Below are 42104 nucleotides of genomic sequence, written 5' to 3' on the forward strand. Positions count from 1 at the left end.
GACGGGCGCTGCCCGGCCTTGCGGCCGGGCGGGGTGCTGAACCTGAAAACAAAAACGCCCCCGCCGGATGGCAGGGGCGCTTTTGGGCCGGGCGTTCGGAGAGGGAGGAGGATCCGTCAGCCGGCCAGGGAGATCACTTGCCGTAGACGTGCTCGCGCGCGGCGCCGGGGATGGCGCAGCGGCTGAGGCCGATGTCGGCCAGGTCGCGGGCCGAAAGCGCGCGCAGGGCGTGGACGGTCTGGCGGTACTCGCGGCGCAGCTGCCAGTTCCGGTAAAGACCGGAGGCAACGCTCAGGAAACGGGTGAAAAGACCGGCGGAGACCGGTGCGGAAAGAGTTGAATAAGCCATTGTTCTTGTTCCTTGCTGCGCTGCCGGAGCGTGCCTCCGGCGCGTCGCTTGATCTGTTCGTCTGAAGTGACAGGGAAATAAGGATGGCCCCGCAAGCCCGCAACGGCTGCTTTGGTCTGGCGGCTATGCGGCGGGCGCATAGCACAAATGCGTGAGGCACCTTGAATGCCCGCAATAGAAAACGCCCCCGCCCCGCGAGGGGCAGAGGCGCTTTGGCCCGGGCATGAAGAGGAGGAGGAGAGGAGCGCCCGGGAAAAGGGAATTCTTAGCCGTAGACGTGCTGATGCGCGATGTCGGCGATGTCGCTGCGGCGGACGCCGATGTCCGAGAGCTCGTGGTCGGACAGCGCGTCCAGTTCATTGTAGGTGCGCTGGAATTCGCGGGCTTTGGTCCAGGAGTCCACCAGGCCCTCAACGGTTGCGCGGATGCGGGCGGTCAGGCTGTGGCCGGTGTGTGCAGCGGAGATAACATGTGCCATCGTTCAGGTCCTTGTCTCTGATGCCGGGCCTATTCCCGGCGGTCCGTGTTTGGTCGTTTGCTGTGACACCGAGATAGGACCGGGTGATGAGTCGAACAACTGACGGATCGGACTGCCCGCTATGCAGGCAACGCAAGGGCACGGCAGTGTGATACCCCCTCCCCCGACCCTGGATTACAAAACGAAAAACGCCCCCGGTTTCCCGGAGGCGTTTTCCAAAGTCAGTGCTCGAAAAGGGGCTTAGCCGCGCTCTTCGATGATCTGAACCAGGTGCGGGATCGAGTTGACCATGCCGCGGACCGAAGGAGTATCCTCCAGCTCACGGGTCTTGTGCATCTTGTTCAGGCCCAGGCCAACCAGGGTTGCGCGCTGTTTGGCGGGGCGGCGGATCGGCGAGCCGATCTGCTTGACGACGATGGTTTTTGCCATGTCTCTCTACTCCTTACGCTTCAGCTTCGGCAGCTGCCGGTGCGTCGTCCCGCTTGGGCAGGATGTCGGCGACCTTTTTGCCGCGGCGCTGAGCCACCGAACGCGGGCTCTGCTCTTTCTGCAGGCCGTTCAGGGTGGCGCGGATCATGTTGTAGGGGTTCTGCGAACCGATCGACTTGGAGACCACGTCCTTGATGCCCAGCATCTCGAACACGGCACGCATCGGGCCGCCCGCGATGATACCGGTACCTTCCGGTGCGGTCCGCATCACAACTTTGCCTGCGCCGTGACGGCCGGCCATGTCGTGGTGCAGGGTGCGGCCTTCTTTCAGCGGCACGCGGATCATCTGGCGCTTCGCCTGCTCGGTCGCCTTGCGGATCGCCTCGGGCACTTCTTTCGCCTTGCCCTTGCCAAAGCCGACGCGGCCTTTCTGGTCGCCAACGACAACCAGGGCTGCGAAGCCAAAGCGCTTACCGCCTTTTACGGTTTTCGACACGCGGTTGATCGCGACCAGGCGATCTGCAAATTCCGGTGCCTCTTCACGCTCGCGGCGGGGGCCGCGGCGGTTTTCACGTTCTGCCATCAGGCATTCCTTTCATAGGGCGCAGTCCAGTAACAAAGGGGGCGCCTGTTCTGTCAATCCTTGGTGAGAACCGGCCCAAAGGCCGGTCTCCCGGATCATCGGGGCAGCCCCAAGAGGCTGCCCGCATGGGATTTAGATCTTCAGGCCGCCTTCACGCGCAGCGTCGGCCAGAGCCTTTACTTTGCCGTGGAACAGGAAGCCGCCGCGGTCGAAGTAGGCTTCGGTCACGCCAGCCGCTTTTGCGCGCTCGGCGATCGCTGCACCAACTTTGGACGCTGCGTCGATGTTGTTCTTGCCGACAACACCGAGATCTTTTTCCAGGGTCGACGCTGCTGCCAGGGTCACACCGCGCAGGTCGTCGATCAGCTGAACAGAGATGTTCTTGTTCGAACGGTGCACGGACAGACGCGGACGGCCTGCGTTCACTTTGCGAAGCTTGTTCCGGACGCGCAGCCGGCGCTTCAGAAACAGGGTACGTTTGCTGTTTGCCATTTTGCTGGTCCTTACTTCTTCTTGCCTTCCTTGCGGAAGATGAACTCGCCCTTGTAGCGGATGCCTTTGCCCTTGTAGGGCTCGGGACGGCGCCAGTCGCGGATTTTCGCCGCCACTTCGCCCACCTGCTGCTGGTCGATACCTTCCACAACGATTTCAGTCTGCTTCGGTGCGGTGATGGTGATGCCATCGGGTGCAACGAAGTCGACGTCGTGGCTGTAGCCTAGGTTCAGCTTCAGGGTGTTGCCCTGCATCTGAGCCCGGTAACCCACACCCTGGATCTCCAGCTCTTTTTTGAAGCCCTGGGTCACGCCGGTCACGAGGTTGGCCACCTGAGTGCGGGACATGCCCCACTGCTGACGGGCACGCTTGGACTTGCCGCGCGGCTCGATGGTGACAACGTTGTCGTTCACGGAGAGGGTGACGTCGTCGGTTGCGGTGAAGCTGCGGGCGCCTTTCGGGCCTTTCACTTCGATGGTCTGGCCGGACACAGAGGCGGAAACGCCGCTGGGAAGTTCGACCGGTTTCTTACCAATACGGGACATTGCGAGGCCTCCTTAGAAGACGGTGCAAAGCACTTCGCCGCCAACGTTGGCTGCGCGTGCGTTTGCGTCCGACATCACACCCTTGGGGGTGGAGACAATCGACACGCCCAGGCCCTGACGGACCGACGGGATGTCATTGACGCCCATGTAAACGCGGCGGCCGGGCTTGGAGACCCGCTTGAGCTCGCGAATGACAGGTTCGCCGTCGAAGTACTTGAGGCTGATTTCGATGGCCGGGTGGCCATTTTCACCAGTCATCTTCTCATAACCGCGGATGTAGCCCTCGTCCGCCAGCACGTCCAGCACCCATGCCCGCAGCTTGGAAGCCGGGGTCATGACGGTGGATTTGCCGCGCATCTGAGAGTTACGGATACGGGTGAGCATATCGCCGATAGGATCGTTCATATCAGTCTCTCCCTTACCAGCTCGATTTCACCAGGCCGGGGATCTGACCAGCAGAACCCAGCTCGCGCAGCGCAATACGGCTGACCTTCAGCTTACGGTAGTAAGCGTGCGGACGGCCGGTGAGCTGGCAACGGTTGTGAAGACGGGTTGCCGACGAGTTGCGCGGCAGTTTCGCCAGTTTCAGACGCGCCTTGAAGCGCTCTTCCATCGGGCGAGATTCGTCGTTTGCGATTTCTTTCAGCTCGGCACGCTTTGCGGCGTATTTTGCCACCAGGCGCTCGCGCTTCTTCTCGCGTTCGATCATGCTTTTCTTAGCCATGGTCTCTATCCTTCCCGCGCTTAGCTGTTGAAGGGCATGTTGAAAGCTTTCAACAGCGCCTTTGCTTCCGCGTCGGTTTTCGCGGTGGTGGCGATCACGATGTCCATGCCCCAGGCTTCGTCGATCTTGTCGAAATCGATTTCCGGGAACACGATGTGCTCTTTCAGGCCCATGGCATAGTTGCCGCGGCCGTCGAAGGAGGTGCCCGAAACACCGCGGAAGTCGCGGATACGGGGCATCGCAATGGTGATCAGACGGTCGAGGAATTCGTACATCCGGTCACCGCGCAGGGTCACCTTGGCGCCCATCGGCATGCCTTCGCGAACGCGGAAGCCGGCGATGGAGTTCTTTGCCACGGTGGTCAGAGCCTTCTGGCCCGCGATTGCGGTCAGGTCGGCCTGGGCGGATTTGGCTTTCTTGCTGTCTTTGACAGCAGCGCGGCCGCAGCCAATGTTCAGAACGATCTTGTCCAGCTTGGGGATCATCATCTCGTTCTTGTAGGAGAACTCTTCCTTCAGGGCGCCACGGATGGTGTCCTTGTAGAGAGTTTTCAGGCGCGGGGTGTAGGTTGCAGCGTCAAGCATCAGACAGTCTCCCCGGTGGTCTTGGCGAAGCGCACCTTCTTGCCGTCTTCCTCGCGGAAGCCGACGCGGGTTGCTTTGCCGTTGCTGTCCAGCAGTGCCAGGTTCGACAGGTCGATCGGCAGTGCCTTGGGCAGACGGCCGCCCTGGCTGTTTTGAGTCTGGCGGGTGTGGCGGATTGCCATGTTCACGCCTTCGACGACGGCTTTGCCGGCTTTCGGGTCAACGGAAGCAATGGTGCCTTCCTTGCCCTTATCGCGGCCTGCCAGCACGACGACCTTGTCGCCTTTACGGAGTTTCGCAGCCATGATTACAGCACCTCCGGAGCCAGCGAGATGATCTTCATGAAGTTCTTCGCGCGCAGTTCACGAACAACCGGGCCAAAGATACGGGTACCGACCGGCTCGTTGTTGTTGTTCAGGATGACAGCTGCGTTCCGGTCAAAACGGATCGCTGTGCCGTCTTCGCGGCGGACTTCTTTGGCGGTGCGCACGACAACGGCCTTGCGGACGTCGCCTTTTTTCACGCGGCCGCGCGGGATGGCTTCTTTAACCGAGACGACGATGATGTCGCCAACGGAAGCGTATTTACGCTTGGAGCCACCCAGAACCTTGATGCACTGAACTCGGCGGGCGCCGGAGTTGTCAGCAACATCCAGATTTGTTTGCATCTGGATCATGTGGTTTCTCCCGACCTATGGGGCAGCGATGCGTGCTGGTATCCCCCAGGGTTTCGACTGACTGTTAAGTCTAGCCGCCAGGAGTCTCGGATGAGACTCTTAGGCTTCCAGAACTTCCCAGCGTTTCGTTTTCGATTTCGGCGCGCATTCGATGATGCGTACGGAATCGCCGACCTTGAAAGCGTTCTTTTCATCGTGAGCCCGGTATTTCTTGGACTTACGGATGGTTTTCTTCAGAACCGGGTGCGTGAAGCGGCGTTCAACCGAGACGGTGACGGTCTGGGCGTTTGCGTCGCTGGTCACAACGCCTTGCAGGATACGTTTGGGCATTGTGTCGCTCCTTATTCGGCTGCTGCTGCAGCTTTTTCGTTCAGGATGGTCTTGACGCGGGCAGCATTGCGGCGGGCCGCTTTGATGCCGGAGGTCGATTCCAACTGACCGGTTGCCTGCTGAAAGCGCAGGTTGAAGCTCTCTTTTTTCAGGGATGCGAGCATATCGCGGAGTTCATCCACGGTCTTCTCGCGCAGATCATTGGCGTTCATCGCCTTTGTTCCTTGTCCAAAGCACCAGAAGGCCCCGAGGGTCACCTTTTTACCTGGTGGGTTATGTCAACCGCCCGGAACGGGCAGCAAAAAAGAATCACCTGACCCGGATCCAAGACGGATTGGGTTCAAGCGATGGGTCCCTATAGAGGAGACGGGTGTGAGGGGCAAGGGAAAGATTGGCGGGCCGCCGGGGCGGTCAGATAATCTCATCCTCATCAAACATCGCAGCCCCGTCCAGCTGGGCGTTCAGGCTTTCGATGCGGTCTTCAGCCTCTTCCGGCGCGGACACCTTGGCGATGTGGAACAATGCGTCGCCCTCGTTGACGATGGGCATGTTGGCGCGGCCGATGATCAGGCCGGGCTGGCTGGCGGTCAGCTCCACCTCCTCCTCCCCGAAGGGGTCGGCGACGATGCCCAGCACGTCGCCCTCCTCCACCATTTCGCCGGTGGTCTTGTAGGCGCGCAAGAGCCCGCCTGCGGGGGCACGCTCCCAGCTGCTGTCGCTGGCCTTGACCGGCACCGCCTCGGCCAGCGGCACGCCGTCGTCGGGGATCATGCCCAGCGCATGCATCACCCGCAGGATGCCGGCAACGCCGACGCGGGCGGACTGCTCGTCGAACCGCAGCCCCTCCCCCGCCTCATAAAGCAGGATATCGACGCCCGCCTTCTGTGCCTCCTTGCGCAAGCTGCCGTCGCGCAGGGAGGAGCGGATCACCACCGGCGCGCCGAAGGCATCGGCATATTCCAGCGTCTCCTTGGCCTTGGGCGACACCCGGATCTGCGGCATGTTGGTGCGGTGGATGGCGGCGGAATGCAGGTCGATGCCCAGGTCACAGCGCGCCACCACCTCTGTCATGAACAGATGCGCCAGGCGGCTGGCGAGCGACCCGCCCTCACTGCCCGGAAAGCAGCGGTTCAGGTCGCGCCGGTCCGGCAGGTAGCGGGAGTGGTTGAGGAAGCCGAAGGTGTTGACGATCGGCACCACGATCAGCGTGCCCTTGAGGCGCGAGAACTGGCGGCTGCGCAGCAGGCGGCGGGCGATTTCCACCCCGATCACCTCGTCGCCGTGTATGGCAGCAGAGACAAACAGCGCAGGCCCCTCCTCCGCCCCGTGGATCACATGGGCGGACATGGTGACCGGCGTGTGGTCCGACAACACGCTGACCGGCATATCCACGGTGCGGCGGGTGCCGGGCGGAATGTGGAAACCACCGATTTCAAAAGGGGAACGCCGCGCCATCCATACCTCCCGCAGTGCCGTTCCAGGAAGCTAGGCGGCTTTTCAGGGTTTTACAATTGCGCCTGTTACCCTCAACCGCAAAGGAACCCAGCTTAGGGCGGCATATTGATGGCCGAGACTGGCAGAAACTCAGCCGTCCTCAGATAGCTTTTTAACGCCGCGCTCCGGCCATTTCTTACTGAAGAAATACAGCGCCACTAGGACGCAGATAATTAGATACCCCACTAGGAATACAAACTGTGAATCGGCTATTTTGAGGCCGAGCTCACGTTCAAGAACAGCTAAAACTGCAACGATGGGCAAGCAAACGGCCATGGCGCACAATTGAACGATCAGACTCCACTTGAACAGCCAGACGAAAATGGTTTTGAGGTTTACCACAACATAGAGCAGCGGCACCACAACCCCGAGACCGCCCAATATTAGTGCTAAGTGATAAACTAGCTCCAAAACGCATCACCCCTTACATGCAAGCCCTTACTGTCGTTCAACTGAACGCAAAATGGCTTACTCCCATTTGTAATTGAAGCTCACGGAAATCCGCTCGTCCTCGGCCATGTTCATCGGCACCTCGTGGCGCAGCCAGCTTTCCCACAAGAGCACGTCGCCCACGTTCGGCTTCATGTAGATGAAGGGCTGCAGCTCGCGCCGGGCCTGTTTGGTGCGGGTGGGCGCCGCCATCATCCGGGCGGAGCGCGGGTCCTCCAGCTTGAGCGCCGAGGCGCCGTCGGGCATCGACACATAGGTGGTGCCGGAGATCACCGAATGCGGGTGCAGGTGGCTGGAGTGGGTGCCGCCTTCGGGCAGGATATTGATCCAGAGATCCTCCAGCTTCAGCTCGCGGCCGTCCAGATCGAACTCCAGATCCTGGACAAAAGCCGCCACATGCTGGTCCAGCGATTTCACCAGATCGGCAAAGATCGGGAACCGCCAGGGCAGATCGGTGAGCGATGCATAGGAAGTATAGCCGGGATAGCCGTTGTCCTCGCACCAGTCCTGGCCGGCATCATCATCGCCGGCGATGACAAGGCAGGAGTTTTCCAGTTCCTGCGCGTCAACCGATGGTCCGTATTCGGACAGTTGCGCGCGGTAGAGGCGGGTCACGAAGAGCGATTCAATCTGGGCCATGCCAGCGTCTTAGCGCAGCCCGAAGTCCTTGGCGAGATGCATCCTCGCGCTGGCTCGATGCCCCTTTGCAGCCGGTGCCAGCCGGAACAGCTGCCAGAAACGGTCTGAGGCGCCCCCCCCGGCAGCCCCTACCCGTCCACCACGGTCATCGGGCAGCCGCGGTGCGCATTGGGCATCCCCACATGATGCGGGTTCTGCACAAGGTACCAAACCGGCGCATAGCCGGGTGCCTGGGTGCGCGAATAGGTGCAGCCGTCCGGGGAGGTCCAGTGCGCAGCCCTGCCGTCACGCGACACGCTTTCCTGCGAGATGAAGCTGTTCACCACCTCCCGCTGCGCAACCGGGTTCCGGTAGTTGGTTGCAGGGCCGTACATATTCGACAGGTCATTCCGGTCGAATTCCATCGCACCACAAGCTGACAGACCCAGACTAAGGGCAGCGGGAGCAATCAAGCGCATTACAAGCATTCCTCTTTCAACATCACATTGGTTGTCTTGGCCGAAAACATAGGCACCACCCGCCCCTTGCGGGAGGACGGCCGAGCCAGCACAACCCTAGGATCACGATGGGAACAAAACCTGCACATTCCGTTAACATCGGGCAATTGCCTTAAATGAGAACAATCCGGCAGGTTTGCCTACCGAGGCTTACCGCAAGTTAACGCCCGATGTGCAAGGATCCTCCGGACCGCACAGCAGAAGGCATTGGCAACATGCACATCATCTACGAAAACAAGTTCCTGCGGGTCGAAGCCCTGAAGCCACAGCCCGCCCCCGCCGGCAGCCGCGTGCTGCTGTCGTTTCCGGGCATTGGCCAAAAGATGGACCTGATTGACGTGCAAACACCGGAGTTTGCCGGCATCGGCCGCGAATTCGGCAATACGGTCTTTTGCTATGACAAGACCCGGTCGTGGGGGAACCGGCTGGATTGGGATGTGCTGACTGCTGCGGTCAGGCAGGCGGCTGAGGGCAGCACGCTGTATTCGATCGGCAACAGCATGGGCGGTTATCTGGCTATCGTAGCAGGCGCATATTTGCCGATCTCCCGGTCAGTCTCCTTTGTGCCGCAGCTGACGGTCGACCCGGAGGCCGAGCCACATGACACGCGCTGGCGGATGTACTCGAACTCAATCAAGAGTTTTCCGATGAAGCCCGCCAGCCACTATTTCGCGCCGGAAACCGAGTACTTCATTTTCTCCGCCGGTAAGGGAGTGGACGGCAAACACGCGCAGCTGTTCCCGAAAGCCAGCAACATTCACCACTGGGTCTTCCCTGATGCCGGCCACAGGCTGGCAGCTAACCTCAAGGAACAGGGCGAGCTGCACCGCTGCATTCAAAGCTGCTTCGAGGGGGAAACCGAGGCCGTATTCTCGCAGGAAACACAAAGGCTGAGCCCCGCTGCAGACGCCGGCCTTACACCGCCTGCCGCGGCTTGCCTGGCCGCTACCGGGCCGCTGAATTCTGCCGCCCCGGCCTGAGCGGCGGCGCTGCGGTGGAATTGCTTTCCACCGCCTAACACAGCGGAGAGGGCGCATAGTCAACAGCCAGTAAAGTTGACAGGCCGGCCCCCCGCGCCCGAATATGGAACCCGGCGGGGGTTCCGGAAATGGTGAGCCAGACACGGCGAGCGGCATTAATTGGCTGGATAAACAGGGCACCGCCCGGTTCTTCCAGCGAAATGCGGCGCGCATACGGGCTGGCCAGAGCCGGATTTCCGATTGGCCTGTTTTCCCACGGATCGTTCATTTTTCTGTTCTGGTATGCAGACCAGCCGGTGATGGCCGTTTTCAACATATTCTCTACCGTGCTCATTGGGTTCGGGTGCTGGGCTGCCCTGACCCTGCGGGACATCAAATGGCCGACCCTGCTGACGTTCCTGTGCGAAATCCCCGCTCATGCAGCATTTTGCACCTACTATATGGGGCTGGCGCCGTTTTTCCTGAGCTACCTATTCATACCCATATTGCTGTTTCCCATGCTGCCTTACGGACAACCGCTCACGCGGCTGCTTTTGAGCGCACTCTGCGCCATGGCCTTTGTTGCAATGGGGGTTTATGGCACCTTGTCCGCCCCGGTGCGGCCGCTCACGCACGGGTGGACCCTGTTCTTTTTTGTCTTCAACACAGCGCCGATCATTCCAATGCTTGGCGTGTTTGCCGCCCTCTACGCAACTGCCGCCACCCGGGCAGAAAGGGAAATGGAGCAGGAGTACGAGCGCGCCGAAAATCTCTTGCTGAACATTCTGCCCGAGCCGATTGCCGCGCGCCTGAAGGACGACCCGCATCTGATTGCCGATGAACACCCAAGCGTATCAGTGCTGTTTGCCGATATCGTGAACTTCACGGAAACCTCCGGCAGGCTGACACCGCCCGAGATTGTGCAAACCCTGAATGCAGCGTTTTCGCGTTTCGATACGCTGGTCGAGAAGCACGGCTGCGAGAAGATCAAGACGATCGGGGATGCCTATATGGTGGTCGCGGGCCTGCCCGAACCGCGCGAAGATCACGCCCAAGCCATGGTGTCACTGGCGCTGGACATGATAGACGCGGCGCAAGAGATAAACGAGTCCGGCCAGTTCCCGTTCAGCATGCGCATCGGCATCAGTTCGGGGCCAGTCGTGGCCGGCGTGATCGGGGAACGGAAGTTCGCCTATGATCTGTGGGGCGACACCGTGAACGTGGCCTCGCGCATGGAGTCGCATGGCCGGCCGGGCATCATCCAAATTACCGAAGCAACCCGGGGCCATCTTGGGGATGAGGTGCAGATCGACCCGCTGGGCGATGTGGAGATCAAGGGCAAGGGCCGGATGCGGACATATACAGTGTCCAGAGGCTTTGCGCCCTGACTGGTAGTGCAGGCGCACAACAAAGGAAAACCCCCGCCGGTGTCCCGGCGGGGGTCAAACGTTCACGAACGGGGTTTCCCCCAGCCGCTTACCAGTCTTCGCGGACCACGACGCGGGTCTTGACCGGCAGCTTCATCGCCGCCAGGCGCAGGGCCTCGCGTGCGATTTCATCGCTGACGCCGTCGATCTCGAACATCACGCGGCCAGGCTTAACCTTGGCTGCCCAGTAGTCCACGGAGCCTTTACCTTTACCCATACGGACTTCGGTCGGCTTCGAGGTCACCGGAGTGTCCGGGAAGATACGGATCCAAACACGGCCCTGACGCTTCATGTGGCGGGTCATGGCACGGCGGGCAGCTTCGATCTGGCGTGCAGTCACACGCTCAGGCTGGGTTGCCTTCAGGCCATAGGTGCCGAAGTTCAGGTCGGAACCGCCTTTTGCCAGGCCGTGGATCCGGCCCTTGTGCATTTTGCGGAATTTAGTGCGCTTTGGCTGAAGCATCTCAAATCCTCCTTAGCGACGGCCGCCACCAGCACCACGGGGTGCAGGGCCGTCCTGGATTTCTTGTGCTTTACGGTCACGCGCCGAAGGATCGTGCTCCATGATCTCGCCTTTGAAGATCCAGACCTTGATCCCGATGATCCCGTAGGGGGTCATCGCTTCGGAGTGTGCGTAATCGATGTCGGCACGCAGGGTGTGCAGCGGCACGCGGCCCTCACGGTACCATTCGGTACGCGCGATTTCCGCACCGCCCAGACGGCCAGCGACGTTCACCCGGATACCCAGGGCGCCCATGCGCATAGCGTTCTGCACGGCCCGTTTCATGGCACGGCGGAAGGACACACGGCGCTCCAGCTGCTGGGCGATGGACTCGCCGACCAGCTGAGCGTCCAGTTCCGGCTTGCGCACTTCAACGATGTTGAGGTGCAGCTCGGAGTCGGTCATCTTGGCAATCTTCTTGCGCAGGACTTCGATGTCCGCGCCTTTCTTGCCGATGATGACGCCCGGACGGGCGGTGTGAATGGTCACGCGGCATTTCTTGTGCGGGCGCTCGATGATGACGCGCGCAATGCCAGCCTGCTTGCATTCTTCCTTGATGAACTCGCGGATTTTCAGGTCCTCGAGCAGCAGATCACCGTAGTCTTTGGTGTCGGCGTACCAGCGGCTGTCCCAGGTGCGGTTGACCTGAAGGCGCATGCCGATCGGATTGACTTTCTGACCCATTAGGCTTGCTCCTCAACTTGACGCACCTTGATGGTGATCTCCGCGAACGGCTTCAGGATTTTGCCGAACCGGCCACGGGCACGCGGACGGCCGCGCTTCATGGTCAGGTTCTTGCCAACCCATGCCTCGGCGACGATCAGTTCATCGACGTCCAGGTTGTGGTTGTTTTCAGCATTCGCGATGGCGGACTGAAGGCATTTCTTCACGTCCTGCGCGATCCGCTTGTTGGAGAAAGTCAGGTCGGTCAGGGCCTTCTCAACTTTCTTGCCGCGGATCATCTGAGCCACCAGGTTCAGTTTCTGCGGGGAGGTACGGAGCATGCGCAGTTTTGCCATTGCTTCGTTGTCTGCCACGCGGCGGGGGTTCTTTTCCTTGCCCATGACTTACTTCCGCTTCGCTTTTTTGTCTGCGGCGTGGCCATAATAGGTGCGGGTCGGCGAGTATTCACCGAACTTCTGACCGATCATGTCTTCCGAGACGTTGACGGGGATATGCTTCTGGCCGTTGTACACACCAAAGGTCAGGCCGACGAACTGCGGCAGGATGGTGGAACGGCGCGACCAGATCTTGATCACTTCATTGCGGCCCGATTCACGCGCTGCTTCGGCCTTTTTCAGGACGTAAGCATCAACGAAGGGGCCTTTCCATACGGAACGTGCCATGGATTAGCGGCCTTTCTTCTTGGCGTGGCGCGAGCGGACGATGAGCTTCTGCGACGCCTTGTTTTTGTTGCGGGTCCGTTTGCCCTTGGTCGGTTTGCCCCAGGGGGTCACCGGGTGGCGGCCACCGGAGGTCCGGCCTTCACCACCGCCGTGGGGGTGGTCGATCGGGTTCATGACGACACCACGCACGGAAGGACGCTTGCCCTTGTGGCGCATACGGCCGGCTTTACCGAAGTTCTGGTTCGAGTTGTCCGGGTTCGACACGGCACCGACGGTGGCCATGCATTCCTGACGGACCAGGCGCAGTTCGCCCGAGGACAGGCGGATCTGAGCGTAACCGCCGTCACGGCCAACGAACTGAGCGTAGGTACCGGCTGCACGGGCGATCTGGCCGCCTTTGCCGGGCTTCATTTCGATGTTGTGAACGATGGTACCGATCGGCATGCCCGAGAACGGCATTGCGTTGCCCGGCTTGATGTCGGCTTTTGCAGACGCGACAACCTTGTCGCCAACAGCCAGACGCTGCGGCGCCAGGATGTAGGCTTGCTCGCCGTCTTCGTATTTGATCAGCGCGATGAATGCGGTCCGGTTCGGGTCGTATTCGATCCGCTCAACGGTGGCCGCTACATCAAATTTGTTCCGTTTGAAGTCAACGATCCGGTAGAGGCGCTTTGCGCCGCCGCCACGGCGGCGTGCAGTGATCCGTCCGGTGTTGTTCCGGCCGCCCGATTTGGTCAGACCCTCAGTGAGAGACTTGACCGGACGCCCTTTCCAAAGCTCCGAACGGTCGATCAGAACCAGCCCACGCTGGCCCGGCGTCGTCGGTTTATACGACTTGAGTGCCATGCTTTCTGTCTTCCGTTTAGCGTGCCAGGCCTTAGGTTCTTGTCTTTGGCCCGGCTATGTTGAAGGCCCCCGTAGGTGCCTGTGTTATAGGGCCCCGAAGGTCCCCGAGTTCGTATGTCCTGACAAACATAACGACCCCGGAAACGAATCCGGGGTCTTCAGGATGGATGGCGTTTAGCAGAGTCGCCGGGAGGTGGCAATGACAGAGTTTCAGCCAGCTGGCAAATGCCCCGGTGGCACCGGTTGCAGCGTTGGCGGGCCTCCAGGAACCCGCCTGAAAGCACCGCGCTGGCAGCAAAGGGGCGCGCTCAGGGCCCACCGCCGCTACCAAAGGTGTCGCTCCAGAATTTGAGCAGCAGCGCCCGCCTGTTGGGATCAAGCGCAACCAGCAGCGAAGGCGCAAGAGGAATGGACCGCCTGGCACTGGGAGCCAGGCCGGAGTCCGCTGCGGCAATCTCGGTGACGAGGCCCGCCTCGGCCAGCAGCTCTTGCGCTTCCGGGCTGAGGAGGAAATCAAGAAGATCCGCAGCGGCTGCTTTTTGCCGCGCCTCTGCCGGGATCATGTAGGCGCGGGACAGCACAAGGGTGTAGTCCTCCGGCAGGATGGTTCCAACTTCGGGCGCGGAGGCATTTGCAACGTAGGAGCCCAGCACGTTGTAAGCGATCAGGAAACGGCCCTCTGCCACGCCGGCGATGATTTCGGCAGAGCAGCAGGTGGCAACGGCATCGACCCTGGCAAAACCTTCCAGCAAAGCGCCGAATGTTGTTGCCTCCAGGCTGTCGCTGTAGGCGAACAGGTAGCCAAGTCCGGAGGCGGCGATGTCATAGGTGGCGATCCTGCCGCGGTAGAGACCGGGTTTGGCCCGCAGCGCATCCAGCAGCGCAAAGCGGCTGCGCGGCACATCAGCGCCGTCCAGCAGCTGCTTGTTATAGACGATCACCGCGGGTTCGGTGGTGACCCCCCACAGTTCATTGCGCCAGCGCCGCGACGGCGGCAGCGCCAGCGCCGCGGGCGAGCGGTGCGGATGGGCACAGGCGGCATTGACCAGCCAGACCATCTGCTGCACCGCCGAGGATAGCACCGCGTCGGCAGGCGGGCTGCCGTCCCGGCAATCGGCGCGGCTTTGGGCAAAGAGCGCGTTGGAGCCCCATTGCTCGTAGGTGATCGCCAGCTGCGGATGCCGCTCGGCAAAGCGCTCCATCACGGGCTGGATAATGCTGTTGTCAGTGGTGGAGCGCAGCAGGAAGGGCACCGGGCCGCTGCCGTACCGATGGGTTGCCTCCTGCGCGGCGGCGGCGGCAGGAAGCAGGGTGGCAAGTATCAGCAGCAGGTGCCGGATCCGCATCATGCCCCCTCCTGCGCGGCGGGCAGGACCAAGGCGGCACGGAAGCCCTCCTCCTCCTGCGTCATCTCCACCCGGCCGCCAAAGGCCGCTGCCACGGAGGCCACAATCGACAGGCCGATGCCAGTGCTGTTCTCCTGGGTTCCGGCACTGCGGTTGAAGCGGCTGCCGAGCTGCGCCATCACCGCAGGCACCGGGCCGGGGCCTGCATCCCGCACCCACAGGATGGCATCGCCGCCGCGCCGTTCTGCGCCGATGGCCACGGGGGGTGTGCCGTGCCTGAGTGCATTGCCAAGAAGGTTGCCGGCCGCCTCGCCAAGAGAAAATGCATCGGCGCGCACCATCACGGGATCCTCGCCGATTTCCAGCCGCAGGTCGGTGCCGGGCGCCAGCAGTGCGTGGTCGTCACGCTCCATGATTTCCAGTGCCACCTCGCGCAGGTCGACGGGCAGGCGCGGGGCGCTGTCAGTGCGGTGGACCACAAGCGCACGGCTGAGAAGCTGATCCAGCAGGGTGCCCAGCGAGCGGGTGCGGGCCAGCAGCCGGTCAAGGGCGCGGCGGCTGGCATCCCCGCCGGGTTCTGCAATGGCGGTTTCCGCCTGCACGCGGATTGCAGCAACCGGAGTGCGCAGCTGATGCGCGGTGTCGGAAATCAGGTTGCGCATCGCCTCAACCTGGCCGTCCAGCCGGCCCATGAAGCGGTTCATGGCGCCCAGCACCACCTGCAGCTCCTGCGGCAGGCGGCCGGTTGCAATCGGGGTCAGGTCGTAGGGATCCCGGCGGGCGAGATCCGCGGTGATCGCGTCGAGCGGGCGCAGGGCAGTCCGGATGACCATCCAGGCCATCACCAGCAGCACCAGCCCTGCCGCCGCCATCGGCCACAAGGCATCCAGCATCAGATCCGCGGTCATCGCCCTGCGCGCCCGCAGGGTCTGGCCGACCACGACCTCAACCGGACCGGAGAAGTCACGTTCCGCAAAACGGCGGGTGACGCGGACAAACCGCGCGGGTTCATCATTCAGCAGGGCCTCGAAGTACCCTGCCCCGCCGCCGCCCTCCGGCGCATGTATTTCTGTCTGGGGATCGACACCGGTGATGAAAACCTGCCCGGGTCCATGCACCGCGTAATAGATGCGGTCCTCGGGTGCCTGGGCAAGCAGCTGGAAGGCAGAGACCGGCAGATCCGCGATGGGGGTGCCTGCCTGGATGCGGACAGATTCCGCGATGTCGTTTGCCGCGCCCAGCAGAATCCGGTCATAGGCCTGCCGCGCGGCCTGCTGGCCATTCAGCCAGGCGGAACCGGAGACCAGCACCCCGCCGAGCAGCAGGATCAGAAGCACCGCCCCCAGCACCCTGGCCGCCAGTGTCAGCGGCGGGCGCGGCTCAGCCATTGAGATGCAGCCGGTAACCGACCCCCCGCTGGGTTGCGATGCTGACATCGCTGCCCGCAATCTTCTTGCGCAGGCGGGCGATGTAGAGCTCAATCGCGTTTTCGCCGACATCGGCATCATCAAAGCCGTAGAGCGAGTCATAAAGCCGGGACTTGGACAAGTACCGGTCCTGGTGGCGGATCAGCATGTCCAAGAGCGCCGCCTCGCGCCGGGTCAGCTCCAGCAGACGCCCGTCGAGCCGGGCGCTGCGGTCGCTCGGGGCAAAAACCAGCGAGCCGAGGGTGATCTGCTCATCCTTGCGCTCCATCTGCCGCCGCACCAGCGCCCGAAGCCGCGCCTCCAGCTCGCGCTGGTCAAAGGGTTTGCCCAGATAGTCATCCGCCCCCTGGTCCAGTGCCGCCACCCGATCGTCGACTGAGGTCAGCGCGGTCAGCATCAGCACTGGCGCCGGATCACCCGCCAGGCGCATCTCGCGCAGCAATGACAGGCCGGAGCCATCCGGCAGGTTGATGTCCAGGATCACCGCGTCATAGGCCTGCACCGCCCGGCAGTCGCGGGCGCTTTCGATGTCCGGCGCCAGATCACAGGCAATTCCCGAACGGGCCAGGTGGGCGGTCACCCCCTCGGCCAGATCCTCTGCATCCTCGACCATCAAGACCCGCATTCAATGGCGCTCCGCTTTGCTGAAACCGGCGACAGGTTGGTGACAGCTTTAATGGGTAAACATGTCTAACCCGCAGAAACAGAGCTGCCAAAGCGAATTGTTGCGGGTGATCTCCGGCGCTTGGGAGTGCGCCGGCCACGACCTGAGGAGGAACGCATGAAATTCACTGTCACCCGCGGCCTGTTTGCCGCTGCCGCCCTGTCGCTGTCCGCTTTTGCGGCCCAGGCACAGGAAAACCCCGAATGTATCGCCCCAGCCAACCCTGGCGGCGGCTGGGACTTCACCTGCCGCCAGGTTGGAAAATCGCTGCAGGATTTGGGGCTGATCGATAAGACCATGCAGGTCGTGAACCTGGCCGGCGGCGGCGGCGGCGTGGCCTTTGCCGAGGTGGTCAACAAGCGCGCGGACGACAACAGCCTGATTGTTGCCGCCTCCAGCGCCACCGCAACCCGCCTGGCACAGGGCGCCTATCCGGGCAACAGCATGGACCAGGTGCGCTGGCTGGCGGCCATCGGGGCGGACTACGGCGTGATCGCAGTGTCCGCTGACAGTGAGGTCGAAACGCTGCCGCAGCTGTTGGACACCATCAAGGCCGATCCGTCCTCGGTCTCCGTCGCGGGCGGCTCCGCGGTTGGCGGCTGGGACCACCTGAAGGTCCTGATCGCCGCCAGCGCCTATGGCATCGAGGACGTGCGCAGCGTCAAGTACATCGCCTTTGACGGCGGCGGAGAGGCTGTGACCCAGCTGCTGGCAGGCTCCGTGCAGGCCTTCACCGGCGACATCTCCGAAGCCAAGGGCTTTGTGGATTCTGGCGATATCAAGGTGATCGCGGTGCTGTCGCCGGAGCGGCTGCCGGGCGAATTCGCGGACTTCCCGACCGCCAAGGAACAGGGGGTGGATGCCATTGGCGCCAACTGGCGCGGTTTCTATGCGCCGGGCGGCATGTCGGACGAGGCCTATGACGCCTGGGTGTCGAAGATCGGCGACCTTTATGCCTCCGACGAGTGGAAAGAGGTAATGGCCGCCAACGGCCTGGCGCCGCTGGACCTGCAAGGGGCTGCGTTCCAGGAATTCGTGGCTGGTTCGGTCGCGCAGATCCAGTCGATTTCCAAGGACATCGGCATCATCAAGTAACCTTTTCGGGGTTAGTCCCGGGGGAGGCCGCGCAATCCTGCGGTTCCCTCTGCGGGCGGCCCCGCCAGACACCTGAACTGGAGACCGCCATGAGCGATCGTATCTTCGGGGTCTTCGGCATGATCCTTGCTGCCGGCTATGTCTTTGCCGCGCTTGCGATCGAGGAAAGCTTTCTCTCCGATGCCGTCGGCCCCAAGGCCTTTCCCCTGATCATTGCTGCCATCCTCGGCCTCTCGGGCGCGGTGATTGCGCTGCGCCCGGACCCGGAGCCGCATTGGCCCGCACTGGGACGGCTGGCGGAACTGGCCGCCGCTGTTGTGGTGCTGATCCTTTACGCCGAAATGCTGCCGGTTGCCGGCTTTGTCATCGCTACCGCCTTCGCCGCCGCCTATCTGGCCTGGCGGCTGGGGTCGGGACCGCTGGAAACAGTGGCCGTGGGCGCCGGCACTTCCATCGGCATCTATGTCACCTTTCACCTGATCCTCGGCCTGTCGCTGGCCAAGGGTCCCTTTGGCTTCTGAGGAGGGCGCAGCATGGAGCTTCTCGCAAATCTTGGCGACGGTTTTGCCATCGCGCTCAGCTGGCAGAACATCGGCCTGGCGCTGCTGGGCTGCTTCCTGGGCACCATCATGGGCGCACTGCCCGGGCTGGGACCGTCGAACGGGGTCGCCATCCTGATCCCGCTGGCCTTTACCATGGGGCTGGGGGCGACGCCCTCGCTGATCTTGCTGACCAGTGTCTATTACGGCGCCATGTACGGCGGGCGCATCAGTTCGATTCTGCTGAACATTCCCGGGGATGAACCCGCCATGATGACCTGCCTGGACGGCCACCCGATGGCCAAGAAGGGTCTGGCGGGCGAGGCTCTGTCGCTATCGGGCATCGCGTCCTTTGTCGGCGCCTTCCTGGCCACCTGGGGTCTGATCCTGCTGGCGCCGCAGCTGGTCAAGATCGCCCTGCTGTTCGGCCCCGCGGAATATTTCGCCCTGTTTGCGCTGGCCTTCATGACGTTGGGCGGCGTGTCGTCGACCAACCAGGCGAAATCCGCCTTTGCCGCGGCGCTGGGCCTTGGACTAGCGACCATTGGTGTTGATACCCAGACCGGCGTGCCGCGCTTCACTTTCGGTGAGGTGCATCTCTATGACGGGCTGGATTTCCTGGTCGCCATCGTCGGCCTGTTTGCCCTGTCCGAGGTCTTCATCTTCCTGGAAACCCGGCACGGCGGCTCCGATGCCGCGGGGCGCAAGCTGACCATCGGCAAGCTTTATCCGCCGGTGTCGATGATCCGCCAGACCACTCCGACCATGCTGCGGACCTCCTTTTTGGGATTTATCGCAGGCGTATTGCCGGGTGCCGGAGCCTCGCTGGGGTCGTTCATCTCCTATTCGATGGAGAAAAAGCTGGTCGACAAGGAAGGCACCTTCGGCACCGGCGACCCGCGCGGCGTGGCGGCGCCCGAAGCCGGCAACAATGCCGCGGCTGGCGGTGCCCTGGTGCCGATGCTGGCACTGGGGGTGCCGGGATCGGGCACAACCGCGGTGCTGCTGGCGGTGCTGCTGGCGCTCAATATCACGCCGGGCCCGCTGCTGTTCAGCCAGAACCCGGACGTGGTCTGGGGCCTGATCGCAGCACTGTTCATCGCCAACTTCATGCTTCTGGCGATGAATATCCCGATGGTCGGCCTGTTCACCCGCGTGCTGATGATCCCCTCGCGCATCCTGATGCCGATCGTGGCGATGGTCAGCTTTGTCGGCATCTACGGCATTTCCGGCAGCACCTTCGACCTCTTGGTGATGATCGGCTTCGGGGTCATGGGCTGGGCACTGCGCAAGCTGGACGTGCCGCTTGTGCCGGTCATTCTGGGGACGCTCTTGGGCAACGCGATGGAGAACAACCTGCGCCGTGCAGTCACAATCGACAACGGCAACTGGTGGACCCTTGCTGACAGCCCGCTGTCCATCGCGCTTTGGACGGTTGCCATAATCGGCTTCGTGCTGCCGGTGATTGTCGGCGCCAGGTTGAAGGCCAGGATGCATCAGCGCCGCGACGAGAAAGGGGCAGTCAGCGACTGACTGCCTCCGCTGCCAGTCCGGGCACAGGTCCGGACTGGCGGGTTTCAGCGGTGTTTATGCCGCTAGGCTGGAATGCCCCGCCTAAACTGGTCCGCGGTTATGTTTAGGAAAACGGAGGACCGAGAATGGGAACGAAACGGCACAAGCCTGAGGAAACAGTTCAGAAACCGCCGCAGGTTGATGCGGTCAAACGCCCCCATGACGATTAGCTTGGCGCCAACTGTATCTGAAACAGAAAGGATTGCCCCTGCGCACCAGCGCGTTTTACGTTCTTCTGCTTTCACAGTGCTTCCAGCGCGGCATGTGCCAATGCAGAAAGCCCCGCGTATTCTGGGCGTAAGGCGTTGATCTTGCTTGGTGTTTTTGGCTGCAGGAGCAGACAACCGCCGTATCCTACCTGCTCTCTCGGCAAGTGTGTAGTCGTAAAAAAACACGCAAATAGCGGCAGCATTGCGTGACCGCACTAAATGAAAAGAGTTTGCCGGGGCTTCGGGCTGAAAGGCCCTGTCGCCTTAACTGGCTCCCTACGATCAATATGAATTACAGCACTGCCGCCACTAGAAGAAGGCGCTCGCTGTGTTTGCGCAAGCAGAAGCCTCTGCAAAGCCGGTGCAGTAGGACAAAGCGATCCTTCAGAGGCCAGTAGTTTCTCAAATTCGTGAAAGCCGGGGTAGTAGATTCAACAAAACGCAGTTTGATATTCCTGATACTTCCCTGCCCTACGTGCGATTGGATCCGCGTCTTGCAAGGTGTCCCTGCTACAGGAGATTTTCATCCACACTCAGTACCCGGCAGTCCAGAAGCCTTCATGCGGTTTGCGGGCTTCGTCTTCCAGAAGCGGGCCAATGACCACTGTTGGGTGGTTCGGGGAGCTTTCGAACACCCGGCGGCACGGCAGGTTGAGAACCTCGGGGTGCGGCGAGGCTTCACTTGTACACATCTCAACCAATGCGAGCTCGGACAGACCATAAACAACAGCTCTCACACCGACCCAGAAAGTTGCACCGGCACACATCGCGCAGGGTTCCGTGCTGGTAACCATGACGAGTTCAGCAAGCTCTTCGCGGGTAAACTTGCGAGAAGCAGCGCTCATCAGGTTCTGTTCGGCGTGGCACGTTGAATCGCTCAGATCGCCAACAGTGTTTTCGATTTCGAGGGCGATATTTCCATCGAAGTCGCACAGCAGCGCGCCGAATGGGTGGTTGCCTTTAGAGCGGGCGGATTGCGCCAGTTCAAACGTGCGGCGCAACAGCGATTCCACGTCGAGGTTGTCGAGGTTCGGCGGTGTTTTCATGACATTCTCTATTGCATTATGAGGTGTTTCAGGGACCGGGTGCCCTGGTTTTGCGGGCCAAAAAAGAGCGGACCGCCGCAGGCAAACAAATTCGCATGCACGCGGCGGCCTAAGCTCAGTTGGGGATCTGGGCGTCGAGACCTTCAACAAAGAAGTCCATGCCAGCCAGCGTCCCGTCGTCAGAGGTTTCACCTTCCGCAAGCCAGACGCTGCCGTCCTGCTTGTTTAGAGGACCGGTGAAAGGATGATAGGCGCCAGTTGCGATCTGCTCTTTCATCGCGAGGGCTTCGGCCTGTACGGCGGCTGGGATCTTGTCGGTCATTTCCCCGATTTCCACCATGCCTGCGCCGATGCCGTCCCAGGTGTTCACCGGTTCCCAGGTGCCATCGATCACGGCTCGCACGCGGCTGATGTAATAAGGTGCCCAATTGTCGATGATCGACGAGACCCGCGGGCCGTCCTTGTATTCGGCCATGTCAGATGCCTGGCCGAAACCGATGACGTTTCCGGCGCTTTCCGCCGCTGCCATCGGGGCGGTTGAATCGGTGTGCTGCAGGATCACATCAGCGCCCTGTTCGATCAGCGCCTTTGCGGCATCGGCCTCTTTGGCCGGATTGAACCAGGTAGAGACCCAGACAACTTTGAACTCTACATCCGGATTTGCCTTCTTGGCGTGGATGTAGGCGGAATTGATGCCGCGGATGACCTCAGGGATCGGGAAAGATGCAATGTATCCAATCACGTTGGACTTGGTCATCTTGCCCGCGATATGGCCCTGGATGGCACGGCCTTCATAGAACCTGGCAGAATAAACCGACACGTTCGGAGCGGTCTTGTAACCGGTTGCGTGTTCGATTTTCAGATCGGGAAACTTGCTGGCAACTTCAATCGCAGGATCCATGTAGCCAAAGGATGTGGCGAAAATCAGATCTGCGCCTTCCAGCGCCATCTGGGTCATCACACGTGCGGAGTCCGGTCCGTCAGGCACACTTTCGACAAAGACGGTCTCGATCTGATCTCCGAACTCTTCGACAACTTTCTTGCGCGCCTGTTCATGTTCGTAGGTCCATCCGCCGTCGCCAACAGGGCCGACATAGACAAAGCCGACTTTGGTCTTGTCCGCAAATGCCGCGCCTGCGGTCAAACCAAGCGCCACAGCAGCGCCCCCCAGCAAAGATCTGAGTTTCATGGGTTTTCTCCTCGTTGAAAGTACTCTCGCCTAGGGGCGCGGAAAGCGGTAGGCCGTTCGCGCCTTTGCCGCTACCAGAAGTCCTTGTGCCCCAAAGCGACTTCCTCCTCGATCTCGGGGAAAGGGCCGCGGACCTCCATCTTCCGGCGTCCAGCAGCAAAGACCGTTTTGCAAGCCAGATCGAGCGTCAGGTTTTCGGGGTTGTCCCCGGTCAATTCGGCCAGGCGTTTCTCTGTCATGCCGTAGACGACTGCGCCGATGCCGGCCCAGTAGCAGGCACCTGCGCACATGCAACAGGGTTCCACAGATGTATAGAGCGTGCATTCGCTCAGAAACTCAGGGGAGAATTTCTGGCTGGCTTCCCGGGCCACGTTGAGCTCTGCGTGGCCGACGCCCTTGTCGCTGGAGTAGGTGTTCCCGCCTCTGAGAAGGACACTGCCATCCGGGCCGATCAGGATTGCTCCGAAGGGGTGGTTTCCTTCGGCGCGGCAGTCATGCGCGATCTTCACGGTGGTGCGCAGGTGATCGATATCATTTTGCATAATGCGTGACCTGTTTTGAAGGTTTCCCGCATAGCCTAGGCTGTCTCGACCGTGATAAAAATCAGAATGAATCGCGCATAGCGCGCGAAAAATTTGAACATTTATCTTGGGCAGGAGGGTAGGATGTCTGAGTTCTCGCGGGAGCTGCATTCCTTTGTCGAAGTGGCGCGTGAATGCTCGATCCGAAAGGCAGCAGACAAGCTGAATATTTCCTCATCTGCACTGAGCCGACAGATGCGCTTGCTGGAGGAAGACCTCGGGACAGCACTGTTTGCCCGCCACGCCAAGGGAATGCAGCTGACCGCGGACGGGCTCAAACTGCTGAGTCAGGCCGAACGCTGGCTGAACGAGAGCACCCATTTGCGCGCCAGTCTCGCGCGCAAGGACAGGGGAAATGAAAAGAAGCTCCGCATCGGCGCAGCAGAGTGTTTTGCACAGACCTTGCTGCCTGCTCTTTATGACCGGCAGACGGCCGCGGAACGCCTGGATGTCCTGCAGGTCAGGACCGGCGATACCAATACGCTGATCCATGCCTTGTCCGAAGGCGAAATCGATCTGGCCCTGGCATTCAATGCGCGGCCCAGCCAGCCTGTCCGGGTGCTGTCAGAGACTTCGTGCCGGATCGGTCTCGTCTATAGTCCAATCCATTTCACTGTCGACCAGCACGAAATATCGATTGCGGAGTGTCTGGATTGGCCCGTCAGTTTGCCCAGCGAAAACCTGTCCGTACATTCCCGGCTGCTGTCGGAAATCCACCGGCAGCGGAAACGGCCCCAGATTGTTTCATCCAGCAACTCGGTCCGCTTCACCAGCGAAATGGTTCGGAATGGGCATGCGGTGGCCTTTATGACACGTTTCGATGTCCGTCCGGAATTGCTGGCCGGCGGCATCCGGTTTGTGCCTTTGAAAGACCAGCGGATGGAGGAAAGCGTTTGCGTCTGTGTCAACGCCAACGCTGAGCTGACGACTGACCTGCAGGACCATGCAAAAACGGCTGCCGCACTGATCAACGCCATAGCGCAAATCTGAAGCACAGCTTGGCCCGAATGATCACACCTCCCCCTTTTTCCTCCGCCTAACCCTTTGTATTTGCATGGAAGCACACAGGGAAATGAGGCACAGCAAGACCGCTCAAAATCCTGCCGGGATGCCTCATTTCAGCACCCACCGCACAACTATGGGGGGGAGAACCGCGGCGCTATCGACCACACTGAGCGGGCCTGGCTTTGCTTTGTCATTGTTAGCAACCAGCAGTCGGCCGAACCAAAGCCCATAGGCGCTTTTAGCCATATCACCTTGTCTCGAAGCGTTTGCAAACCGCCAGTTGCACGAAGCAGAAAGCGGCGGTTTTCCAGAGGAACTCCGAGGGACGGCAGATGAGGAAAGTTGCGCAGCCAACCTTACTGTCTCTAAAGCCGGCTCAGGACATGATCCATCACTTCAAAAAGGTGGTCAGCATTTGCCTTGGAAAACGGCATTGGTGGGCGGATTTTGAACAAGTTTTCCTTCCGCCCTAGCAGCCCCATGACCACACCGTTTTCGCGCATCAGGTTCACCGCCCTCTTAGCCAGCTTCTTGTCTGCAGTGATCTGCTCACCTGGATGAACAATCTCTGCACCGAAGAACAAGCCTGCCCCTCTGACGTCACCAAAAAAGCCAAACTTTTCCGCCATCTTTTCCAGACGCTCTTTGGCGTAGGCCCCAACCTCCGCCGCGTTCTCAATCAGGCTTTCATTTTCAATCACATCCAGAACAGCCAAGCCGGCAGCGCAGGAGACCGGATTGCTGCCGAATGTGTTGAAATAGACGTTCTTGGTCCGGAAGGCATGCATGATGTCATGAGTGGTTACCACGCCGCCAATGGGATGGCCGTTGCCCATGGGTTTGCCCATTGTCACGATGTCCGGGGTGAATCCGGAGTACTGATGGCCCCACATCGCCGCACCGGTCCGCCCGAACCCCGGCTGGACTTCATCTGCGATGACAACACCGCCAGCCTTACGCACACGTTTGGCTACGCGATCCAGGAACCCCGGAGGCAAATCCGGGAACCCTTCATTGGCAAAAATCGGACACAACATGATTGCGGACACCCCGTGCCCCGCTTCTTCCAAGGATGAAATTGCCGCATCAAGGTGCGCCAAAACCCGGGCTGCCATATCGGTTTCATCCTTCTCACCCGGCTCAAGGTGATAACTGTCTGGCGCCGGGATGGTCCGCAGATGCGTGCTGAACCCGTCCTCGCGCGGGATCAGCGTGGCCAGTTCCATGACCGCACTGGTGTTTCCGTGATAGGTGAAGTCGGTGACGATCACCCCGTGCTTGCCGGTTATGGCCCGCGCCATGCGCAGCGCCACGTCATTGGCTTCACTGCCGGTGCAGGTCAGCAGGACCGTTGACAGGCTGCGGTGGAAAGTGGCTGTCAGGCGTTCGGCATAGTCCAGGACATTGTCATGCAGATACCGGCTGTGAGTGTTCAACAGGCCGGCCTGCCGCGAGATCGCCTCGACCACATGCGGGTGGCAGTGCCCCACATGGGGCACGTTGTTGTAGGCATCCAGATAGCGCCGGCCGTCCGCGTCGAACAGCCAGACACCTTCACCGCGCACAAAATGCACCGGATCATCGTAGAAGGTCGGATTGTTCGGCCCCAGGAGCCGTTCCCTTCTGGCCATCATCAACCGCGCCCTCGCCGACATTTTTGGCTTTTCATAAGCATTTTTCATGCAAACCCCCTCTCCAGAGAAGTCTCGGCTCTCACGAGAACACGACCTGGATATCGGTGTATTCTTCAAGGCCTTCCTTGGCGAATTCGACACCGATCCCCGAGGCTTTCACGCCGCCAAACGGGGCATTGGGCTGAATGGCGCCATGCTTGTTGATCCAGACAGACCCGCACTCCAACTGGCAGGCGACCTCCTTGGCCTTGCTGCTGTCGCGGCTCCAAACGGACCCGCCCAGGCCGTTCGGGTTGTCATTTGCCCGCTTGATGACCTCATCCACGTCGCTGTAGCGGATGATCGGCAGCACCGGACCAAACTGTTCCTCGTCAACAAGCCGAGTGCCGTTGTCCAGATCCGCAATAAGAGTCAGCGGGTAGAAATGCCCCGGCCCCTTGTGCTGTGCCTTTCCGCCCAGCAGCACTTTGCCGCCAACCTTCTTGGCATCCTCAACCAGTTCGGACACTTTGTCGTACTGCGCCTTGTTCTGAACCGGACCAATGATGCTCTCTTCGAGCATCCCGTCACCGACTTCGATGTTCCTGGCGAACTCCGCCAGTTCATTGCAGACATCCTCATAAACGCTGTCATGCACATAAAGGCGCTTCAGGGCTGCGCAGGTCTGGCCGCCATTGATGAACGCCCCCCAGAAAAGCCCCTCGGCGATCTGTTTGGGATCCACGTCCGGCAGCACGATACCAGCATCGTTACCGCCAAGCTCCAGTGTCAGGCGTTTCATGGTCTCCGCCGCGCTTCGCATGATCTTTTGGCCGGTGGCGCAGGAGCCGGTGAACACAATCTTGCGGATCTTGGGGTGCGACGACATTTCGGCGCCAAGGAAATCCTCGCCGGTGATGCAATTCACGACACCTTGCGGCAGAACTTCATTCATCAGTTCCACCAGCCGGATCGTGGCCAAGGGCGTGAAGGGCGACGGCTTGATGACAACCGTGTTGCCTGCGCGGATTGCCGGGATGATGTGCCAGATTGCAATCATGACCGGGAAGTTCCACGGGGTGATCGAACCAACAACACCCAGCGGCTTGCGGTACATCTCCACCTTGCCTTCATTGGTATCCTGCAGCACTTCGACAGGGGTATCCAGCGTGGCGGTATAGCCAGTCCAGGCCACGGCCCCGCCAACCTCCCAGCGGGACCCGAGGCCATTGAGCGGCTTACCCTGCTCGCGGGTGATCAGCTGTGCCAGTTCCTCGGCGTTTTCCTGAATTTTCTGGGCGATCTTCTCACAGGCCGCAGCGCGGTCCTTGCTCGACCTTTTGCGCCATTTCTCAAAGGCTTTTTCAGCCGCATCGACCGCTTGGTCCAGCTGCTCCTTGGTGGCGCAGGGCGCGCTTCCGACCACACCGCCGTTTGCCGGGTTGCGGACTTCGAAATGCTTGGGTGTGGGGACGGATTTCCCGCCGATGATCAGGGAGTAAGTTTTCATTATGCGCCTCCGGCATTGTCTGTTCAGGCTCATGCGGCCAGACAGGCAATGCCGGACGGGCCACGGTGTTAAGCGGTTCGGTCGGGGCTGCGCGCCAGACCGGCGGCAAGGGCTTCCAGCCCGGCGAGCAGCGATTTCTTTTTGCGCGGCGCGTCGCTCACGATCTTTGCGGCCTCACGCATGGCGCCAACCAGCAGCTCCGCAAAAACGGTGGCGTCCGCAGCACTGTCATTGTTGCGCAGCGCCTGGACATCCTCAGCGACCATGACGGTGAACTCACTCGAGGCCTGGCCCAGAACCGGTGCAAGAACCGGCCGCAGCGTTGGGCTGAGCAAACTGTAGAACCGCCCAGTTTCCGGCTGCGCACACAACTCCAAAAGGGCTGCTGCCAAGGCCAGGATGCGTTTCACTGGATCTGTTTCAGCATCGCGCGCGTTACATCCGGCATTCAGGATCTTTTTGCTCAGGTCGGCGTAAATCTCGCGGTAGATGTCGTTGAGCCCATCGGGAAAATAGACGTAAATAGTCCCTTTCGATGTGCCCGCCGTCTTCGCGATCTTGTCAACCGAACTGCCTGCGAAGCCTTCCGCCTGGAACACCTCCAGCGCCGCAGCGTGGATTTCCCTGCGTGTCCGCAGCTTGTTGCGCTCGCGCAGAGAAAGTTGTTTTTCTCCTTCGGCCATGCGTCGGGCCTCCTTCCGAATTTGTCGGATTTGAGTTTAACCGCGCGTTTCAAAAACTAACAGGCATTCAATCACTGAACACCGGGTTTGAGATCTGCCAGACGGCAGAGCCTAGCCGCTGGCAGCCCCTGACTGATCAAACTTCTGCGAGGAAGGCACCAAAGCCCGCGCCGCTGGTCCGCTTCTGGATGTTACTCCAGTTCTGCGTCATGAAACCCGCATAGTCGTAGTCGTCATTCATGTCGGCCACCGCGAGGGCTGTGGCAAACAGCGCGAACTGGCAATAATCCGATGCGATGGCAAACATCTCGACACGTGCCCGCATTCGCCTGTCGAAGGTGCCAAAGTAGCTTTCAGTGAGGCGGCTGACCTGATCGGAATCGAGATCCTCGAAAGTGGTCATGAGACCCAGATCATAGCAGCGGTCGCTGTTGCCCGAGAGGTCATAGTCGATCAGCCGGATTGTCCCGTCCGGCTGCTCCAGCAGGTTGGCACTGTACAGATCATTATGGCTGGGGACGAAATCGCGCGGCCGCAAGTCCAGCGCCTGCTCGATCCTCTGCAAAACAGGCAGGATTTCGTTGTAGTCGTCCGGCAAGGCGACATCGGCACGCTGAGCCGATGCCAGGATCACACGCGCCTCGGCAAACGGGTTGAAATCGCGGCGGAAGTTGAGGCCGCTGTCATGCAACTGACGCGCCTTTGCTGCGACGCGGGGCAGAACGTCAGGATCCTTGAGATTCACGGGCTTGCCGGGCAGAAACTCAATCATCAGGGCCAGCGGATCGTCGACAATGGCGACAACCGGCGCGCCGATGCCCGCCCGCCCGGCATCAACGGTATTCAGCATCGGCACCGCACTGGGCGGCACAATTCCAAGCGTTTCCCAGTCCCGGTTCCACAGCTTGACGACGGACTGTGCAGTCCCGTCCCCATTGTCTACCAGGAAATTCTTGTGAGCCCCGCCGCCTGAAAGCCACTTCCATGTGGCCTTGCCATCGTCCCATCCGGGAACCTGAGCCACGATGCGGGCAATGCGCTCATCGAATTCGGCGGTGTCCTGAACAACTGCTGATTCGGTCAAACTCTCTCTCCCATTTGGCTGTTTTCCGCACCTCCCCGCGCAGAAATCAGACGGCCCCAGAACCCTGCCTCAGGACTTTAGTGCGATTCCGGCGTTTTAGCCTGAATTTGCACTGTTGGACGCCGAGCCAGGCAAGAAGCGTTTACAGATTGGGAATTTTATGTCAGAAAATATCCTATTCGTCAATAATCGAACTTTTAGTTCAGTTTTTGAACGAGCCGGCTCGGCCGGGAGGCGAAACGCAAACCTCAGCGTCCTTAAGGGAGGAGACCAATGAAACTTGCGAAGATGACTGCAGTGACCGTGGCGGCAGCCATGGCGACATTCACAGCTGTGCCCGGCTGGGCGGAGTATCCGGAGAAACCCGTGCAATTCGTGGTGCCCTGGCCGCCAGGCGACATGGAAGACGTGTTGACTCGCATGATTGCCGAAGACTTCCAGGCTGAATACGGAGTGCCGGCCGCTGTGGTGAACAAACCCGGCGGCGGCGGCGGCCCGTTTCCCGGCGCGGTGGAAGTCGCCTCTGCACCGGCTGACGGATATACAATCGGCTCCTTTGTGATCGGCGTTCCGGTGGTTGGCCCTTCTCTGGGGATCCCCGAGCTGTCCCCGGACCCGTTTGACCCCCTCGGCATTTTCCTGACCTACCCGTTTGTCATCGTGACGTCGAAGGACAAGCCCTACAGCACAATGCAGGAACTGGCCGCGCATGCGCAGGACAATCCTGTCACTCTGGCCCATTTCGGCGCGCCCTTGACCCCGACCAAGGTGACCCTGTCGCTGGCGCAGGAGCTGGGGTTTGAATATGCCTCTGACGCCGCTTTTGACCTGGTCGACTGCAACACCTTCGCCTCTGGCGACGCGGATGTCGGAAACACCACGATCCAGCTGATGCTGCCCTGTCTCGACGATATTCAGGTCCTGGCAGCCATCACGCCTGAGCGCCTGCCCCACGCGCCGGATGCGCCGACCGTTGCGGAAATCGTTCCTGCACTGGACCTGACCCTGTGGAACGGCCTGTTCGTGCATAAGGACACCCCGGCGGATGTGCGCGAGAAGATCGCTTCCGTGGCAGAGAAGACCATCGCCAGCGAACGCGCCCGCAAGTTTGGCGAAGAGACCGGCGCCCAGCTCTATTGGCTGGATGCCGACGGATCGAAAGACCTGATCGGCAAGAACATCGACGCAATCGCCAAAATCAACGCAAGCCTGGGTCTCTGATCCCATAGGCGGGGCCTCTCCCAGGGCCCTGCCGCTGCAAGCAGGGAGGCAGCCATGCCGCAAGAACCGGAACATCACGATGCCATCGGCATTATCGAACCGCCGCATGTGCGTGCTGAACTGGCCTTCTCGGCGGCCGCCTTCCTGTTTGCAGTTTTTCTTTGGTTCAACACCGGCGCTGAACTGAAAACGGTAAAGGGTGCAAGCGCGCTCAACCAGCCCGGCTTCTGGTCGCTTCTGTCGATTTACGGAATGCTGGGGTTTGGCGTGATGAACCTGGGCATCTGCATCCGGCGCAACCTGTCCACACGCCAGGGAGCGCCAATGGGGCCGGAACTGTTGTTTTGGCTGCGCTCGGCGGAGTTTACCGGCTGGTTTCTAGCCTATGTGCTGATCGTGCCCTGCCTTGGCTACCTGCCGTCCACCTTGCTGTTCAGCACTGCGCTCACCCTTCGGCTTGGCTACCGCAGCGCCAGGTTCCTATGGGTGTCCGTGGGCCTGTCAATGGCTGTGGTGCTGTTCTTCCGCAGCTTTCTGCAGGTGAAGATCCCTGCCGGCGCCGCCTATGAGCTGCTGCCCGCCGGTCTCCGCAACCTGTTCCTGATCTATCTGTAAGAGGCTGTCATGGATCTGCTTTTCTCCGCGCTCGAGATGCTGGCCCGCTGGGACATCCTGATTGCCCTGGTTGCCGGATCACTGGGCGGCATCATTATTGGCGCCATCCCCGGCGTGGGACCGGCGGTTGCCATCGCCATCCTGCTTCCCGCGACCTACGCCATGGAGCCGCTTACCGGCCTGACCCTGCTTTTGGGCATCTACGGCTCCTCGATGTTCGGCGGCGCGCTGCCTGCGATTCTGCTGAACACCCCCGGCACCGCGGTCAACGCCCTGACAACCTATGATGGCTACCCGATGACCCGACGGGGTGAGGCCACCCGTGCCATTTCGCTTGCCTATGGCGCGTCCTTCTGCGGCGGGGTCATTTCGGTGCTGGCCCTGATTGCCCTGTCGCCGCTCCTGGCCAGTATCGCTCCGAACTTCGGCGCCAAGGAGATCTTTCTTGCCGCCCTCCTGGGCATGGTTCTGGTCGTCATTGTCCACCGCGGCCAGAACATGGCCGCCGGGGCGCTGTTGTGCTTTGGCATCTTCATTAACACCATCGGTCTGGAACCGATCCGCTATTCGAAACGCTTCACCTTCGATCAGACCTGGCTGGCCTCAGGCATAGACGTCATCGTCGTGGTGCTGGGGCTTTTCGCCCTTAGCCAGGCCTTTGTCCTGCTGCTTGGCAAGGATCAGGATGCGGCAGAGCCGAAAATCGGCCGCGGAGTGTTTCAGCACCTGTTCGAAGTGCTGCGGTTTCCCAAGACCGTGCTGTCCTCCTCCGGCTTTGGGGTGATTTTCGGCATCATTCCCGGTGTTGGAGAGTTCCTGGCCCAGTTCTTCTCGTACTCTCTGGCGCAGAAAACCTCGAAGACGCCTGAAGAATTCGGCAATGGCTCTCCCGAAGGGATCATTGCCTCGGAAGCCGCGAACAATGCGGTGCCCGCCGCCGCAATGATCCCGCTGCTGGCCCTCGGCATCCCGGGCGAAGCCCTGACCGCGATGATGCTGACCGTGTTCTACGTCCACAACGTGATCCCTGGCCCAGGCCTGTTCGAGCAGCGGCCGGAGTTCATTCTCGGCCTCTACCTGTGCCTGCTGGCGCTGAACGTGCTGGCGCTGGTTTTCCTGATTCTGTTCTCGCGCCAGCTGACCCGGGTCATCATCATTCCCAACCGATACCTCGGCATGATCATCCTCACGCTTTCTTTCGTCGGCGTCTACGCGCTGCGAAACTCGGTGACGGACTGCGCCATCGCTGCCGGTTTTGGTGTGCTGGGCATGGTGCTGAAACGGCTGAACCTGCCGATCGTGCCGATCATCCTCGGCATGGTTCTGGGCGGCATAATGGAAGTGAAGCTGCGCATCGCACTCGCCAATGTGCAAACGCCGCTGGACATGATCAATCGCCCCATCGCCGCCACCATTTTCGGCCTGATCGTTCTGGCGGTCACCCTGCATCTGATTTCGGTCTTCCGGCTCCGCAAGGCGCTGTCAAACCCCGTCTAACCCCTTCAATCCCGGCGCGCGTCCCCTCCGCATGCCGCCGGCCAACCACCTGCAAAGGAATGAACAATGGCAAATCAAGTCCCGGACCGTGCTCAAGTCGTCATCATCGGCGGCGGCGTGCATGGCTGTTCTGTCGCTTATCACCTGGCCAAACAGGGCTGGACCGATGTGGTGCTGCTGGAACGCAAGCAGCTCACCTGCGGCACCACCTGGCACGCCGCCGGACTGGTCGGGCGGCTGCGCGGCGACACGCTGTCGACCGAGTTCGCCTCCTACGGCACCGAAATCATCGAGGAACTTGAAGCCGAGACCGGCCAGACCACCGGCTTCCGCCAAACGGGTTCCGTCACGGTGGCCCGCTTCCCCGACCGGATGCGCCAGCTGCGCCGCCAGATCGATTTTGCGCGGCTGTTCGATATCGAAGCCCGTGAAATCGGTCACGACGAGATCAAGGAACGTTATCCGCTGGTCAATCTGGACGGCGTCGCAGGCGGCGTCTGGATCCCCAGCAACGGCTCCATCAACCCAGTGGACCTGACCACAGCCTTGATCAAGGGCGCCCGCGGACGCGGCGTCCAGGTGTTCGAAGACACCAAGGTCGAGGAGGTCGTGGTGGAGAACGGCCGTGTGACAGGGGTCCGCACCGACAAGGGCCACATTCAGGCCGACGTCGTGGTGAACACCGCCGGCATGTGGGCGCGCGAACTGGGCCGTCAGAACGGGGTCGAAATCCCGCTGCACGCTTGCGCGCATTACTACCTGGTTACCGAAGCGATCCCGGACCTGCCCAAGGACCTGCCGGTGCTGCGGTCCTATGACGATGCCACCTATTTCAAGGAAGACGCGGGCAAGCTCCTGGTCGGCTTTGGCCACCGCATCGTGGTTCCCTACGGCGAAGACGGCATCCCCGAGGACTTCAGTTTCGACTCGCTGCCTTTTGTCGAAGAACACGTCATGGACGTGATGGAAGAGGCGCTGGAACGGGTTCCGGTGCTGCAGGAAACCGGCATCCGGACCTTTTTCAACGGCCCTGAAAGCTTCACCCACGACGGCCGCGCCACCATCGGCGAAGCGCCGGACATCAAGGGGTACTTCATCCTCGCTGGCGTTAACTCCACCGGCATCCAATGCGGTGCAGGCGCAGGCCGCGCTCTGGCGGAATGGATCGTCAACGGCAAGCCGATGCGCGATCTCAGCGGTGTCGACCCGGCCCGCCTGGAGAGCTTCCAGGCAGGCGATGCCTATCTGCAGCAACGCGCGCCTGAAACGCTCGCCCTGTCCTATGCCCTGCACTATCCGCATCACCAGCGGCACACCGCGCGCGGCATTCGCAAGACGCCGTTCCATCACCTGCTCAAGGACCGCGGCGCCTATTTCGGTGAATCCATGGGCTGGGAGCGCCCGGCCTGGTACGCACCTGCCGGGGCCGAGGCGAAGGCCGAATACTCCTTTGGCCGTGCCAACTGGTTCGAATACGCCCAGACCGAACAGCAGGCGGCGCGTGAGGCCGTGGCCATCATCGACTACTCCCCGATGGGAAAGACCGAAGTCGAAGGTAAAGACGCCGAAAGCTTCTTGCAGCGCATGTGTACCAACAACATGGCAATTGCCCCAGGACGCCTAGCCTACACCTTGATGCTGAACGAAGACGGAGGAATCGAGACCGACATGACGGTCGCCCGCCATGCCGAAGACCGCTTCATCGTCACCAGCTCAACCGGACGCCGCCGCCGCGACCTGAACCGGCTACGCGATCATGTCAATCCCGGCGAGGACGTGCGTATCCGCGACGTGACTACCGCCTATGCCGCCTTGTCGGTGATGGGGCCGAAAAGCCGCGCACTGCTGTCTTCGCTGACAGATGCCGATCTGTCGAATGAGGCCTTCCCCTTCAACTCCGGCAAGACCATCCGCATTGGTTATGCAGAGGTTTGGGTCCAGCGCCTTTCCTACAGCGGCGAGCTTGGCTTCGAACTCTACATGACGCCGGATCTGGCCGAGCACGTGTTCGATACCATCATGGCGAAGCAGGACGAATACGGCATCCGCCTGCTGGGCACGGATGCGCTCAACGCCCTGCGTATCGACAAGGGATACCTGCATTGGGGCACTGACATGGCCTATATGGAAGCCCCGCATCAGCTGGGTGTCGAATTCCTGTGCAAAACCAAAAAGGACATCCCGTTCATCGGGCGCGATGCCTACTTGGACCGCAAGGAAAAGGCACAGGGACCCTTCCTGTGCGCGATCAAACTGAACAATGCCGAACCGCTCTTATTCGGGCGCGAGCCTGTTCTTCGCAATGGCGAGGTGCTCGGCTCCATCAACAGTGCGGCCTACAGCTACATTCAAGGCACCGCCACCGGCCTGTGCCTTCTTGACCTGCCGGAAGGCGCGTCAGGTAAGGCTGACCTTGAAGACGGCCACTATCAGGTTCTGATCGAAGGCGAGGCCGTGGATGCCACTGTGCGCTTGCGCGGATTCTACGACCCCCAAAGCAAGAAGCTTCTGTCGTAGTAAGAGCGCATGCGCCGGTTTTTGTCCCCCCTTGGCCGGCGCATGCCACCCACCTTGTTCAAAACAAGAATTCTGCCATGATCCCTGAACACCCAGTTTCTGCAGATGCAACAACCTTGGCTCTGCTTCTGGTTCCTGGGTTCGACCTGTTATCCCTCGGTGCAGTGACCGAACCGCTTAGAGAAGCCAACCTTCTGGCTGGAAACGAGCTGTACCGTTGGACACTGCACAGCCCGGACGGAAAGCCAGTCACAGACACAAACAGGGCAGCACTCGGCGTGGCATCCGGGTTTGATGATTTTCGCAGTGCAGACATCATGCTGGTGTTCGGCCCTGCTGCGGACCACCCGGTTTCCAAACAGCTGGGAGGCGATCTGCGCGCCGCTTGGCGGCGCGGCGCACGTATTGGCGCGGTTGGCACCGCGGTGCAGCTTCTTGCCAATGCCGGTATTCTCGCAGAGAGGGAGTTCACCCTGCACTGGCAATCCCGCGCGTCATTCTTGGAAAGCCATTGGCATCTCTGCCCTTCCGATCACAGGTTCTGCATCGACCAGCGGATTTTAACATGCGGCGGCGGCATCTCGGCGAGCGACCTGATCCTGCAAGTGATTGAACGCGATCATGGGTTCAATTTTGCCCAGGAGATTGCCGACCTTTGCCTGCACAACGGCCCGCGCAACAGCGGCGTAGCGCAGAAGATGCCTCTGAACCAGCGGTTTGCAACCCGGAACAAAACGCTACTTTCGGTTCTCAACGACATACGCGCCAACCTCAGCAGCGACATTTCCATCGAAACCCTGTGCCTGCGCCACAGCATTTCAAGACGCCAGCTTGAGAGGCTCTTCTCCAGTGAACTCGGGATGACGCCTGCCCGGTTCGTTAAGGATGCCCGCCTCTGCCGTGGCCGACTTCTGCTGATGCAAACCGACTTGACCGTAGGCGAGGTCGCAGCCTGTGTCGGATTTTATTCGGCTTCCAACTTCCGCAATTCCTTCCGGCAAAAATACGGAATTTCTCCATACCAATTTGCACAGCGAGTCGAAAACGATCCCGCCGACTGACCATTCATGCCTTAGCGTTTGCTCGCGCTGGCTCCGGTTTGCGGATCAAACGAGTCTCAAGCAGCTGTCCTTCGCGCTGCAAGATCGGGTGAGCCACTGTAACGATCCACGAATGGAACTCCTTAAAGGAATAAGCGGTCTCCAAATGAAGGTCGCTTGTGCGAAAGCTGTTTAGCTCCCCCTCTGCCAATCTCTTGAGATGCTTTTTGCGGCTGTTCCTTTCTATGCGGGCTATTTCGGCCTTCTCTTCAAGCAGAAGGCGCGCCCCCTCCAAGTCAGATCCAATAAGAACATTAGTAGCTTTGTCTAAGTTAGACATTGCTTTTGCATGAAGCGTAAGCAGCTCGGAAAAACCAGCCGGACTGAACTCCAAGCTGCTGCGGTGTTTTTCCTGTGTCAAAGGAACCAGCCGTTTAACCACGATATCCCCCGCGGCCTCCAGTGCGATTGCGTAGTCTACCAGAGCTCGCAATTCCGCGCGAAGTTCCCGACCAATCACAGTTTGATCAATCTCGGCGGAATAGTTGCGCACCTCATTCAAGGCAGAATTAAGCGCGTCCTCGCACCCCCGCTGCCGTTCCAGCGTGTCTTCATCAGCCCGCCTGTACAAATCCATAACCGGGGCAGTCATCTCCTCCACCAACCCTGCCATGCGCAATACTTCCCTCCTCAGCCCGGCCAATGCTAGCGAAGGGCTGGCCAAGTCTGCGCGGTTTAAAACCGACCGGTAGCGCGATGAAAGTTCCTCACCCCGCACTTCGTTTTTGGGAAAGATGGCCGCAACTGGTGCTTCCAGTTGAACAGCAAAAGGCACAGTCAATAGCAGTGCTGCATTGAAGGCGATGTGAACAGTAATCAGGGTTTGGGCCGGATCTCCACTCGCCAGGAACACATCAGCACCAGCACTGCTGTTTAAAAGAGAAACAGCCAAGATAGCGCCGCTTCCGCGCAGCAGCATGTTTGCCACTGGCACGCGCCGCGCTACTGGCTCCATACCGCGTGACAACCAGACAGGTATCAAAGCAGAGCCCGCATTGGCGCCTAGCACTAGGGAAAGGCCAGTCGCTAGCGAGATTGCGCCGATATCGACGACCGCAACGATCATGAGGATGGCGGCCACAGATGAGTGCATGACAAATGCCAAAATCACCCCAACTAGGAATGCCGTCACAAAGTCTTGTGCCAGGTATCCTGCGACAGCTGGCAGAAACGCACTTTCGCGGAACGGTTCCATTGTTTGCCGGAGGTAACTCAGCGAGACCAGAATGAAGGCAATACCGAGTAGAATCCGGCCGGCTTGTTTCAAACTGCGCTGGTCGGTCTTTAGGAACAGGAAACCACCCGTGGTGAGAAGCACAGGTATGAGCCAGTCCAACCGAAGCGACAAGACCTGGATCAGCATGGCTGAGCCCAGATCTCCACCCAGGACAATTGCAATGCCAGGCACAAAGGAAAGTGCCCCAGCCCCTGAGAAGCCCGCTACCAGGAGGGTAACTGCGGCCGAGCTTTGCAGGACGCAGGCCAGCAATATCCCAAGCGGTGCCAGCATCAGCGGATTTCGCGGCGCAGTCAGCAATCTCTGGAATGCCGAACCAAAGGCCCGTTCAATGCCGGTTCGTACCATACGGACTGCGAACAAAAGCATCATGACCGACCCGGCCAATTGAAAGATAAAACTCAGGATCTGCACAGAGTAACCTTTCCCTGAATTTTTAACGATGGCGAGCATAGACAGTTTGGCCCGTCGCCGGTGGTGAAACTCAGCGCGTCCGCCAGGCTTGCGACCGCTTCAGGACAACGCGGGACACCCAAAGATGGAACAGCCGCGCCGCCAGGTTGGTGTAGAAAATCATCATGCCCATGGCAGCTGCTGGGGCGATATCGCCCGCATCATCCATGTTCAGGATCGCGATCGAAGCAAGGGGCGTATTGTGTGAATACAGGAACACCACCACCGACACCGTGGTCATCGCATTGACGAACAGGTAGATACCGATTTCCAGCAAGGCCGGCGCGCACATCGGCACCGTCACCGTCGAAAACAGCCGGAACACCGGTTGCTTCAGTGACGCGGCCACCGGTTCAAACTCTGCATCAACCTGTTTCAGGGCCGTGGCCGATGTCAGGTAGGCAACCGTGAAAAAGTGAGTCACCGTACTGACCACAAGAATGGCCATGGTTCCATACAGCCAGTTGAAAGGGTTGGCAGCATCGTTGAAGAAGAAGATGTAGGCCAGTCCCAGCACCATGCCTGGAATTGCCATCGGCAGCATAGCGATCCCCTGCAGCAGCCCCCGCCCCGCCGAAAAAGCATTGCCCTTCTCCACGAAGTAGGCGGCCAGGAACACCACGGCGGTTCCGAAGACGGCCGACAGAAGCGCTAGCTTGATCGAGTTGAAATAGGACGCCCAGCCGCCGTCCAACAGGTCGAAGCGGTAGTTGCTCAGGCTGAGGCTCAGGTCATAGGGGTAGAATTTGACCAGCGCCGCGTACTGGCAGACGCCGATGATCCCCAGCAGAAAGACGCACATGGCTGCACAGAAGGCAAAGCACAGCTTGTCCGTCAGAGGCCGCGGTGCGGGCTCATATGGCACGGAGCGCGCAGACAGCAAAGACTGCTGTTTGCCCTGCACCAGCCGGTCCACGGCAAACGCCATAAGCGCCGGGATGATCAGCAGGAAGGATACAACCGCACCCATCTCAAAGTTCTGCTGCCCGATCACCTGCTGATAGATGTCGACTGCCAGCATGGAGTACTGCCCGCCGATCACCTTGGGCAGGCCGAAGTCTGTCATCACCAGGCTGAAAACCACAAAGCTTGCGGAAATCAGGCCGAACCGCGCGCCGGGAAGCGTCACCGTCATGAAGGTCTTGAACGGACTCGTGCGCAGCGAGGCGGCGGCCTCATACAGCCGTGCGTCCGACAGGGTCAGCGCCGTTGCGATAATGATGAACGCATGGGGAAAGGAAAAGAAGATCGACCCCAGCAAGATCCCGATGGGTCCGTAGATGGTTTCCCCCATCAGCATCCATTTCAGCATGCCCTGGTTGCCGAACAGATAGACCAGCGCAATACCGGGCAGCAGCGACGGCACCAGGATCGGCGCCATGGCTGCCAGGCGGAACACCCCCTTGAGCGCCATGCAGGAGCGGTTCAGCGCATAGGCAAAAGCAAAAGCCAGCGAAACCGTAACCGCGGTACTGATTGCCGAGATCAGCAAGGAGTTGCGGATGGACTTGAACAGAACCGGTGTCGAGAAATAAGTCGCGAAGTTGCCGAGCCCGTAACTACGCGACGGTTTCAGCAGTACCTGCCGGAACTCGTTAGAGCTCATTTCAACCCAATTCGGTCCGGAATGGAGCTGGGCGCCCTTCAAGAAAGCCGCATCTTCAGACGCGGTCCGGATCCGGTAGCGCTCCGGGCTGCGGAAGCTGAACTCAGGAAAAAACGCCGTGGCCGAAATGCTGCTGGTCGACTTTGCTGTCAGCTTTTCCTGCGGAAGCGTCTCATTTGCGGCATTCAAGACTGCAGCCGTAAGGACCGTATCATCAAATGTGCCGGCTTCATCGCTGACCTGGAATTCGTACTGCTCCAGCTGGAATGCATAGGTCGAGAACGCCTTTGCCAGCATGGCCCCCATCGGGAAGACCAAAGCGACCAGCAAATACATGAAAATGACAATGATGCCGCCGCGTATGACCAGGTCGTCGCGGGACATCCTGGCCTTCACGCCGGTTTTGGGCAGCGGGTGTGCAGCATCCGTCATTGTGCCGCCTCCTGCAGCGGCTCAAACGCCATCAGGCGATCAACCGGCAGCTCAACCGTCAGGTTTGCCCCCTGGGTCAGCCCCAGCCGGCGCACCGCATTGATTGAGAAATCCGCATAAAAATGCGCGCCTCCAAAGGCCGCACTGTCAAGGGCGCAGCGCCAGAAGGAGCCGAGAAATTCCATCTCCCGGATCATCACCTCAATCCGGCTGGCGCCTTGCGACGGTGCCGCGCCGGCTTCAACCGGCACAACATCCTCCGGCCGGATAACTGCCACCAGATCCTTGCCTGCGGCATGGCCGTGATTGCGGCAGCGGAACGCCGAAATGCCGTTCGATACTGAATCAGGACCCGCAGACGCGACGGGCAGCTGGTTGGTATCCCCCACAAAATCGGCCACAAACAGGCTTTCCGGTTCCCGGTAGACTTCGGTTGGAGTCCCGATCTGCTCGATCACACCGTGGTTCATCACCACGATCCGGTCCGCCATCGACAGGGCTTCCTCCTGGTCGTGCGTCACCAGAATTGTCGTGACACCGGTGTCCCGCTGCAGTTCCTTGATCTCGTGGCGCAGGTGGGTCCGCACCTTGGCATCCAGGGCCGACAGCGGCTCATCCAGCAGCAGCAGGCCCGGTGAAACCGCCATGGCCCGGGCCAGGGCCACGCGCTGCTGCTGCCCGCCCGACAGCTGCGACGGATATTTATTACCCTGGTCAGGCAGGCCGACTAGCTCCAGCAATTCGTTAACACGGGCCTGAATCTCGGACTTTCCAAGCCCCCGGTTTTCAAGCCCGAACCCGATGTTTCGGGAGATGGTGAGATTGGGGAACAGCGCGTAAGACTGGAACACGATCCCGTAGTCACGGGACGAGGCCGGCAGGCTGGTGATATCGTCCCCGCCCTGCCGGATCTGCCCGGAACTGGGTAGGTCGAGCCCGGCAATCGCACGCAGCAATGTGGTCTTGCCGCATCCCGACGGGCCAAGAAAACAGACGAGTTCGGATTCCAGAATGGTCAGCGACACGCCCTTCAGAGCGCAGAAACTGCCATAAAATTTTTCGAGATCGGAGATCTCAACATATGGATTTGCCATGGGATTTCTCCGCTGCCGGACGACCGGGCTGGTTCATTGCGCGATCATTTGCCGCCGCACTTTTGGTGAAGAAAGAAAAACCCCGGGCCAGGGAGCAGCAGCCCGGGGTGAATGCCGCCCCTCAGTTCTGAGGATCGGACTTATGGCCGAAACGGCTTTGCCAATCGCTCAGAATGGTGTCGCGGTTCTTGGCAATGTTCGCAAAGTCGCTGGGGATCATCGCGTCCACGACATTGGACGGGTAATGCTCGTTCGGATTGGACACGCCAGGTTTGGCAACGACGGCATATACTTTTGCATAAACCTCATTGGCGTCCTCTGTCGCCGTCCAGTCCATCAGCGCCTGGGCGGCCTCCAGCTTCGGCGTTCCCGCGACGATGGCGGTTGCCTCCATATCCCAGCCAACACCTTCCGTCGGGATAATGATGTCGATCGGGGCGCCGCTGCCCTTCAGCTTGGTTGCCGCCAGCGCATAGGAGATGCCGATCAGGTTTTCACCCGATGCGGCCAGCTTGCAGGGCTTCGACCCCGAGTGCGTGTAGCGCGCGATGTTCTCATGCAATCCGGCCATGTAGCCCCAGCCGTCCTCGCTCCCTTTCAGCGACAGCCAGCTGGTGACGTTCAGCAGCCCCGCACCCGAAGAGTTGGGGTTCGGCATCACAATATGGCCTGCATATTCTGGTTTCAGCAGGTCATCCCAAGATTGCGGCGCTGCGATGCCCAGTTTCTCGCCTTCGACGGTGTTGAAGCAGATCGCGGAAAACAGTGCATTCATGCCAACCCAGCTAGGGGCATCACCATTGTCCACGAACTGGGCATTCAGCGTATCGGCACCTGCGGGGCTGTAGGGCTCCAGCATGCCTTCCAGCTTCAGGGCCATCACTGAGTTGACAGACAGCCCCAGCACCGCATCTGCCTGCGGGTTGTTTTTCTCGGCCAGCAGCTTCGCTGTGATGATCCCAGTGGAATCCCTGACCCAGTTGATCTTGATGTCCGGGTTAGTTTCATTGAAGGACGCAGCATAGCGGTCCAGATCATCTGCGTTCAGAGCAGTATAAACCGTCAGTTCAGTCTCGGCCGACGCGGTTGCTGCGGCACATGCCAGAGCAACTGCCTGAACCAGGGTATAAAATTTCGACACCATAATCTCCTCCCTATGGGTCTGAGGGTGCGACCGAGCCATCCAAAAGCTGTTTGACCAGACTTTCGAACTGTAAAAACAGAAATTTCTGTCGCGCCTCCCTCCTCCGGTTGATGTTGCGACTAGCAACCTCCATGCGGCAGCTTTGACATTCCGTCAAAATCTGAACGCTTAGTTCGATTTATGATCATCGCGTCATAGAGTCAATTAAAACTTCACTATGACAACACTCCAAACGGCAAGCAGCCGAGGCCGGTACCCTGCGGCTGCATCCGAGC

The 42104-nt window shown here is 60.4% G+C and carries 47 protein-coding genes; 11 read left to right on the forward strand and 36 right to left on the reverse strand.

Annotated features, from left to right (window positions below):
• Positions 1-133 precede the first annotated feature (133 nt).
• The 17 genes from RA25_RS18355 to RA25_RS18435 form a co-directional block, all read right to left on the reverse strand.
• Complete coding sequence (locus RA25_RS18355; protein ID WP_039152139.1) at positions 134-349, reverse strand: DUF1127 domain-containing protein; 216 nt, start codon at positions 347-349, stop codon at positions 134-136.
• A 265-nt stretch (positions 350-614) separates the two neighbouring features.
• Entirely contained in the window at positions 615-827 is a 213-nt protein-coding gene (locus tag RA25_RS18360) for a DUF1127 domain-containing protein (RefSeq protein ID WP_019298005.1), read from the reverse strand.
• A 240-nt stretch (positions 828-1067) separates the two neighbouring features.
• Positions 1068-1256: a 50S ribosomal protein L30 gene (gene rpmD, locus RA25_RS18365; RefSeq protein ID WP_019298002.1), complete on the reverse strand. Its 189-nt coding sequence runs from the start codon at positions 1254-1256 to the stop codon at positions 1068-1070.
• Between the two features lie 13 nt (positions 1257-1269).
• On the reverse strand, positions 1270-1839 hold the full coding sequence (rpsE, locus tag RA25_RS18370; RefSeq protein WP_039174353.1) for a 30S ribosomal protein S5: 570 nt from the start codon (positions 1837-1839) through the stop codon (positions 1270-1272).
• A 132-nt stretch (positions 1840-1971) separates the two neighbouring features.
• Positions 1972-2331: a 50S ribosomal protein L18 gene (rplR, locus tag RA25_RS18375; protein ID WP_019298000.1), complete on the reverse strand. Its 360-nt coding sequence runs from the start codon at positions 2329-2331 to the stop codon at positions 1972-1974.
• Between the two features lie 11 nt (positions 2332-2342).
• Positions 2343-2876, reverse strand: coding sequence for a 50S ribosomal protein L6 (gene rplF / locus RA25_RS18380; protein WP_019297999.1), 534 nt, complete (start codon positions 2874-2876; stop codon positions 2343-2345).
• Positions 2877-2888: 12 nt separating this feature from the next.
• Positions 2889-3281 carry a 30S ribosomal protein S8 gene (gene rpsH, locus RA25_RS18385; protein WP_019297998.1) on the reverse strand — a complete coding sequence of 131 codons (393 nt, stop codon included), beginning with the start codon at positions 3279-3281 and terminating at the stop codon, positions 2889-2891.
• A 13-nt stretch (positions 3282-3294) separates the two neighbouring features.
• Positions 3295-3600, reverse strand: a complete 306-nt coding sequence (gene rpsN, locus RA25_RS18390; protein ID WP_019297997.1) for a 30S ribosomal protein S14 — start codon at positions 3598-3600, stop codon at positions 3295-3297.
• 20 nt (positions 3601-3620) lie between these two features.
• Entirely contained in the window at positions 3621-4184 is a 564-nt protein-coding gene (gene rplE / locus RA25_RS18395; RefSeq protein WP_039174354.1) for a 50S ribosomal protein L5, read from the reverse strand.
• Positions 4184-4489 (reverse strand): 50S ribosomal protein L24, encoded by a 306-nt coding sequence (gene rplX, locus RA25_RS18400; RefSeq protein ID WP_019297995.1) that lies wholly within the window; start codon positions 4487-4489, stop codon positions 4184-4186. Before rplX ends, rplE begins: the two co-directional genes overlap by 1 nt.
• A gap of 2 nt (positions 4490-4491) precedes the next feature.
• Entirely contained in the window at positions 4492-4860 is a 369-nt protein-coding gene (gene rplN / locus RA25_RS18405; RefSeq protein WP_005621870.1) for a 50S ribosomal protein L14, read from the reverse strand.
• A gap of 99 nt (positions 4861-4959) precedes the next feature.
• Positions 4960-5190, reverse strand: a complete 231-nt coding sequence (rpsQ, locus tag RA25_RS18410) for a 30S ribosomal protein S17 (RefSeq protein WP_005621877.1) — start codon at positions 5188-5190, stop codon at positions 4960-4962.
• 11 nt (positions 5191-5201) lie between these two features.
• Positions 5202-5402: a 50S ribosomal protein L29 gene (rpmC, locus tag RA25_RS18415; protein WP_019297994.1), complete on the reverse strand. Its 201-nt coding sequence runs from the start codon at positions 5400-5402 to the stop codon at positions 5202-5204.
• A 199-nt stretch (positions 5403-5601) separates the two neighbouring features.
• A complete protein-coding gene (locus RA25_RS18420) occupies positions 5602-6645 on the reverse strand; it encodes a succinylglutamate desuccinylase/aspartoacylase family protein (RefSeq protein WP_039152142.1) in 1044 nt (347 codons plus the stop codon).
• Between the two features lie 129 nt (positions 6646-6774).
• Positions 6775-7095, reverse strand: a complete 321-nt coding sequence (locus tag RA25_RS18425; protein WP_039174355.1) for a hypothetical protein — start codon at positions 7093-7095, stop codon at positions 6775-6777.
• A 57-nt stretch (positions 7096-7152) separates the two neighbouring features.
• Positions 7153-7773, reverse strand: a complete 621-nt coding sequence (locus RA25_RS18430; RefSeq protein ID WP_039174356.1) for a 2OG-Fe(II) oxygenase family protein — start codon at positions 7771-7773, stop codon at positions 7153-7155.
• 128 nt (positions 7774-7901) lie between these two features.
• Positions 7902-8231 carry a hypothetical protein gene (locus RA25_RS18435; RefSeq protein ID WP_152610599.1) on the reverse strand — a complete coding sequence of 110 codons (330 nt, stop codon included), beginning with the start codon at positions 8229-8231 and terminating at the stop codon, positions 7902-7904.
• A 209-nt stretch (positions 8232-8440) separates the two neighbouring features.
• On the opposite strand from RA25_RS18435, the gene RA25_RS18440 reads away from it, so the two are divergent.
• Positions 8441-9250 (forward strand): hypothetical protein, encoded by an 810-nt coding sequence (locus RA25_RS18440; RefSeq protein ID WP_039174357.1) that lies wholly within the window; start codon positions 8441-8443, stop codon positions 9248-9250.
• Between the two features lie 128 nt (positions 9251-9378).
• Positions 9379-10617 (forward strand): adenylate/guanylate cyclase domain-containing protein, encoded by a 1239-nt coding sequence (locus RA25_RS22210; RefSeq protein ID WP_082023102.1) that lies wholly within the window; start codon positions 9379-9381, stop codon positions 10615-10617.
• Between the two features lie 88 nt (positions 10618-10705).
• Here RA25_RS22210 and rplP read toward each other — a convergent pair whose 3' ends face one another.
• The 8 genes from rplP to RA25_RS18485 all read right to left on the reverse strand — a co-directional run bounded on the left by rplP (position 10706) and on the right by RA25_RS18485 (position 16748).
• Entirely contained in the window at positions 10706-11119 is a 414-nt protein-coding gene (gene rplP / locus RA25_RS18450; RefSeq protein WP_019297988.1) for a 50S ribosomal protein L16, read from the reverse strand.
• A gap of 12 nt (positions 11120-11131) precedes the next feature.
• Positions 11132-11842 (reverse strand): 30S ribosomal protein S3, encoded by a 711-nt coding sequence (gene rpsC / locus RA25_RS18455; protein WP_019297987.1) that lies wholly within the window; start codon positions 11840-11842, stop codon positions 11132-11134.
• Complete coding sequence (gene rplV, locus RA25_RS18460; protein ID WP_008557868.1) at positions 11842-12222, reverse strand: 50S ribosomal protein L22; 381 nt, start codon at positions 12220-12222, stop codon at positions 11842-11844. The genes rpsC and rplV overlap by 1 nt, the downstream gene beginning before the upstream one ends.
• Before the next feature lie 3 nt (positions 12223-12225).
• Entirely contained in the window at positions 12226-12504 is a 279-nt protein-coding gene (gene rpsS / locus RA25_RS18465; protein ID WP_008554066.1) for a 30S ribosomal protein S19, read from the reverse strand.
• A gap of 3 nt (positions 12505-12507) precedes the next feature.
• Positions 12508-13350: a 50S ribosomal protein L2 gene (gene rplB, locus RA25_RS18470; protein ID WP_019297986.1), complete on the reverse strand. Its 843-nt coding sequence runs from the start codon at positions 13348-13350 to the stop codon at positions 12508-12510.
• A gap of 308 nt (positions 13351-13658) precedes the next feature.
• Complete coding sequence (locus RA25_RS18475; RefSeq protein ID WP_039174358.1) at positions 13659-14699, reverse strand: ABC transporter substrate-binding protein; 1041 nt, start codon at positions 14697-14699, stop codon at positions 13659-13661.
• On the reverse strand, positions 14696-16084 hold the full coding sequence (locus RA25_RS18480) for a sensor histidine kinase (RefSeq protein WP_039174359.1): 1389 nt from the start codon (positions 16082-16084) through the stop codon (positions 14696-14698). The genes RA25_RS18475 and RA25_RS18480 overlap by 4 nt, the downstream gene beginning before the upstream one ends.
• Entirely contained in the window at positions 16077-16748 is a 672-nt protein-coding gene (locus RA25_RS18485) for a response regulator transcription factor (RefSeq protein WP_019297983.1), read from the reverse strand. Before RA25_RS18485 ends, RA25_RS18480 begins: the two co-directional genes overlap by 8 nt.
• A 156-nt stretch (positions 16749-16904) precedes the next feature.
• Here RA25_RS18485 and RA25_RS18490 point away from each other — a divergent pair, with 156 nt between their 5' ends.
• From RA25_RS18490 to RA25_RS18500, 3 genes are all read left to right on the forward strand, one after another.
• Positions 16905-17882 (forward strand): Bug family tripartite tricarboxylate transporter substrate binding protein, encoded by a 978-nt coding sequence (locus tag RA25_RS18490; protein WP_019297982.1) that lies wholly within the window; start codon positions 16905-16907, stop codon positions 17880-17882.
• A gap of 89 nt (positions 17883-17971) precedes the next feature.
• A complete protein-coding gene (locus RA25_RS18495) occupies positions 17972-18403 on the forward strand; it encodes a tripartite tricarboxylate transporter TctB family protein (protein ID WP_019297981.1) in 432 nt (143 codons plus the stop codon).
• A 12-nt stretch (positions 18404-18415) separates the two neighbouring features.
• Positions 18416-19954 carry a tripartite tricarboxylate transporter permease gene (locus tag RA25_RS18500; protein WP_019297980.1) on the forward strand — a complete coding sequence of 513 codons (1539 nt, stop codon included), beginning with the start codon at positions 18416-18418 and terminating at the stop codon, positions 19952-19954.
• A gap of 781 nt (positions 19955-20735) precedes the next feature.
• Here RA25_RS18500 and RA25_RS18505 read toward each other — a convergent pair.
• From RA25_RS18505 to RA25_RS18515, 3 genes are all read right to left on the reverse strand, one after another.
• Positions 20736-21248 (reverse strand): nucleoside deaminase, encoded by a 513-nt coding sequence (locus tag RA25_RS18505; RefSeq protein ID WP_039174361.1) that lies wholly within the window; start codon positions 21246-21248, stop codon positions 20736-20738.
• 115 nt (positions 21249-21363) lie between these two features.
• Positions 21364-22437 carry a BMP family ABC transporter substrate-binding protein gene (locus RA25_RS18510; RefSeq protein WP_039174363.1) on the reverse strand — a complete coding sequence of 358 codons (1074 nt, stop codon included), beginning with the start codon at positions 22435-22437 and terminating at the stop codon, positions 21364-21366.
• Positions 22438-22508: 71 nt separating this feature from the next.
• Complete coding sequence (locus RA25_RS18515) at positions 22509-22979, reverse strand: nucleoside deaminase (RefSeq protein WP_019297977.1); 471 nt, start codon at positions 22977-22979, stop codon at positions 22509-22511.
• Positions 22980-23102: 123 nt separating this feature from the next.
• On the opposite strand from RA25_RS18515, the gene RA25_RS18520 reads away from it, so the two are divergent.
• Positions 23103-24008 (forward strand): LysR family transcriptional regulator, encoded by a 906-nt coding sequence (locus RA25_RS18520; RefSeq protein WP_039174365.1) that lies wholly within the window; start codon positions 23103-23105, stop codon positions 24006-24008.
• Positions 24009-24388: 380 nt separating this feature from the next.
• Here RA25_RS18520 and RA25_RS18525 read toward each other — a convergent pair whose 3' ends face one another.
• The 4 genes from RA25_RS18525 to RA25_RS18540 all read right to left on the reverse strand — a co-directional run bounded on the left by RA25_RS18525 (position 24389) and on the right by RA25_RS18540 (position 28913).
• On the reverse strand, positions 24389-25774 hold the full coding sequence (locus RA25_RS18525) for an aspartate aminotransferase family protein (protein ID WP_342586138.1): 1386 nt from the start codon (positions 25772-25774) through the stop codon (positions 24389-24391).
• The gene (locus RA25_RS18530; RefSeq protein ID WP_019297974.1) at positions 25737-27146 is read right to left on the reverse strand and encodes an aldehyde dehydrogenase family protein; all 1410 of its coding nucleotides are present in this window, start codon (positions 27144-27146) and stop codon (positions 25737-25739) included. Before RA25_RS18530 ends, RA25_RS18525 begins: the two co-directional genes overlap by 38 nt.
• Before the next feature lie 68 nt (positions 27147-27214).
• Complete coding sequence (locus RA25_RS18535; RefSeq protein ID WP_039174367.1) at positions 27215-27829, reverse strand: TetR/AcrR family transcriptional regulator; 615 nt, start codon at positions 27827-27829, stop codon at positions 27215-27217.
• A gap of 136 nt (positions 27830-27965) precedes the next feature.
• Entirely contained in the window at positions 27966-28913 is a 948-nt protein-coding gene (locus RA25_RS18540; protein ID WP_019297972.1) for a phosphotransferase, read from the reverse strand.
• A gap of 273 nt (positions 28914-29186) precedes the next feature.
• On the opposite strand from RA25_RS18540, the gene RA25_RS18545 reads away from it, so the two are divergent.
• The 5 genes from RA25_RS18545 to RA25_RS18565 all read left to right on the forward strand — a co-directional run bounded on the left by RA25_RS18545 (position 29187) and on the right by RA25_RS18565 (position 35824).
• Positions 29187-30134, forward strand: a complete 948-nt coding sequence (locus RA25_RS18545) for a tripartite tricarboxylate transporter substrate binding protein (RefSeq protein WP_039174369.1) — start codon at positions 29187-29189, stop codon at positions 30132-30134.
• 54 nt (positions 30135-30188) lie between these two features.
• Positions 30189-30749 (forward strand): tripartite tricarboxylate transporter TctB family protein, encoded by a 561-nt coding sequence (locus RA25_RS18550; RefSeq protein WP_052254294.1) that lies wholly within the window; start codon positions 30189-30191, stop codon positions 30747-30749.
• Positions 30750-30758: 9 nt separating this feature from the next.
• Positions 30759-32246, forward strand: a complete 1488-nt coding sequence (locus tag RA25_RS18555; RefSeq protein ID WP_039152165.1) for a tripartite tricarboxylate transporter permease — start codon at positions 30759-30761, stop codon at positions 32244-32246.
• 66 nt (positions 32247-32312) lie between these two features.
• Positions 32313-34763, forward strand: a complete 2451-nt coding sequence (locus tag RA25_RS18560) for a GcvT family protein (RefSeq protein WP_039174370.1) — start codon at positions 32313-32315, stop codon at positions 34761-34763.
• Between the two features lie 77 nt (positions 34764-34840).
• Positions 34841-35824, forward strand: coding sequence for a GlxA family transcriptional regulator (locus tag RA25_RS18565; protein ID WP_082023103.1), 984 nt, complete (start codon positions 34841-34843; stop codon positions 35822-35824).
• A 4-nt stretch (positions 35825-35828) separates the two neighbouring features.
• Here the strand turns inward: RA25_RS18565 and RA25_RS18570 are convergent, their stop codons facing one another.
• The 4 genes from RA25_RS18570 to RA25_RS18585 all read right to left on the reverse strand — a co-directional run bounded on the left by RA25_RS18570 (position 35829) and on the right by RA25_RS18585 (position 41829).
• Positions 35829-37553, reverse strand: a complete 1725-nt coding sequence (locus RA25_RS18570) for a Na/Pi cotransporter family protein (protein WP_082023104.1) — start codon at positions 37551-37553, stop codon at positions 35829-35831.
• A gap of 31 nt (positions 37554-37584) precedes the next feature.
• Positions 37585-39591 carry a putative 2-aminoethylphosphonate ABC transporter permease subunit gene (locus tag RA25_RS18575; protein ID WP_019297965.1) on the reverse strand — a complete coding sequence of 669 codons (2007 nt, stop codon included), beginning with the start codon at positions 39589-39591 and terminating at the stop codon, positions 37585-37587.
• Positions 39588-40685 carry a putative 2-aminoethylphosphonate ABC transporter ATP-binding protein gene (locus RA25_RS18580; RefSeq protein ID WP_039174372.1) on the reverse strand — a complete coding sequence of 366 codons (1098 nt, stop codon included), beginning with the start codon at positions 40683-40685 and terminating at the stop codon, positions 39588-39590. The genes RA25_RS18575 and RA25_RS18580 overlap by 4 nt, the downstream gene beginning before the upstream one ends.
• 121 nt (positions 40686-40806) lie before the next feature.
• Positions 40807-41829 (reverse strand): putative 2-aminoethylphosphonate ABC transporter substrate-binding protein, encoded by a 1023-nt coding sequence (locus RA25_RS18585; RefSeq protein WP_039174374.1) that lies wholly within the window; start codon positions 41827-41829, stop codon positions 40807-40809.
• Between the last annotated feature and the right edge of the window lie 275 nt (positions 41830-42104).

Source organism: Leisingera sp. ANG-S5, from assembly GCF_000813925.1.
Classification (GTDB): Bacteria; Pseudomonadota; Alphaproteobacteria; order Rhodobacterales; family Rhodobacteraceae; genus Leisingera.

What these genes read in the sequence shown, in the direction of transcription:
- rplP (WP_019297988.1), bottom strand. Translation starts at nt 11,119, where the DNA reads ATGCTTCAGCCAAAGCGCACTAAATTCCGCAAAATGCACAAGGGCCGG.
- RA25_RS18505 (WP_039174361.1), bottom strand. Translation starts at nt 21,248, where the DNA reads ATGAAAACACCGCCGAACCTCGACAACCTCGACGTGGAATCGCTGTTG.
- rpsS (WP_008554066.1), bottom strand. Translation starts at nt 12,504, where the DNA reads ATGGCACGTTCCGTATGGAAAGGCCCCTTCGTTGATGCTTACGTCCTG.
- RA25_RS18570 (WP_082023104.1), bottom strand. Translation starts at nt 37,553, where the DNA reads ATGCTCGCCATCGTTAAAAATTCAGGGAAAGGTTACTCTGTGCAGATC.
- rplX (WP_019297995.1), bottom strand. Translation starts at nt 4,489, where the DNA reads ATGGCTGCGAAACTCCGTAAAGGCGACAAGGTCGTCGTGCTGGCAGGC.
- RA25_RS18430 (WP_039174356.1), bottom strand. Translation starts at nt 7,773, where the DNA reads ATGGCCCAGATTGAATCGCTCTTCGTGACCCGCCTCTACCGCGCGCAA.
- RA25_RS18490 (WP_019297982.1), top strand. Translation starts at nt 16,905, where the DNA reads ATGAAATTCACTGTCACCCGCGGCCTGTTTGCCGCTGCCGCCCTGTCG.
- rpsN (WP_019297997.1), bottom strand. Translation starts at nt 3,600, where the DNA reads ATGGCTAAGAAAAGCATGATCGAACGCGAGAAGAAGCGCGAGCGCCTG.
- rpmC (WP_019297994.1), bottom strand. Translation starts at nt 5,402, where the DNA reads ATGAACGCCAATGATCTGCGCGAGAAGACCGTGGATGAACTCCGCGAT.
- RA25_RS18495 (WP_019297981.1), top strand. Translation starts at nt 17,972, where the DNA reads ATGAGCGATCGTATCTTCGGGGTCTTCGGCATGATCCTTGCTGCCGGC.
- rpsC (WP_019297987.1), bottom strand. Translation starts at nt 11,842, where the DNA reads ATGGGTCAGAAAGTCAATCCGATCGGCATGCGCCTTCAGGTCAACCGC.
- RA25_RS18535 (WP_039174367.1), bottom strand. Translation starts at nt 27,829, where the DNA reads ATGGCCGAAGGAGAAAAACAACTTTCTCTGCGCGAGCGCAACAAGCTG.
- rplE (WP_039174354.1), bottom strand. Translation starts at nt 4,184, where the DNA reads ATGCTTGACGCTGCAACCTACACCCCGCGCCTGAAAACTCTCTACAAG.
- RA25_RS18440 (WP_039174357.1), top strand. Translation starts at nt 8,441, where the DNA reads ATGTGCAAGGATCCTCCGGACCGCACAGCAGAAGGCATTGGCAACATG.
- RA25_RS18420 (WP_039152142.1), bottom strand. Translation starts at nt 6,645, where the DNA reads ATGGCGCGGCGTTCCCCTTTTGAAATCGGTGGTTTCCACATTCCGCCC.
- RA25_RS18510 (WP_039174363.1), bottom strand. Translation starts at nt 22,437, where the DNA reads ATGAAACTCAGATCTTTGCTGGGGGGCGCTGCTGTGGCGCTTGGTTTG.
- RA25_RS18520 (WP_039174365.1), top strand. Translation starts at nt 23,103, where the DNA reads ATGTCTGAGTTCTCGCGGGAGCTGCATTCCTTTGTCGAAGTGGCGCGT.
- RA25_RS18560 (WP_039174370.1), top strand. Translation starts at nt 32,313, where the DNA reads ATGGCAAATCAAGTCCCGGACCGTGCTCAAGTCGTCATCATCGGCGGC.
- rpsH (WP_019297998.1), bottom strand. Translation starts at nt 3,281, where the DNA reads ATGAACGATCCTATCGGCGATATGCTCACCCGTATCCGTAACTCTCAG.
- RA25_RS18555 (WP_039152165.1), top strand. Translation starts at nt 30,759, where the DNA reads ATGGATCTGCTTTTCTCCGCGCTCGAGATGCTGGCCCGCTGGGACATC.
- rpsQ (WP_005621877.1), bottom strand. Translation starts at nt 5,190, where the DNA reads ATGCCCAAACGTATCCTGCAAGGCGTTGTGACCAGCGACGCAAACGCC.
- rplB (WP_019297986.1), bottom strand. Translation starts at nt 13,350, where the DNA reads ATGGCACTCAAGTCGTATAAACCGACGACGCCGGGCCAGCGTGGGCTG.
- rpmD (WP_019298002.1), bottom strand. Translation starts at nt 1,256, where the DNA reads ATGGCAAAAACCATCGTCGTCAAGCAGATCGGCTCGCCGATCCGCCGC.
- rplN (WP_005621870.1), bottom strand. Translation starts at nt 4,860, where the DNA reads ATGATCCAGATGCAAACAAATCTGGATGTTGCTGACAACTCCGGCGCC.
- rpsE (WP_039174353.1), bottom strand. Translation starts at nt 1,839, where the DNA reads ATGGCAGAACGTGAAAACCGCCGCGGCCCCCGCCGCGAGCGTGAAGAG.
- rplV (WP_008557868.1), bottom strand. Translation starts at nt 12,222, where the DNA reads ATGGGCAAGGAAAAGAACCCCCGCCGCGTGGCAGACAACGAAGCAATG.
- RA25_RS18545 (WP_039174369.1), top strand. Translation starts at nt 29,187, where the DNA reads ATGAAACTTGCGAAGATGACTGCAGTGACCGTGGCGGCAGCCATGGCG.
- RA25_RS22210 (WP_082023102.1), top strand. Translation starts at nt 9,379, where the DNA reads ATGGTGAGCCAGACACGGCGAGCGGCATTAATTGGCTGGATAAACAGG.
- RA25_RS18550 (WP_052254294.1), top strand. Translation starts at nt 30,189, where the DNA reads ATGCCGCAAGAACCGGAACATCACGATGCCATCGGCATTATCGAACCG.
- RA25_RS18575 (WP_019297965.1), bottom strand. Translation starts at nt 39,591, where the DNA reads ATGACGGATGCTGCACACCCGCTGCCCAAAACCGGCGTGAAGGCCAGG.
- rplR (WP_019298000.1), bottom strand. Translation starts at nt 2,331, where the DNA reads ATGGCAAACAGCAAACGTACCCTGTTTCTGAAGCGCCGGCTGCGCGTC.
- RA25_RS18585 (WP_039174374.1), bottom strand. Translation starts at nt 41,829, where the DNA reads ATGGTGTCGAAATTTTATACCCTGGTTCAGGCAGTTGCTCTGGCATGT.
- RA25_RS18360 (WP_019298005.1), bottom strand. Translation starts at nt 827, where the DNA reads ATGGCACATGTTATCTCCGCTGCACACACCGGCCACAGCCTGACCGCC.
- RA25_RS18500 (WP_019297980.1), top strand. Translation starts at nt 18,416, where the DNA reads ATGGAGCTTCTCGCAAATCTTGGCGACGGTTTTGCCATCGCGCTCAGC.
- RA25_RS18475 (WP_039174358.1), bottom strand. Translation starts at nt 14,699, where the DNA reads ATGATGCGGATCCGGCACCTGCTGCTGATACTTGCCACCCTGCTTCCT.
- RA25_RS18480 (WP_039174359.1), bottom strand. Translation starts at nt 16,084, where the DNA reads ATGGCTGAGCCGCGCCCGCCGCTGACACTGGCGGCCAGGGTGCTGGGG.
- RA25_RS18435 (WP_152610599.1), bottom strand. Translation starts at nt 8,231, where the DNA reads ATGCGCTTGATTGCTCCCGCTGCCCTTAGTCTGGGTCTGTCAGCTTGT.
- RA25_RS18530 (WP_019297974.1), bottom strand. Translation starts at nt 27,146, where the DNA reads ATGAAAACTTACTCCCTGATCATCGGCGGGAAATCCGTCCCCACACCC.
- RA25_RS18355 (WP_039152139.1), bottom strand. Translation starts at nt 349, where the DNA reads ATGGCTTATTCAACTCTTTCCGCACCGGTCTCCGCCGGTCTTTTCACC.
- RA25_RS18565 (WP_082023103.1), top strand. Translation starts at nt 34,841, where the DNA reads ATGATCCCTGAACACCCAGTTTCTGCAGATGCAACAACCTTGGCTCTG.
- RA25_RS18515 (WP_019297977.1), bottom strand. Translation starts at nt 22,979, where the DNA reads ATGCAAAATGATATCGATCACCTGCGCACCACCGTGAAGATCGCGCAT.
- rplF (WP_019297999.1), bottom strand. Translation starts at nt 2,876, where the DNA reads ATGTCCCGTATTGGTAAGAAACCGGTCGAACTTCCCAGCGGCGTTTCC.
- RA25_RS18580 (WP_039174372.1), bottom strand. Translation starts at nt 40,685, where the DNA reads ATGGCAAATCCATATGTTGAGATCTCCGATCTCGAAAAATTTTATGGC.
- RA25_RS18485 (WP_019297983.1), bottom strand. Translation starts at nt 16,748, where the DNA reads ATGCGGGTCTTGATGGTCGAGGATGCAGAGGATCTGGCCGAGGGGGTG.